The sequence below is a fragment of the Martelella lutilitoris genome, from assembly GCF_005924265.1.
GTDB lineage: Bacteria > Pseudomonadota > Alphaproteobacteria > Rhizobiales > Rhizobiaceae > Martelella > Martelella lutilitoris.
In genome coordinates this window covers 507450-563826 of record NZ_VCLB01000001.1, presented here as the reverse complement: position 1 = coordinate 563826, position 56377 = coordinate 507450, and the positions used below count along the sequence as shown (strand labels likewise).

54 protein-coding genes (2 of these 54 only partly in view) are annotated in these 56377 nt (G+C 62.8%); 21 read left to right on the top strand and 33 right to left on the bottom strand.

Annotation, left to right across the window (positions count from 1 at the left end; all coding sequences use genetic code 11):
* From FF124_RS02670 to FF124_RS02650, 5 genes are all read right to left on the bottom strand, one after another.
* On the bottom strand, positions 1–954 hold the 5' portion of the coding sequence (locus FF124_RS02670; protein WP_138746921.1) for a TRAP transporter large permease. The gene continues 351 nt to the left of window position 1, outside the view; only the first 954 of its 1305 coding nucleotides appear in the window; its start codon is at positions 952–954; the stop codon falls past the left edge of the window.
* On the bottom strand, positions 951–1463 hold the full coding sequence (locus FF124_RS02665; RefSeq protein ID WP_138746920.1) for a TRAP transporter small permease: 513 nt from the start codon (positions 1461–1463) through the stop codon (positions 951–953). Before FF124_RS02665 ends, FF124_RS02670 begins: the two co-directional genes overlap by 4 nt.
* 4 nt (positions 1464–1467) lie before the next feature.
* Complete coding sequence (locus FF124_RS02660) at positions 1468–2454, bottom strand: TRAP transporter substrate-binding protein (protein ID WP_138746919.1); 987 nt, start codon at positions 2452–2454, stop codon at positions 1468–1470.
* 317 nt (positions 2455–2771) lie between these two features.
* A complete protein-coding gene (gene ligM / locus FF124_RS02655) occupies positions 2772–4157 on the bottom strand; it encodes a vanillate/3-O-methylgallate O-demethylase (protein ID WP_187326786.1) in 1386 nt (461 codons plus the stop codon).
* 139 nt (positions 4158–4296) lie between these two features.
* Positions 4297–5052 carry a GntR family transcriptional regulator gene (locus FF124_RS02650; protein WP_138746917.1) on the bottom strand — a complete coding sequence of 252 codons (756 nt, stop codon included), beginning with the start codon at positions 5050–5052 and terminating at the stop codon, positions 4297–4299.
* A 218-nt stretch (positions 5053–5270) separates the two neighbouring features.
* On the opposite strand from FF124_RS02650, the gene FF124_RS02645 reads away from it, so the two are divergent.
* The 8 genes from FF124_RS02645 (at position 5271) to FF124_RS02610 (ending at position 10230) form a co-directional block, all read left to right on the top strand.
* Entirely contained in the window at positions 5271–5981 is a 711-nt protein-coding gene (locus FF124_RS02645; RefSeq protein ID WP_187326779.1) for an alpha/beta fold hydrolase, read from the top strand.
* Positions 5974–6315: an extradiol ring-cleavage dioxygenase gene (locus FF124_RS02640; protein WP_138746916.1), complete on the top strand. Its 342-nt coding sequence runs from the start codon at positions 5974–5976 to the stop codon at positions 6313–6315. Before FF124_RS02645 ends, FF124_RS02640 begins: the two co-directional genes overlap by 8 nt.
* Positions 6315–7154: a class III extradiol dioxygenase family protein gene (locus FF124_RS02635; RefSeq protein WP_138746915.1), complete on the top strand. Its 840-nt coding sequence runs from the start codon at positions 6315–6317 to the stop codon at positions 7152–7154. Before FF124_RS02640 ends, FF124_RS02635 begins: the two co-directional genes overlap by 1 nt.
* Positions 7154–7486, top strand: a complete 333-nt coding sequence (locus tag FF124_RS02630) for a YciI family protein (protein WP_138746914.1) — start codon at positions 7154–7156, stop codon at positions 7484–7486. The genes FF124_RS02635 and FF124_RS02630 overlap by 1 nt, the downstream gene beginning before the upstream one ends.
* A 36-nt stretch (positions 7487–7522) precedes the next feature.
* Positions 7523–8425, top strand: coding sequence for a bifunctional methylenetetrahydrofolate dehydrogenase/methenyltetrahydrofolate cyclohydrolase FolD (gene folD / locus FF124_RS02625; RefSeq protein ID WP_138746913.1), 903 nt, complete (start codon positions 7523–7525; stop codon positions 8423–8425).
* A 148-nt stretch (positions 8426–8573) separates the two neighbouring features.
* Complete coding sequence (locus FF124_RS02620; protein ID WP_138746912.1) at positions 8574–9359, top strand: NAD(P)-binding domain-containing protein; 786 nt, start codon at positions 8574–8576, stop codon at positions 9357–9359.
* A gap of 12 nt (positions 9360–9371) precedes the next feature.
* Positions 9372–10010, top strand: coding sequence for a LysE family translocator (locus FF124_RS02615; protein WP_246072148.1), 639 nt, complete (start codon positions 9372–9374; stop codon positions 10008–10010).
* Between the two features lies 1 nt (position 10011).
* A complete protein-coding gene (locus tag FF124_RS02610; protein WP_138746910.1) occupies positions 10012–10230 on the top strand; it encodes a DUF1413 domain-containing protein in 219 nt (72 codons plus the stop codon).
* 5 nt (positions 10231–10235) lie between these two features.
* Here FF124_RS02610 and ispG read toward each other — a convergent pair whose 3' ends face one another.
* The 5 genes from ispG to acs form a co-directional block, all read right to left on the bottom strand.
* A complete protein-coding gene (gene ispG, locus FF124_RS02605; RefSeq protein ID WP_138746909.1) occupies positions 10236–11495 on the bottom strand; it encodes a flavodoxin-dependent (E)-4-hydroxy-3-methylbut-2-enyl-diphosphate synthase in 1260 nt (419 codons plus the stop codon).
* Positions 11496–11566: 71 nt separating this feature from the next.
* Positions 11567–12754 (bottom strand): MFS transporter, encoded by a 1188-nt coding sequence (locus FF124_RS02600; protein WP_187326778.1) that lies wholly within the window; start codon positions 12752–12754, stop codon positions 11567–11569.
* A gap of 11 nt (positions 12755–12765) precedes the next feature.
* Positions 12766–13161 (bottom strand): VOC family protein, encoded by a 396-nt coding sequence (locus FF124_RS02595; protein ID WP_138746908.1) that lies wholly within the window; start codon positions 13159–13161, stop codon positions 12766–12768.
* Positions 13158–13928, bottom strand: coding sequence for a DeoR/GlpR family DNA-binding transcription regulator (locus tag FF124_RS02590; protein WP_138746907.1), 771 nt, complete (start codon positions 13926–13928; stop codon positions 13158–13160). Before FF124_RS02590 ends, FF124_RS02595 begins: the two co-directional genes overlap by 4 nt.
* Positions 13929–14767: 839 nt before the next feature.
* Positions 14768–16726: an acetate--CoA ligase gene (acs, locus tag FF124_RS02585; RefSeq protein ID WP_138746906.1), complete on the bottom strand. Its 1959-nt coding sequence runs from the start codon at positions 16724–16726 to the stop codon at positions 14768–14770.
* A gap of 198 nt (positions 16727–16924) precedes the next feature.
* Between acs and FF124_RS02580 the strand changes: the two genes are divergently transcribed.
* Complete coding sequence (locus FF124_RS02580) at positions 16925–17632, top strand: DUF1013 domain-containing protein (RefSeq protein ID WP_138746905.1); 708 nt, start codon at positions 16925–16927, stop codon at positions 17630–17632.
* A 55-nt stretch (positions 17633–17687) separates the two neighbouring features.
* On the opposite strand, the gene FF124_RS02575 is transcribed toward FF124_RS02580, so the two are convergent.
* Positions 17688–18050 carry a winged helix-turn-helix transcriptional regulator gene (locus FF124_RS02575; RefSeq protein ID WP_138746904.1) on the bottom strand — a complete coding sequence of 121 codons (363 nt, stop codon included), beginning with the start codon at positions 18048–18050 and terminating at the stop codon, positions 17688–17690.
* A 144-nt stretch (positions 18051–18194) separates the two neighbouring features.
* Here FF124_RS02575 and FF124_RS02570 point away from each other — a divergent pair, with 144 nt between their 5' ends.
* Positions 18195–19325 carry an NADH:flavin oxidoreductase gene (locus FF124_RS02570; protein ID WP_138746903.1) on the top strand — a complete coding sequence of 377 codons (1131 nt, stop codon included), beginning with the start codon at positions 18195–18197 and terminating at the stop codon, positions 19323–19325.
* Between the two features lie 61 nt (positions 19326–19386).
* Here FF124_RS02570 and FF124_RS02565 read toward each other — a convergent pair whose 3' ends face one another.
* The gene (locus FF124_RS02565; RefSeq protein WP_138746902.1) at positions 19387–19869 is read right to left on the bottom strand and encodes a MarR family winged helix-turn-helix transcriptional regulator; all 483 of its coding nucleotides are present in this window, start codon (positions 19867–19869) and stop codon (positions 19387–19389) included.
* Between the two features lie 66 nt (positions 19870–19935).
* Between FF124_RS02565 and FF124_RS02560 the strand changes: the two genes are divergently transcribed.
* The gene (locus FF124_RS02560; protein ID WP_425462497.1) at positions 19936–20844 is read left to right on the top strand and encodes an EamA family transporter; all 909 of its coding nucleotides are present in this window, start codon (positions 19936–19938) and stop codon (positions 20842–20844) included.
* A 266-nt stretch (positions 20845–21110) separates the two neighbouring features.
* Here the strand turns inward: FF124_RS02560 and pyc are convergent, their stop codons facing one another.
* The 5 genes from pyc to FF124_RS02535 form a co-directional block, all read right to left on the bottom strand.
* The gene (gene pyc / locus FF124_RS02555; protein ID WP_138746900.1) at positions 21111–24569 is read right to left on the bottom strand and encodes a pyruvate carboxylase; all 3459 of its coding nucleotides are present in this window, start codon (positions 24567–24569) and stop codon (positions 21111–21113) included.
* 106 nt (positions 24570–24675) lie between these two features.
* Complete coding sequence (locus FF124_RS02550; protein WP_138746899.1) at positions 24676–25422, bottom strand: helix-turn-helix transcriptional regulator; 747 nt, start codon at positions 25420–25422, stop codon at positions 24676–24678.
* Positions 25423–25698: 276 nt separating this feature from the next.
* Positions 25699–28893 carry an efflux RND transporter permease subunit gene (locus tag FF124_RS02545; protein ID WP_138746898.1) on the bottom strand — a complete coding sequence of 1065 codons (3195 nt, stop codon included), beginning with the start codon at positions 28891–28893 and terminating at the stop codon, positions 25699–25701.
* The gene (locus FF124_RS02540; protein WP_246072147.1) at positions 28890–29888 is read right to left on the bottom strand and encodes an efflux RND transporter periplasmic adaptor subunit; all 999 of its coding nucleotides are present in this window, start codon (positions 29886–29888) and stop codon (positions 28890–28892) included. The genes FF124_RS02545 and FF124_RS02540 overlap by 4 nt, the downstream gene beginning before the upstream one ends.
* Before the next feature lie 8 nt (positions 29889–29896).
* Positions 29897–30097 carry a YgaP family membrane protein gene (locus FF124_RS02535; protein ID WP_138746897.1) on the bottom strand — a complete coding sequence of 67 codons (201 nt, stop codon included), beginning with the start codon at positions 30095–30097 and terminating at the stop codon, positions 29897–29899.
* A gap of 170 nt (positions 30098–30267) precedes the next feature.
* Here FF124_RS02535 and FF124_RS02530 point away from each other — a divergent pair, with 170 nt between their 5' ends.
* Both FF124_RS02530 and FF124_RS02525 read left to right on the top strand, forming a co-directional pair.
* Complete coding sequence (locus FF124_RS02530) at positions 30268–31206, top strand: DnaJ C-terminal domain-containing protein (protein ID WP_138746896.1); 939 nt, start codon at positions 30268–30270, stop codon at positions 31204–31206.
* The gene (locus tag FF124_RS02525) at positions 31203–31532 is read left to right on the top strand and encodes a chaperone modulator CbpM (protein ID WP_138746895.1); all 330 of its coding nucleotides are present in this window, start codon (positions 31203–31205) and stop codon (positions 31530–31532) included. Before FF124_RS02530 ends, FF124_RS02525 begins: the two co-directional genes overlap by 4 nt.
* A gap of 50 nt (positions 31533–31582) precedes the next feature.
* Here FF124_RS02525 and coaBC read toward each other — a convergent pair whose 3' ends face one another.
* Positions 31583–32782, bottom strand: coding sequence for a bifunctional phosphopantothenoylcysteine decarboxylase/phosphopantothenate--cysteine ligase CoaBC (coaBC, locus tag FF124_RS02520; protein WP_138746894.1), 1200 nt, complete (start codon positions 32780–32782; stop codon positions 31583–31585).
* 213 nt (positions 32783–32995) lie between these two features.
* Here coaBC and FF124_RS02515 point away from each other — a divergent pair, with 213 nt between their 5' ends.
* The gene (locus FF124_RS02515; RefSeq protein WP_138746893.1) at positions 32996–33460 is read left to right on the top strand and encodes a GyrI-like domain-containing protein; all 465 of its coding nucleotides are present in this window, start codon (positions 32996–32998) and stop codon (positions 33458–33460) included.
* A 61-nt stretch (positions 33461–33521) separates the two neighbouring features.
* Here FF124_RS02515 and FF124_RS02510 read toward each other — a convergent pair whose 3' ends face one another.
* The 3 genes from FF124_RS02510 to FF124_RS02500 all read right to left on the bottom strand — a co-directional run bounded on the left by FF124_RS02510 (position 33522) and on the right by FF124_RS02500 (position 36757).
* Entirely contained in the window at positions 33522–34766 is a 1245-nt protein-coding gene (locus FF124_RS02510) for a saccharopine dehydrogenase family protein (protein WP_138746892.1), read from the bottom strand.
* An 86-nt stretch (positions 34767–34852) separates the two neighbouring features.
* Positions 34853–35947, bottom strand: coding sequence for a carboxynorspermidine decarboxylase (nspC, locus tag FF124_RS02505; RefSeq protein WP_138746891.1), 1095 nt, complete (start codon positions 35945–35947; stop codon positions 34853–34855).
* Between the two features lie 165 nt (positions 35948–36112).
* The gene (locus FF124_RS02500; RefSeq protein WP_138746890.1) at positions 36113–36757 is read right to left on the bottom strand and encodes a L,D-transpeptidase; all 645 of its coding nucleotides are present in this window, start codon (positions 36755–36757) and stop codon (positions 36113–36115) included.
* Between the two features lie 167 nt (positions 36758–36924).
* On the opposite strand from FF124_RS02500, the gene FF124_RS02495 reads away from it, so the two are divergent.
* Positions 36925–37422 (top strand): MmcB family DNA repair protein, encoded by a 498-nt coding sequence (locus FF124_RS02495; RefSeq protein ID WP_138746889.1) that lies wholly within the window; start codon positions 36925–36927, stop codon positions 37420–37422.
* Positions 37423–37442: 20 nt separating this feature from the next.
* Here FF124_RS02495 and FF124_RS02490 read toward each other — a convergent pair whose 3' ends face one another.
* The 4 genes from FF124_RS02490 to pcaDC form a co-directional block, all read right to left on the bottom strand.
* The gene (locus FF124_RS02490; RefSeq protein ID WP_138746888.1) at positions 37443–38495 is read right to left on the bottom strand and encodes a 3-carboxy-cis,cis-muconate cycloisomerase; all 1053 of its coding nucleotides are present in this window, start codon (positions 38493–38495) and stop codon (positions 37443–37445) included.
* 299 nt (positions 38496–38794) lie between these two features.
* Positions 38795–39394, bottom strand: coding sequence for a protocatechuate 3,4-dioxygenase subunit alpha (gene pcaG, locus FF124_RS02485; RefSeq protein WP_138746887.1), 600 nt, complete (start codon positions 39392–39394; stop codon positions 38795–38797).
* 1 nt (position 39395) lies between these two features.
* Entirely contained in the window at positions 39396–40124 is a 729-nt protein-coding gene (gene pcaH / locus FF124_RS02480) for a protocatechuate 3,4-dioxygenase subunit beta (protein ID WP_138746886.1), read from the bottom strand.
* On the bottom strand, positions 40117–41292 hold the full coding sequence (gene pcaDC / locus FF124_RS02475) for a bifunctional 3-oxoadipate enol-lactonase/4-carboxymuconolactone decarboxylase PcaDC (RefSeq protein ID WP_138746885.1): 1176 nt from the start codon (positions 41290–41292) through the stop codon (positions 40117–40119). The genes pcaH and pcaDC overlap by 8 nt, the downstream gene beginning before the upstream one ends.
* Positions 41293–41376: 84 nt before the next feature.
* Between pcaDC and pcaQ the strand changes: the two genes are divergently transcribed.
* On the top strand, positions 41377–42309 hold the full coding sequence (pcaQ, locus tag FF124_RS02470; RefSeq protein WP_138746884.1) for a pca operon transcription factor PcaQ: 933 nt from the start codon (positions 41377–41379) through the stop codon (positions 42307–42309).
* Positions 42310–42317: 8 nt separating this feature from the next.
* Here pcaQ and FF124_RS02465 read toward each other — a convergent pair whose 3' ends face one another.
* The 6 genes from FF124_RS02465 to FF124_RS02440 form a co-directional block, all read right to left on the bottom strand.
* Positions 42318–43622 carry a TRAP transporter large permease gene (locus FF124_RS02465; RefSeq protein ID WP_138746883.1) on the bottom strand — a complete coding sequence of 435 codons (1305 nt, stop codon included), beginning with the start codon at positions 43620–43622 and terminating at the stop codon, positions 42318–42320.
* Positions 43619–44125 (bottom strand): TRAP transporter small permease, encoded by a 507-nt coding sequence (locus tag FF124_RS02460; RefSeq protein ID WP_138746882.1) that lies wholly within the window; start codon positions 44123–44125, stop codon positions 43619–43621. The genes FF124_RS02465 and FF124_RS02460 overlap by 4 nt, the downstream gene beginning before the upstream one ends.
* Before the next feature lie 94 nt (positions 44126–44219).
* On the bottom strand, positions 44220–45314 hold the full coding sequence (locus FF124_RS02455; RefSeq protein WP_138746881.1) for a C4-dicarboxylate TRAP transporter substrate-binding protein: 1095 nt from the start codon (positions 45312–45314) through the stop codon (positions 44220–44222).
* Positions 45315–45359: 45 nt separating this feature from the next.
* Complete coding sequence (locus tag FF124_RS02450; protein WP_138746880.1) at positions 45360–46235, bottom strand: amidohydrolase family protein; 876 nt, start codon at positions 46233–46235, stop codon at positions 45360–45362.
* The gene (locus FF124_RS02445) at positions 46232–46714 is read right to left on the bottom strand and encodes a MarR family winged helix-turn-helix transcriptional regulator (protein WP_138746879.1); all 483 of its coding nucleotides are present in this window, start codon (positions 46712–46714) and stop codon (positions 46232–46234) included. Before FF124_RS02445 ends, FF124_RS02450 begins: the two co-directional genes overlap by 4 nt.
* A gap of 1 nt (position 46715) precedes the next feature.
* A complete protein-coding gene (locus tag FF124_RS02440; RefSeq protein WP_281285221.1) occupies positions 46716–47510 on the bottom strand; it encodes a crotonase/enoyl-CoA hydratase family protein in 795 nt (264 codons plus the stop codon).
* Positions 47511–47693: 183 nt separating this feature from the next.
* Between FF124_RS02440 and FF124_RS02435 the strand changes: the two genes are divergently transcribed.
* Entirely contained in the window at positions 47694–49559 is a 1866-nt protein-coding gene (locus tag FF124_RS02435) for a feruloyl-CoA synthase (RefSeq protein WP_138746878.1), read from the top strand.
* Between the two features lie 2 nt (positions 49560–49561).
* Complete coding sequence (locus FF124_RS02430; RefSeq protein ID WP_138746877.1) at positions 49562–50320, top strand: SDR family NAD(P)-dependent oxidoreductase; 759 nt, start codon at positions 49562–49564, stop codon at positions 50318–50320.
* A 70-nt stretch (positions 50321–50390) separates the two neighbouring features.
* On the opposite strand, the gene FF124_RS02425 is transcribed toward FF124_RS02430, so the two are convergent.
* Complete coding sequence (locus FF124_RS02425) at positions 50391–51062, bottom strand: YggS family pyridoxal phosphate-dependent enzyme (RefSeq protein ID WP_138746876.1); 672 nt, start codon at positions 51060–51062, stop codon at positions 50391–50393.
* Between the two features lie 174 nt (positions 51063–51236).
* Between FF124_RS02425 and leuS the strand changes: the two genes are divergently transcribed.
* The 3 genes from leuS (at position 51237) to holA (ending at position 55534) form a co-directional block, all read left to right on the top strand.
* A complete protein-coding gene (leuS, locus tag FF124_RS02420; protein WP_138746875.1) occupies positions 51237–53867 on the top strand; it encodes a leucine--tRNA ligase in 2631 nt (876 codons plus the stop codon).
* On the top strand, positions 53860–54405 hold the full coding sequence (locus FF124_RS02415) for a hypothetical protein (protein ID WP_187326776.1): 546 nt from the start codon (positions 53860–53862) through the stop codon (positions 54403–54405). Before leuS ends, FF124_RS02415 begins: the two co-directional genes overlap by 8 nt.
* Positions 54406–54493: 88 nt before the next feature.
* The gene (holA, locus tag FF124_RS02410) at positions 54494–55534 is read left to right on the top strand and encodes a DNA polymerase III subunit delta (protein WP_138746873.1); all 1041 of its coding nucleotides are present in this window, start codon (positions 54494–54496) and stop codon (positions 55532–55534) included.
* A 125-nt stretch (positions 55535–55659) separates the two neighbouring features.
* On the opposite strand, the gene FF124_RS02405 is transcribed toward holA, so the two are convergent.
* On the bottom strand, positions 55660–56377 hold the 3' portion of the coding sequence (locus FF124_RS02405) for a ParB/RepB/Spo0J family partition protein (RefSeq protein WP_138746872.1). 164 nt of this gene lie beyond the right edge of the window; the window shows 718 of its 882 coding nt (coding positions 165–882); its start codon lies beyond the right edge, outside the window; the stop codon is at positions 55660–55662.

Sequence of the window (56377 nt, the reverse complement as noted above, 5' to 3'; positions counted from 1 at the left end):
CCCGACCTGAAGACCTTCCAGGAAAGTGCCGACCAGATCGGGAATATGGGTGAGCGCCAGGAAGGGGTTGAGGATGTGAGCGGAAATCAGGATCAGCATCACCGCCGCCGTGGTCACCACCGAATCCTTGGCCGCCGTCCAGAAGGTGCGAGGCGTGAGCTTTCCGGTCGCCGCGCCGATGACGATGATCAGCCCGGCGCCGACGGCCGACGCCTCGACCGGCGAGAAGATGCCGGCATAGATGCCGCCGATCGTCAGGATCACCACCGAAAGCACCGGAAGCGCGCCGACGAGTTTTTTGGTCTTTTCCCCCATCGTCGTGCGCGGGCCGGCGGGGCCGAAGCCGGGCCTGAGCCAACACAGGATGGTGATCGTGGCGATAAACATCGAAAGCAGCAGGATGCCCGGCAGGACGCCCGCCAGAAAAAGCCGGCCGATCGACTGCTGCGTCAGGATGGCGTAGATGACGAAGCCGGTCGAGGGCGGGATCAGGATGCCGAGCGTGCCGCCGGCGGCAACCACCCCGGTCGACAGCCGGTTGTCATAGTTGAAACGGTCCATCTCGGCCATGGACACCTTGCCCATGGTGAGCGCCGAGGCGACCGAGGAGCCGGAAAGCGCGGCAAAGCCCGCGCAGCCGAGCACGGTGGCCGAGGCAAGCCCGCCGCGAAACCGCCCGACAATGGCATAGGCCGCATCATACAGCCTGCCGCTCATGCCGGTCACCGAGGCGACATTGCCCATGAGGATGAACAGCGGCACCACCACCAGTTCGGCAGACGAGGCAAGCGTGAAACTTTCAGAGGCCATCAGGCTCATCGCCGCCTTCAGGTCGCGCAGCGCCCAGATGCCGGCAAAGCCGACCGAAAACATCGCCAGCGCCACCGGCACGCGGATCACCAGCAGCACAAACAGGACGGCAAGGCCGATCAGGCCCACCAGCTCTCCGCTCATTCCCCGAACTCCCGCCTGGCGCGGCCGTGCGGACCGGACAGCGCCAGCTCCACGGCGCGGAGCGCCATGCCGATGGCGGTGATCAGCGCCATGACCGACAAGGCCCACTGGAAATACCATTTGGGCATGCGCACGATATTGGTGGCAAGCTTGAGCATCTGCGACAGTTTCGCGGAATCGTAGACGGTATAGGCAATGCCGGCGAAGATCGCCGCGCCGAGAAGCGCGGCGAAGATGTTGAGCCAGTGATTGAAGGCATCGGGGAAATGATCCTCGAAGACATCGACCGCGACATGGCCGCCGAGCTTGTCGCACAGCGCCATGCCGCCGAAGACGATGATGACCATGCCCATCTGGTAGAAGTCCTGCGCGCCGCGAAGCGGCGCGCCGAAGGCCCTTCCGATCACGTCCGCAAGCACGACCAGCGTCACGAAGATCAGTCCGAGCGTGCCGGCCAGCGCGGAGAGCGAAATCAGCCCGTCCGCGAGCTTGCGGAGCATGGCAAGCATGGTCTTATTCACCACGCATCGAGGCGAGAACGTCCTCGGCGCCAAGCTCGGTCACGATCTCCTCGGTCACCGGAATGGTGATCGCGCCGAAGGCCGCCGCCTGGTCGGCATCAAGCGTGATCACGGTCTTGTCCGGATCGGCCTCGAGCCCGGCGATCGTTTCTTCGGCAACCCGGTTCCACGCCGTCTCTGCGCTCTCGGAGAGGTATTCGCCGGCATATTTGTCGATCGCCGCCTTCTGCTCGTCGGAAAGGCCGTCATAGCGCGCCTGGCTCATGACCACGTAGAAGGTGAGGCGGCCGAGCGGCGCGCCGATCGTGTAGCTGTCGGCGACTTCGGAAAGCTTGAAGTCGGTGACGGCGGAGGCGCCGGTGACGACGCCGTCGATGAGGCCGGTCTGCAGCGCATTGTAGATCTCGCCGGCCGGCATCTGCACCGGGGTCGCGCCAAGCGCTTCCAGAACGGCGGCCGAGGTCGAGCCGGCGGCGCGGATCTTCAGGCCCTTCAGGTCATCAGGCGTGCGGATGTCCTTGTTCTTCATGATCAAGATGTTCGGCTCCGAGGTCCAGAGCGCAAGCGGTTTTGTGCCCGGAAACTCATCCTTGATCAGGTCCATGGAGCGCCAGATGGCCGGATAGCCGGGCGTTCCCAGATCAATCACGCCCGGCATTTCGGCGATCATGGTTTTCGGGAACTGCGACGAGGTATAGCCCGGCAGGCCCCAGACGATATCGGCGACGCCCTGGAGCACGCGGACATACTGTTCCAGCGGGCCCTTGCCGAGCTCGCCGCCGGGGTAGACGCGGATGGTAAGCTCATCGCCGACCTCGTTGGCGAGGCCGTCCTGCAGCGGCTCGATGACCGAGCCGGTCAGCGTGTGCTGCGGGGGAACGAAGTGGGCGAAAGACAATTCTTCCGCCGAAGAGGCCGCAGCAGCGCCGGCAAAGATCGCGGCGGATACGGCAAGAGTGCGCAGGGACCTGTAGATCATGATTCTCCTCCCCAGGTTTCATGACTGTGAGATTGAGCGCGCCCGCCTCCTTGCGGACACGCCTGATGCTTCATTTCGCACCGTTCCGGCAAAGCCACGCCGGAAATTCTGCAACTCCATATCGGTCGCGCTGCGACAGCAGCGAGATGCTCGACGGCCGGGAAACCCTCCTCGGTCTTTCCGGGAACCCGAGCCGGGCCCGCTTCGCCGGTTCTTGACCGACGGCATCCATCTTGACGCCGCGAAACGCGATGCAACCTAGCACATTGCCGGCCGCCGCCCTAGACAAAGGCGGCGGCGACTAGACGAAAGGGCGATCAGCGGCTCGCCTTGGTGCGCCAGCTGTCGGCGTAGTTCTCGCGCGCCTCGGCGGCATACGGCGTGGGCGAAACGCGCACGCGGATCTCGGCCTGGCGATGCGGCTCGACCGAAGTCTTCTGCGTGGCCTCCGGCTCGCCCCACTTCAGCGTCAGCACGTCGCCGACATTGATGTCCGGGCTGACGACGCCGAGCGACAGAACCCGGCGCTCATTGTAGGAATAGCCATTGAACATCGACATGCCGACCATCTTGTCGCCGTTCATGACCATGTCGGCGGTCGAGGACGCGTAATTGGGCTGCGGGAAGTCGATCCACTTGTAGGGCGTGCCTTCCTCGAAATTCGAGGCGATGACCTTCACGACATCTTCAGGATTCCACTCGAAGGTCACCTTCTTGCGGTTGGTCGACGCGTCCTTCAGCTTGGCGAGCGCCTCCTTGCCGATGAAATCGTCCTTCTTCCAGCCGATATAGAAGCCGTAACCGAGCTCGAACGGGTTGGTGTAATAGTCCTCGACATTGTCGGAGACGAAGGAGCCGCCGATGGAGCCGACCGCCTCATAGGCATCCGCCCCCAGCCAGTCGCGATAGTCCGCCATCATCCCGTCGCCCGAATAAATGCCCGGCAGCGGCGAGGGAATCCAGCCGGATTCCAGCGTGTTGGTGGAGTATGCGCGCGAGCCGACGCGGCGCAGGTCGACGCCGGTCTTTTCGGCAGCCTCAAGAATGGTCGACAGGATATAGGCCTTATCGGAATAGGGGCCCCAGATTTCCAGACCCGGCGCGCCGGCCATGCCGTGGCGCAGCGCCTGCACGCGCTTCGAGCCGACATTGATCCAGTCGACATGGAAGAACTTGATCTCGGGAACCGGACCGCCATTGATGGCGTCGAGGATCTTGTTCGCATCCGGACCCTGAATCTGGTAGCGATAATGCGTACGCAGCACGCGCTCGCCCTCGGGACGGGAATCCGAGCGGGGGTCATGGACGAGCCGGACGTTCCACTTGCCGATCGCGGCCTGGAACTTGGTCCAGTTGGCCGTCGGCTGGCGCCCGACGAGCACGAACTTGTCCTCACGCTCGCGAAAGATGATCATGTCGCCCACGACATGGCCCGCGGGCGTGACCGGCACGAAATGCTTGGCGCGGTTGAGATCGAAATTCGAAAACGCATTGATCCCGACATAGGCGAGAAACGCCTCGGCATCCGGACCCTCGACGATCAGTTCGTCCATGTGATGGGTCTGGTCGAACAGCACGGCGGTGTGGCGCCATGCCATCTGCTCACTGCGCCAGTTGGAAAATTCCGGCGCCACGACGGGGTATACATAAATCCCCGAACGCGAATTCCTCAAAAGCTCTACAGGGTTTGAAAACCCCTTCATTACAGTCGATAGGCTTTGACCCGACACTTTCTCGCTCCTCCCAGCTCGTAAGAAATGTATACATACATTTGCAATTCGGCCTCAAGAATGCAAGCGGAAAAACACCCCGCCTGCAAATTCTCGCGATACTGGCACGCGCTCAGGTCAGCGCTTGGTCGTTCGGCGCCACGAGCGCAAGGCCGGGCACCGCGCTGACGAGGTTACGGTCCTTGGAGAAGATATATTCGAGGTTCCGCCGCGCCGCGCAGGCATGTTCGCGCGCCAGAGCCTCCGCTCGCGATCCCTGCCGCTGGGCAATCGCGGTGACGATCTCGCGGTGCTGCTCCTGGGCCACCTGCAGCGAGCGGCGGAAGTCGGAAAGCTTGGTCTTGTCCGGCAGGAAGGCAGAGGGCGAGGCAAAGGGCAATTGCTTGGCGCGGGCCAGCTCGCGCTCCAGCGTGGCCGAGCGCGGCAGGGCGGCAAGCGCATCGTGAAACTCGCTGTTGAGTTCCGAATAGGTCTCGAAGTCCACCTCGTCGGGATGAACGCCGACACAGCCGTCAAGCGCGCGGACAATGGCGGAAATCTCCTTCAGCGCCTTCTCGCTCGCCCCGCGTTCGGCCGCCAGCCGCGCCGCCGTGCCCTCCAGCACGCCGCGCAGCTCGATCGTGTCCAGCACATCGGCATAGGCAAAGCTGCGCACCAGAAAGCCGCCGCTGCGGGCGCGCTCCAAAAGCCCCTCCTCCGCCAGCCGCGACATCGCCTCGCGCACCGGCGTGCGCGAGATCTGAAGGTCGTCGGCCAACGCCACCTCGAACAGGCGCGTACCGCCCGGAATGGCGCCGTCGAGGATCCGCTTGCGCAGCTCCACCAGCGCCCTCATCGTGTGGGTCTTCGCCGTCGTTTGCCTGTCCATTCCAACCTCCGGACCTGATGCGACCCGATGGACCGGGCCGTGAACGCCTAATGTATACATAGATCGGATCAGGGCAAGATCATCCGGCTCGTCAGCAAGGCCTCAAGCGTCTTTCGATCGATCTATGTATACATTATAGGCGATTCTTGGTTGATTTCCCCCCAATTTTTCGCTAATCCTCCAAAAATGTATTCACGATGGCGTTGGGAGGGCCGATCATGACCACATTGCTTCTCATCCCCGGCCTGGTGTCGGATGCCCGCGTGTGGCGCGCTGTTGCCCAGGCCGCGCCGGAATGGCTCGCCGTGGCCAATGCCGACATCACCCGCGAACCGACCATCGAGAGCATGGCGGCCTGTCTCCTGCGCGAGAATGACGGGCCGCTGATCCCCATCGGCCATTCCCTGGGCGGGCGGGTTGCCATGGAAATGGCGCACCAGGCGCCGGAGCGCATGCGCGGCCTCATTCTGGCCAATACCGGACATGACGGCGTGGGAGAGAACGAGGCGCCCAAGCGGCTCGCCAAGATCGCCCGCGGCTACGAGGACATGGCCGCCCTTGCCGCCGAATGGCTGCCGCCGATGCTCGCGCAGGGGATCACGCCGGACCCGGCGCTTGTCGACGACCTGACGGACATGGTGCTCAAGGCCGGGCCTGACGTTCATGCCCGCCAGATCCGCGCCATCATGGAGCGCCCGAACGCGATGGACTACATTCCCGCCATCACCTGTCCGGTGCTGTTGCTGACCGGCGCGCAGGACGGCTGGTCACCGGAAAAGCAGCATCGCGAGATCGCAGAGCAACTCGACAAGGCCGAGGTTCAAGTGATCGACGGCGCCGGGCATTTCATGCCCGTGGAGCGCCCGGCGGAAACGGTTGCCGCCATTACCGGCTGGCTCGATCAGCATAAGGAGGAGCTCAATGTCTGACGTGCTCGAAATTCCCGAAACCCCGCTCTTCGAACGCGAACGTTCGAAAAACGGCTATCGGATGAACAAGATGGCGATGTCGCTCGGCAAGCCGGAAAACCGCGCGGCCTTCATCGCCGACGAGGCGGCCTTTCTCGACAGTTTCGGCCTCGGCGCGGCGGAGAAACAGGCGGTCATGAGCCGCGACTGGCACAAGATGATCTCCCTTGGCGGCAATCTCTTCTTCATCCTGAAGATCGCGGCGATCGACCCGGCCAGCATGGCCGAGATCGGCGCGGCGCAGGCCGGCATGAGCCAGGAGGAATTTCTCAAGACAAGACTGGGGAAGGCGTAATGGCCGAAATCATTGGCGGCGTGGGCACCAGCCACGTGCCCTCCATCGGCGTGGCGCTCGACAAGGGACTTGCCGAAACGCCCGACTGGAAGCCCTTCTTCGACGGCTATATCCCGGGCAAGAAGTGGATGGCGGAGAAGAAGCCCGATGTCGCCGTCGTCATCTTCAACGACCATGGCAACACATTCTTCCTCGACCGCGTGCCGACCTTCGCCATCGGCGTCGCCGACAGCTACAAGCCGGTGGACGAGGGCTGGGGGCCGCGCGCCGTGCCCGATTTCGAGGGCGCCGCCGATCTCTCATGGCATATCGTCGACACGATGGTGGAAAACCATTTCGACCCGCTGGTCTGCCGCGAGATCGAGGTTGACCACGGCCTTCAGGTGCCGCTGGAACTGTTCTTCGGCCGTCCCGAACACTGGCCGGTCAAGGTGGTGCCGATCTGGGTCAACACCATCCAGTACCCGATCCCCACCCCGCAGCGCTGCTGGGAAATGGGCAAGGTGCTGCGCAAGGCGATCGAAAGCTTCCCCGGCGATGAGCGCGTGGTGATCATGGGCACGGGCGGGCTTTCGCACCAGCTTCAGGGCAGCCGCGCCGGCTTCATCAACCGCGAGGCCGACGAGGCCTGGCTTGATGGCATCGCCAATGACTACGAGAAATACCGGAACATGAGCCGCAAGGACTATGTCGACCAGTTTGGCTCGGAGGGCGCGGAACTGATCATGTGGCTGGTGATGCGGGCGGCGATGAACCCGCATGTGGAGATGAAGCACAGGCATTATTTTGCCCCCGCTTCGCTCACCGGCGCCGGCATGGTCGTGCTGGAGAATGCGTGATGGCGTTTTTCCTGATGCGCTGCCTGAACAATCCGGACGTCGATGAGTTGCGCGAAAAAATCCGCCCGCAGCACCGCGAATGGGTCGCTTCCGGCGGCAAGGGACTGGTCTCGGTGCTGATCGGCTCGGCGCTTGTCGATGACGAGGGCCGCTCCTGCGGCAATTTCGGCATATTGGAAGCAAAAAACCGCGCCGATGCCGAAGCCTTTGCCGAAGGCGACCCCTTTCGCAAGGCAGGCATCGTCGCGACCACCGAACTGACCCCCCTGCCCGATACGTTCCAGGCCGGGCGGATCAGCGAGCCGATGAGCCCGCGCCTTCCGGCAAACTGAACCGGCTCGCACGGGAAACGCCGACGGGAGGACGAGATGACGGCGAAGATCATTGACGGAAAGACCTTTGCCGCCCGCATTCGCGGCGCGGTGGCCTGCCACGTCTCACGGATGAAGGCCGAACATGGCGTGACGCCGGGCCTTGCCGTGGTTCTGGTTGGCGATGACCCCGCATCCGAAGTCTATGTCCGCGCCAAGCACAGACAGACCGTCGAGGCGGGCATGAACTCCTTCGAACACCGCCTGCCCGAAGAGATCGCCGCCGCCGATCTTCTCGCCCTCGTCGACCGGCTGAACGCCGATGACGCGGTCGACGGCATTCTCGTGCAATTGCCGCTGCCCGGTCATATAGCCGAAGCCGAGGTTCTGGCGGCGATCGACCCGGCGAAGGATGTCGACGGTTTTCACATCGAGAATGTCGGCCTTCTGGCGACCGGACAGAAGGCGATGGTGCCGTGCACCCCGCTCGGCTGCCTGATGATGCTGCAGGCCGAACACGGCGACCTCTCCGGCCTTGAAGCCGTCGTCATCGGCCGCTCCAACATTGTCGGCAAGCCGATGGCGCAATTGCTGCTTGCCGCCAACGCCACGGTCACCATCGCTCATTCCCAGACCCGCCACCTGAAGGCCGTCGTCAGCCGGGCCGATATCGTGGTCGCCGCCGTCGGCAGGCCCGAGATGATAAAGGGCGACTGGATCAAGCCCGGCGCGAGCGTGATCGATGTCGGCATCAACCGCATCGACGCGCCGGAGCGCGGACCGGGCAAGACGCGGCTGACGGGCGATGTGGATTTTGCTGCGGCAAGTACGGTCGCCGGCGCCATTACCCCGGTGCCGGGCGGCGTCGGCCCGATGACGATCGCCTGCCTGCTGGCCAACACGCTGACGGCTGCCTGTCGCCGTCGCGGGCTTGCCGAGCCGACAAACCTGACCGCCTGATGGCGCTGTGCGACGTTGGTCCAGAGCGGCGCAAGTCTCCTCCGGCGGCAACGCCGCGCGCCGCCCTGGACCCGCCTTTCTGGGCGACCCCCGTTTTCAAACCGGGCATGGCTTCCTATGCTGGGTCAGCAATTCAGGAAGGAATGTCATGACAATCGGATTTATCGGAACGGGCGAGATCACCAAGGCCGTGGTGACCGGCATGAGCACGGCGGACGGCGAGAAGCCGACCATTCTTGTCTCGCCGCGCAATGAGGAGATCGCTGCCGGACTGGCCGACCGCTTCGAGAATGTCGAGATCGCGGCGAGCAATCAGGACGTGATCGACGGCGCGGAGACGGTTTGTCTGGCGCTGAGGCCGGGCGATGCCGAAGAGATCGTCAAGACGCTGAAATTCGGCCCGTCCCACCACGTGATCAGCTTCATGCCGACCTTCAGCCAGGCGCGGCTTGCACGGATCGTCGCCCCGGCAACGCGGATCACGCTGGTGACGCCGCTGCCGGCGGTCGCCTTTCACGGCGGCCCGACGCCGGTCTTTCCACCGGATGAGGACGCAATCGCGATGTTCGAGCCGCTCGGCACCGTGGTCGCCGCCGAGACGGATGACGAATACCAGGCGATGTGCGTGGCGACCGCCTCGCTCGCCGGCGCCTTTGCCTATTACGAGACGATTGCCGACTGGCTTCAGGCAAAGAACCTGCCGGCCGACAAGGCACGGGCCTTTTCCGGCGCGGTGTTCTACGCGCTTGCCGCAACGGCCCGCAACGCGCCTGATATGTCGTTTTCCGAACTGACGCATGAATCGGCAACGCGCGGCGGCACCAATGAGCAGGTGCTCAAGCACCTGAAGGACAACAACGTCTATACCGCGTTTTCAAAGGCGCTTGACGGCATCTGGGATCGGTTCGAAAATGCGAAACCCTCTTCCGACTGACTGGACAAGATGATGGATACGCCGCAGCTTCTGGGATCGCTGGCGCTTGCCTGGACCGCCTATTTCATCGCTGTCGTCAGTCCCGGTCCGGCAACGCTTGCCATTGCCGGCACCGCCATGGGCCAGGGCAGGCGACAGGCTGTGGCCCTTGCCAACGGCGTTCTGACCGGCTCCTTCTTCTGGGCCGTGCTCGCCGGCGCCGGCATGGCCGCCGTGGTGACGAAGCTTGCCTATGGGCTGATAGCGCTGAAAATCATCGGCGGGTGCTATCTGCTTTATCTGGCCTACAAGAGCTTTCGCGCCGCGATGCGCGCGGATGCCGCCGACATGGCGCCGAAGATTGCCGGGCGTCTCAGCCTCGGCGCCTTCTACCGGCGCGGCCTCTATATCCACCTCACCAATCCGAAGGCGATCTTTGCCTGGGTTTCGCTCGTGTCCATCGGCCTGCCGAAGGATGCCGACCACGGCACCATCATCCTGTTCATCGCCGGCGCCAATATCATCGGCTTCCTGACCTTCAACGCGCTGGCGCTGATGTTCTCGTCCGACGTTGTCGTGCGCGGCTACCGCAAGGGCCGCCGCGCCATCGAGGGGACGATGGCCGCGCTCTTCACGCTTGCCGGCCTGAAACTTCTGACGACAAGGTTCTGACATGCTCGACGAAGACCAGATCGCAAACCGGCTCCTCGCTCTGGAACCGGGCGAATTTCATTTCCCGGAGCTCTACGGCGAAGGCTGGAACCGCCTCTATATCGGCGACAAGGTGAAGATCGGCCGCGAATTCCTCAACGCCGTGCGCAAGGGCCGCTTTCCCGGCGTGGAGGACACCGGCCGCAAGAAGGGCGGCGGCAGGCTTTATGTGAAGAACTGAGCTTCCTATTCCGCAGCCTGACTGCCCGAACCGAAGCGGTTCTCGATGTAATCGCCGACCATCGCCTCGAAATCGGCGGCGATGTTCGGGCCGCGCAGCGTCTTCGCCTTCTTGCCGTCGATGAAGACCGGAGCGGCCGGCGTCTCGCCGGTGCCGGGAAGCGAGATGCCGATATCGGCATGCTTGCTTTCGCCGGGACCATTGACGATGCAGCCCATCACCGCGACGTTCAGCGCTTCGACACCCGGATATTTCTCGCGCCAGACCGGCATGTTGCGGCGGATATCGGCCTCAATCTTGGAGGCAAGCTCCTGAAACACGGTCGAGGTCGTGCGCCCGCAGCCGGGACAGGCGGCGACCACCGGCACGAACTGGCGGAAACCCATGACCTGCAGCAATTCCTGCGCCACCTGCACCTCGCGGGTGCGGTCGCCGCCGGGTTCCGGCGTCAGCGAAACCCGGATCGTGTCGCCGATGCCGTGCTGCAGCACATAGCCCATGGAGGCCGACGAGGCGACGATGCCCTTGGTGCCCATGCCGGCTTCGGTGAGACCGAGATGCAACGCATGGTCGGAGCGTTCGGCGAGCATGGAATAAACGGCGATCAGGTCCTGAACCTGGGAGACCTTGGCCGAGAGGATGATGCGGTTGCGGGCGAGGCCGATCTCTTCGGCCAATTCGGCCGAAAGCAGGGCGGACTGCACGATGGCCTCGCGGGTGACGTCGCGGGCGGAAAGCGGCGAACCGGCTTCGGCATTTTCGTCCATCAGCCGGGTCAGCAATTCCTGGTCGAGCGATCCCCAGTTGACGCCGATCCTGACCGGCTTGTCGTAGCGGATCGCCATTTCGATGATCTCGGCAAACTGCTTGTCGCGCTTGTCGCGGAAGCCGACATTGCCGGGATTGATGCGGTATTTGGCAAGCGCCTCGGCGCAGGCCGGGTGATCGGCCAGAAGCTTGTGGCCGATATAGTGAAAATCGCCGACGAGCGGCACGTCGAGGCCGAGATGTTCCAGCCGTTCGCGAATGCGCGGCACGGCGGCGGCCGCCTCATCGCGATCAACCGTGATGCGCACCAGTTCCGAGCCGGCCTTGGAAAGGGCGGCGACCTGGGCCACGGTGGCATCGATATCGGCCGTGTCCGTGTTGGTCATCGACTGCACAACCACCGGCGCGCCGCCGCCGACAATCACGCCGCCGACATCAACCGCAACCGAGGCGCGGCGCGGCAAGGGATCGAAATTGCGGGGGGCGGCAAGCGTCATGATTTTCTCCGGAACGGCTTATGCCAAGGATCAACCCTTCAGGTGGTACAACGGCGCGGTCTTGTCAACTGTCAGCCCACCCGGTCGCGATCGGCGTAGCGCATCAGCGGCGCCAGCAGGAAGACGATGACATGAAGAAGCGACAATCCGGTGAAGATCGGCGAGAAGCCGGTGTGCTCCGCCAGAAAGCCGATCAGCGACGGAGCGACGAGAATGCCGGAATAGCCGAGCGTGGTCGTCACCGAAAGGCCGATGCCCGGGGCCATGCCCGGCAGGTTGCCCGCGGCCGAAAAGGCGATTGGCACCATGTTGGAAATGCCGAGCCCGGCAATGGCAAAGCCGAGGATAATCAGCGGCGTGGAGGGCGCGAGGCCCGCGAGCAAAAGGCCGGTGACCGAAAGCACGGCGCAGATCCGCATGGTTTTGACGCCGCCGAGGCGGTCGCGCACATGGTCGCCGGCGAAGCGCATCGTCGTCATGGAAAGCTGGAAGGCGGCGAAGCCGAAACCGGCAAGGGCGATATCGACGCCGCGTTCATTGCGCAGATAAAGCGCGCTCCAGTCCATGATCGCGCCTTCGGGGATCATGGAGAACAGCGCGACGATGCCGATCAGCCAGGGCAGCGGCGTCATCGGCAGACGGATTTTCTGCTGCCGCTCCTCCCCGGAGGGCGTATCTTCGACAAGGCGCGGAAAGCCGATCGCCAGAAACAGGCCCGCCAGAGCGGTAGCCGCAATTGCGTGGCCGAGCGGCCCCGTCATTTCGATCAGAAAGCCGCCCATCGCGGCGCCAAGAAGTCCGCCCAGGCTCCAGAAGGCGTGGCAGGAGGACATGATCGCCCGATGCTCGACCTTTTCGACGGCGACCGTATTGGCGTTCATCGACACGTCCATCGATGCCATCAGCCCGCCGAACAGAAAAAGCACAATCGCCGCCAGCCAGATCGCGTTTGAGAGCGTAAGCAGGATCAGCATCGGCAGGAACATCAGCGCCGAGACCTTGCCGACCTTTGTCGAGCCGAAGCGGGCGTTGAAGACGCCCGTCAGCGGCATGGCCAGGATCGAGCCCACGCCGAAGACGAGGATCATCAGACCGAGTTCGCCCTCCGAAAGGCCGAGCTTTTCTGCAAACACCGGGATCTTGGGCGCCCAGGAGCCCATGTAGAAGCCGTTCATGAGAAAGAGCAGCGAGACGCCGAGGCGATGGGGCGACATGTAGCGTCGCGGGCGGCCTGTCTCTTCAAGCAGGGTGTCGATCATTGGTTTTCTCGTCATGCGGTGATTTCAATCAGGTTGCCGTCCGGGTCCGTCAGGACGGCCTCGTAGAAGCCGTCGCCGGTCCGGCGCGGCGCGCTCGCCAGAAAGCCCTCCCGCTCCGCATCGGCCGCCAGCCGGTCGACGGCACCGATACTGCCGAAGCCGATGGCGATGTGGGCATAGCCCGGGCGTTCGGCGGACGGGTCACCCGCCGGGCCGAGCCAGGGCGCCTGCATGATCTCGATAGCAGGCCCGTCTGTCAGCGTGATGAAGCGCGAGACGAAGCCGGGGCGGCGGCGGCTTTCGTAACGCGCGCCGGCATGCGCGGCGAAGACGCGTTCATAAAAAGCCGCAAGCCGGTCGAGATCGGCGGTCCAGAGCGCCACGTGGGCAATGCGGGTGACAGTCATCGTTCCGCTCCCTTCCCGATCAGCTCCAGGCCGGTCTCCTCGAGCGCTGCCCGCGCCGCGGCGTCGAGCGTTTCCGGAACAGCCAGCGCGTCGAGCGCATCAAGCGCGATGACGCTGCAGGGGGCGCGCGTGGCAAATTTTGCCGCCGTCATGGCGGTGACCACGCGGCGGGCGCAGGCCGCTGCCTCGCGCTTGAACAGGGCGTCCTCGTAGTGAAAACAGGTCAGTCCCGCCTCGACGTCGATCCCGCAGGCGCCGAGCAGACAGAGATCGAAATGGAAAGCCTGAAGGTCTTCGATCGCGCCCGCGCCGATGGCCCCGCCGACCTCGCGGTGGATGCGGCCGCCGATCATGATCAAATCGAGCGTCTGGTGACCATCAAGGGCAGCGGCAATTGCCGGCGCATTGGTGACAATCACACCACCGAGGGTTTCCGGCAAAGCGCGGGCGGCGGCGATGTTCGTGCTGGAGGCATCGAGAAATACGCTCATGCCATCGCGGATTTCACTGGCAAGCAGGCGACCGAGCGCCTGCTTCTCCGCGTCATCCTTGTTGTCGCGGGCCTTCAGCGGACCCGAAGCCGGGGCGACGGGCAACGCCCCGCCATAGACCCGCTCGCACAGGCCGCGCGCGGCCAGCTCTCTCAGGTCGCGGCGGATCGTGTCTTCGGAAACGGCGAATTCAGTCGCCAGATCAGCAGCCAGAACCCGGTTGCCGGTGTTCAGCCGTTTCAGAATGATGTCCTGTCTTTCGCGGATCAGATGCATGGCCTCGCCCAAATCGTGCACAATCGTGCATAATCCGGTTTAAGCGTGCGTGCAAGGAAATTTCGCATTCAGGCGGAAACATCTTGCACCCGCGAATATGCGACAAGACAGACAGATAGAGCGATTCTGCACTTCCATGAAAAGCCGGAGCCGCTCTAGAGCGCCGTGCATCCATTCGGATGCACAAAGGACGCTCTAACTTATTGAATCTACGCATCGTGCTTTCCGAAAATCGATTCCGATTTTCGAGCCGATGCGCTAGCGTTTGGTAAGACAGCCACTCTTGCGGCGCCATGTCAAAAAGGGCCCTCACCAACACGCACCACCGTCATGTCGGTCTTGTGCTGGCGTCCAGGGCCAAATCGGCAAGATCATCTTGTTTGGGGCCTCGACACCGAGAGCGTCGTCCGCCCCGGACACCGGATCAAGTCCACTGGAGACCGATTTGGCCGTCAGCCGCTTCCTTGATGGGCATTTCCCCTTCCGCCAGCGTCATGCTCGGGCTTGACCCGAGCATCCAGGCGATGCTGGCCATCGAGTTCGGATAAGAATCGTGCGGTCATTTGTCGTGTAGCCAGGATCCTCGGGTCAAGCCCGAGGATGACGCTGAATGGGGTGGATAGGATCTTGTTCAATCGGATAGGCAGAGAAAAGGCGATGTTCTGAAATCTAGGAAGTTGCGCAAAATCCGGCGATTTCAAACCTCTTCGACGTTCTCGAAACCTGAAACCCGCCCGCTTTGGCCCAAGGGCCGGCTAACGGTGGACAACAGCGCTTGCCAGCAACAGACAATGTCAGTCGGGTGCGAGCCGCCTTGACGACGGCTCGCCGATCTCATGTCACGCCGCCTTGGACTTGTTCTGGCGGTTCTCGATGAGGTCGTCGACGACGCCGGGGTCGGCGAGCGTCGATGTATCGCCCAGCGCACCGAAATCGTCCTCGGCGATCTTTCTGAGGATACGTCGCATGATCTTGCCGGAACGCGTCTTCGGCAGGCCGGGGGCGAACTGGATCTTGTCGGGCGTGGCGATCGGGCCGATTTCGGCACGCACCCACTTGATCAGCTCCTGCCTGAGCGCCTCGTCGGGCTCGTGCTCGCTCATCAGCGTGACATAGCAATAGATGCCCTGCCCCTTGACCGGATGCGGATAGCCGACAACGGCGGCCTCGGACACGAAGTGATGCGAGACCAGCGCGCTCTCGATTTCCGCCGTGCCGAGCCGGTGGCCGGAAACATTGAGCACATCATCGACGCGGCCGGTGATCCAGTAATAGCCGTCCTCGTCGCGCCGGCAGCCGTCGCCGGTGAAATATTTCCCCTTGTAGGTGGAGAAATAGGTCTGGACGAAACGGTGATGGTCGCCATAGACCGAGCGCGCCTGTCCCGGCCAGCTGTCAGTGATGCAGAGATTGCCGTCGGCCGCCCCTTCCAGCACATTGCCCTCATTGTCGACCAGCTGCGGCTGCACCCCGAAGAAGGGTTTTGTCGCCGAACCGGGCTTCAGATCGGTGACGCCCGGCAGCGGCGTGATCATCATGCCGCCGGTCTCCGTCTGCCACCAGGTATCGACGATCGGGCAGCGCTCCTCGCCGACGACGCGGTAGTACCATTCCCAGGCTTCCGGATTGATGGGTTCGCCAACCGAGCCGAGCAGGCGCAGGCTTTCGCGCGAGGATTTCTTCACCAGATCGTCGCCCGCCCCCATCAACGCGCGGATCGCGGTCGGCGCCGTGTAGAGGATGTTGACCTTGTGCTTGTCGACCACCTCCCAGAACCGTCCGGAATCCGGGAAGGTCGGCACGCCCTCGAACATCACCGTCGTGGCGCAATTGGCGAGCGGTCCGTAGACGATATAGGAGTGGCCGGTGACCCAGCCGACATCGGCCGCGCACCAGAAAATCTCGCCCTCCTTGTAGTCGAAGACATATTCATGGGTCATCGAGGCCCAGACGAGATAGCCGCCGGTGGTGTGCAGCACGCCCTTCGGCTTGCCGGTGGAACCGGACGTATAGAGGATGAACAGCGGATCTTCCGCGCGCATCTTCACCGGCGGGCAATCGCCCTTCACCGTCTTGATTTCCTCGTGATACCAGAGGTCGCGCCCGCGCGCCCAGCCGACATGACCGCCGGTACGGCGCACGCAGAGCACATGGTTGACCATGACATACTGTTTGGCGGCGATATCGATGGCGAGGTCGACATTTTCCTTCAGCTGGATCGGCTTGCCGCCGCGCACGCCCTGATCGCAGGTGATGACGAAGGTCGATTCGCAATCGACGATGCGGCCGGCGAGCGCCTCCGGCGAGAAGCCGGCAAAGACCACCGAATGAATGGCGCCGATGCGCGCGCAGGCGAGCATGGCGAAGGCCGCCTCCGGCACCATCGGCATGTAGATCGTCACCCGGTCGCCCTTCTTGACGCCGTGCTTCTTCATCACGTTCGCCATGCGGCAGACCTGATCGTAAAGCTGGTTATAGGTGATCTTCTTGTCGATATAGGGGTTGTCGCCTTCCCAGATGATGGCGGTCTGTTCCCCGTGCGTCTTCAGGTGCCGGTCGATGCAGTTATAGGAGACATTGGTCTGTCCGTCCTCGAACCACTTGATCGAGACCCGGCCGGTAAACGAGGTGTTCTTGATCTTGGTATAGGGCTTGAACCAGTCGATCCGCCGGCCGTGCCGGTCCCAGAAGATTTCCGGCTCCTCGACACTTTCCTTGTACCATTTCTCGTATTTGTTGGCGTCGATCAGAGCGCGCGTCTTTGCCGGCTTCAAAACCGGATATGTCTTGCCTGACATACTTTCCTCCTCAGAAATTCCTCCGTTGCCCCATTCATACAGGCTCACGCGATGTCTTCAATAAGACATTCGTCAATTGTTTCGACGTGATTGCATTCGAAGCGCTAAGGGATTATATGAGGCCCAACTATTCCCGGAAATTGTGGCAAACACCCACGGACCGCGACACCGGCGCGGACGACAGAAGGACTTTATCCAATGGCACAAAAGCTGCTTATGCCCAAGGCGACAGCCGTATGGCTCGTGGACAACACGGCCTTGTCGTTCGATCAGATCGCCGAACTCTGCAAACTCCACCCGCTGGAAGTCAAGGCCATTGCCGACGGCGAGAGCGCGCAGGGCATCAAGGGCCTCGACCCGATCTCGACCGGCCAGCTCTCGCGTGACGAGATTGCGCGCGCGGAGAACAATCCGAACCACAAGCTGAAGCTCTCCGAGCCGAAGGTGCGGGTGCCGGAATCCAAGCGCAAGGGCCCGCGTTACACGCCCGTCTCCAAACGCCAGGACCGCCCCAATGCCATTTTGTGGCTGGTGCGCAATCATCCGGAACTGAAGGACGCGCAGATTTCGCGCCTCGTCGGCACCACCAAGTCGACGATCGAGCAGATCCGTGATCGCACCCACTGGAACTCGGCAAACCTGACGCCGATGGATCCGGTGACGCTCGGCCTCTGCAGCCAGATCGACCTTGATCTCGAAGTCGAGAAATCCGCCAAGGATCGTCCCCTTCCGTCTGCCGAGGAACTCGACAATGCCCGCCTCGCCTCGGCTGCGGAAATGGAAAGCCTCGGCGACAGCGTCACCGGGCGGGACGACGACAAGGGAATGTCCGCCGACGAGGTGTTCTCGCGCTTTGCCTCGCTGAAGAATGAAAGCGACGAAGACGAGGATGACGACAACCGCTGATCAGCGGCATTCGTGTCCGTCTGAGGATCGAAGGGGGCCGCGCGCCCCTTTTTTTTCAGGCGGCTGTCGAGGACTGATCGTTCAGGCCGCGCGCATCGAAGGCGGCGCGGGCGCGGGAAATCTCGTCGCCGTTTTCCTCGGTCCAGGTGTAGAGCGCGATGACATGGGCGCGCAGCGACTGACCGAGCGCCGTCAGCTCATACTCCACGCCGACGGGCGACGTCGGCAGCACCTTGCGATTGACGACGCCATTGCGCTCGAGCTTGCGCAGCGTGTCGGTCAGCGCTTTCTGGCTGATGCCCTCGAGTTGCCTCTTGATCGCGTTGAAACGGTGCGGGCCGAAGCCAAGCATGGTCAGAACCATGATCGACCATTTGCCGGAAATCTGATCGAGAATCTTGCGATTGATGCAATCCACCTGGAATTTGGGGCATCGGGATGGATCATGCGCCATAGGTCACCTCATCTATACCTAGGCAACTCATAATGCCTTATTGACACTAAGTCCATAATTTATACCTATGCCGCCAGAAGTCCTCCCAAGGCTGTAAAGGAAACCGAAATGTCAAACTCCGCCAATGAGGCCCTGTTCCGGCCCTTCAAACTCAAATCGCTTGAACTGAAGAACCGGATCGTGATGGCGCCGATGACGCGCGGCTTTTCGCCGGAAGGCGTGCCCGGTCAGAATGTCGCCGATTACTATCGCCGCCGCGCCGAGAGCGATGTCGGCCTGATCCTCTCCGAGGGCACCGTCATCGACCGCCCGAACTCGAAGAACCTTCCCGGCATTCCGGATTTCCACGGCGACAGAGCGCTCGCAGGCTGGAAAAACGTGATCGACACGGTTCATGCGGCCGGCGGCAGGATGGGGCCGCAGATCTGGCATGTGGCCAACACCATTGCCAGCGCCGATTATCCGCCGAACCCCGATGAGACCGAAAGCCCTTCCGGTTTCGTCAAGCCGGGTGAGAAGCGCGGTCGCGCGATGAGCGAGGAAGACATTGCCGACACAATCGCCGCTTTTGCCAGGGCCGCGGCGGATGCCGAGCGTCTCGGCTTCGATGTGGTGGAACTGCACGGCGCCCATGGCTATCTGATCGACCAGTTCTTCTGGCCGGAGCTCAACATGCGCGAGGACCGCTGGGGCGGTCCGGCGATTGGCGAGCGCGCGCGCTTTGCCGCCGAGGTGATCAAGGAAGTGCGCGAGGCCGTTTCCGACGCCATGCCGGTGATCATTCGCCTCAGCCAGTGGAAGCAGCAGGACTACAATGCGAAGATCGCCACCACGCCGGAGGAGATGGCCGAATGGCTTGAACCGCTGGTGGATGCCGGCGCCGATATGCTCCACTGTTCGCAGCGCCGCTTCTGGGAACCGGAATTCCCGGAGATTGACGGCGAAAATGGCCTCAACTTCGCCGGCTGGGCGAAGAAGATCACCGGCGTGCCGACGATTTCGGTGGGCTCTGTCGGCCTTGACGGCGCGGACTTCCTCGGCTCCTTCGGCGGCGCTGAGACCTCCGCCTCGGCCTCCGGCCTTGAGAAACTGGTCAGCCGCATGGAAAAGGACGAGTTCGATTTGATCGCCGTCGGCCGCGCGCTGATCAAGGATCCCGAATGGGTGAAGAAGGTCGAAGCCGGCGAGATCGACAAGCTTCAGGCCTTTTCACGTGAAACGCTCGCCGAGCTTGTCTGAGTTTTGCAAAGGAGGCCGGATGCCAGGCGCGTCCGGCCTTTGTCTTCCCGCGCGGCGGCGCTCATTCAAACGCCGCCAGCCATTTTGCCAAGAGCCGGTCAAGCGCCGCGCGGTCTTCCATCGGCAGCGAGGCGATCAGTCTGTGCTGGTTTTCCACATGGGCGCTCACCGCTTCGTCGATCAGGGCGAACCCCTTGTCTGACAGCGCGATGACGAAACCGCGCCCGTCTTCCGGATTGCGCTTTCGCGAGATGAAGCCTGCCGCCTCCAGCCGGTCGAGCCGGTTTGTCATGGTGCCGGAGGAAACCATCGTCCGCTCCATCAGCGCCGAGGGCGAGAGCGCATAGGGCGGGCCGGAACGCCTCAGCGTCGCCAGCACGTCGAAGCTCGCGGCGTTCAGCCCGTAGCGGGAAAACACCGTCTCCAGATTGCGCGCAAGATGCTGCTGCAGCCGTTTGAGGCGCCCCATGACGCCCATCGGCATGGCGTCGAGGTCCGGACGCTCTGACTGCCACTCGGCAAGAATACTGTCGACATGATCCATGGATCGACCATGCTGAAAATTTATCTTGACGTCAAGTTATATCCATATAGTTTGACGTCAAGATAAATGGAGGCAGCCATGCCGAAAACATCCGATGTCCTGCTGACCGCGCTGGCGCCCGCCATCTGGGGCAGCACCTATATCGTCACCACCGAGCTTCTGCCGCCCGGAATGCCGCTGACGCTTGGCCTCTTGCGCGCGCTGCCAGCGGGTCTGATCCTGCTTGTCGCAGTCCGGCAGTTGCCGTCCCTCGCCATGCTGCCGCGCCTGTTTGCGCTCGGTTTCCTGAATTTCACTCTGTTCTGGAGCCTGCTGTTTGTCGCCGCCTATCGCCTGCCCGGCGGCGTTGCCGCAACGCTTGGCGCGACTCAGCCGTTGATCGTGCTGTTTCTGTCGCGCGCAGCGCTTGGCACGGCGATCCGGCCGCTCGGCGTTCTCGCAGCGCTCGGCGGGCTTGCAGGTGTTGCCTTTCTCGTGCTGTCGCCGAACGCCGTGCTCGATCCGCTCGGCATCGCCGCTGCCTTCGGCGGGGCGCTGTCGATGGCCGCCGGCACGGTGCTGACCCGCAAATGGCAGTTTCCCGTGCCGCCTCTGACGCTGACCGCCTGGCAACTGACCACCGGCGGCCTGCTGCTCCTGCCGCTCGCTCTCTTCCTCGAACCCGCCTTCCCGTTTCCGACGGCCGAAAACCTGGTCGGCCTTGCCTGGCTCGGCCTTGTCGGCGCGGCGCTCACCTATTTCTTCTGGTTCCGCGGCATTGCCAGGATCGGCCCCTCGCGCGCCGCCCTCCTCGGCTTCCTGAGCCCCTTGAGCGCGGTCCTGCTTGGCTGGGTTCTGCTCGGGCAAGCTTTGACGCCACTACAGGTCGCAGGCGCCGTTCTGGTGCTGGCGAGCCTCTGGCTCGGCCGCGTGACAGGCGGCCCCGCCCCCTCGGCCGTTGCTACGCCTTCACATGCAAAAACCCCGGCCGAATGACCGGGCTCAGCTTGTTGACAAACGACGCCTCACCCTCATCCGTCATGCCGGCCTTGAGCCGGCATCCAGGGCCAAATAGCCAAGACTGTCGAACTTATTAATGCACTGTGGCGAAGGGTGTCTTTGCGGCCCTGGACCCCGGCTCAAGGCCGGGGTGACGGAGAATGGGAGGCAGGCTTCCTGCATCTCCAAAAGACTTTGTCCGCAGTCTGGCCCCGGCCGAATGACCGGGGTTTTCGAACATATCAGGTTGACGAGGGCTGATCTCAGTCCTCAAACACCACCAGGAGGTCCTTGGCGTCGATCTGGTCGCCGGCCTTGACGTGGACTTCCTTGATGACGCCGTCGCGGTCGGCGTGGAGCGCGGTTTCCATCTTCATCGCTTCGATGGAGACGAGCACGTCGCCGGAGGAGACCTGCTGGCCGGCCGAAACGGCAACGGTGGAAATCACGCCCGGCATCGGCGCGCCGATCTGGTTCTGGTTGGCCGGATCCACCTTCTGGTTGGCGCCGCCGGTTGCGCCATGGGCGCGGTCCGGCACCTTGATCGAGCGCGGCGCGCCGTTCAGTTCGAAGAACACGGTGACCATGCCCTTCTCGTCCGGGCTGGTGATCGCCTGGTTCTGCACCACGATGGTCTTGCCCACTTCGAGATCGGCGAAGAGCTCGTTACCCTCGTCGAGACCATAGAAATAGGCAGGCGTCGGCAGGACCGAGACGGGGCCGTAGGTATCGCTCGCCAGTGCATAGTCGACGAAAACCTTCGGATACATCAGATAGGAGGCGAGTTCGAAATCATTGATCTCGCGGCCAACCTTCTCCTCGGCTTCCTTGCGTTCGGCTTCCAGGTCTGCATCTTCCAGAAGCGAGCCGGGGCGCACCGTGTAGGGCTTGTCGCCCTTCAGCGCCTTCTTCTGCAGGCCTTCCGGCCATCCGGCCGGCGGCTGGCCGAGATCGCCCTTCAGCATGGAGATGACCGAATCGGGGAAAGACATGTCCTTGGCCGGGCTTTCGACATCGGCGACGGAGAGATCCTGGCTCACCATCATCAGCGCCATGTCGCCGACAACCTTGGAGGACGGCGTCACCTTGACGATATCGCCGAACATCTGATTGGCGTCGGCATAGGCCTGCGCCACTTCGTGCCAGCGGGTCTCGAGACCGAGCGAGCGGGCCTGCTCCTTCAGATTGGTGAACTGGCCGCCCGGCATTTCATGGAGATAGACTTCCGATGCGGGCCCCTTCAGGTCGCTTTCAAAGGCGGCATACTGGTGGCGCACGGCTTCCCAGTAGAAGGAAATGCGGCGGATATAGCCGGTATCGAGGCCCGGATCGCGCTCGTGTCCCTTCAGCGCCTCGACGATCGAGCCAAGGCAGGGCTGCGAGGTGTTGCCGGAGAACGCGTCCATTGCCGCGTCAACGGCATCGACGCCGGCGTCGATCGCCGACAGCACGGTGGCGGCCGAGATGCCCGACGTGTCGTGGGTGTGGAAATGGATCGGCAGCTCGGTCGCATCGCGCAGGGCGGTGAACAGCATCTTGGCGGCTGCCGGCTTCAACAGGCCGGCCATGTCCTTGACCGCGATGATATGGGCGCCGGCGGCTTCCAGCTCCTTGGCAAGGTCGGTGTAGTATTTCAGGTCATATTGCGGACGGCGCGCGTTCAGGATGTCGCCCGTATAGCAGATCGCCGCCTCGCAGAGCTTGCCTTCCTCGGCCACGGCATCCATCGAAACGCGCATGTTCTCCACCCAGTTGAGGCAGTCGAACACGCGGAAGAGATCGATCCCGCCCGCGGCGGCCTGGCGGACGAAATACTTGACCACATTGTCGGGGTAGTTCTTGTAGCCGACGCCGTTGGCGCCCCTGAGCAGCATCTGCAGCAGAAGGTTCGGCGCGTTCTGGCGGACCTTCGCCAGCCGTTCCCACGGGTCTTCCGTCAGGAAGCGCATCGACACGTCGAAGGTCGCCCCGCCCCAGCATTCGAGTGACAGAAGCTCCGGCAGCGCCTTTGCGTAGGTTCCGGCAATCGTGGCGATGTTATGGGTGCGCATGCGGGTTGCCAGCAGCGACTGGTGGCCGTCGCGCATGGTGGTGTCGGTCATCAGGACGCGCTTTTCATTGCGCATCCATTTGGCGAATTTCTCAGGCCCCATCTTGTCGAGAAGCTGCTTGGTACCGGGCTTCGGATCGCCTTCGATGAAGGGCACGACCGGCGCGGCAATCTCATCGGAGGGACGCGGACGACCCTTGACCTCCGGATGGCCGTTGACGGTGACATCGGCGAGATAGGTCAGGAGTTTGGTCGCGCGGTCCTGACGCTTGACCTGGGAGAACAGCTCCGGCGTCTCGTCGATGAAACGCGTGGTGTAGCTGTAGTCCATGAATTGCGGATGGGTGATGATCGCTTCAAGGAAGGTCAGGTTGGTGGCAACGCCGCGAATGCGGAATTCCCTGAGCGCCCGGTCCATACGGCGCGCGGCCTCCTGTGGGGACGGCGCCCAGGCGGTGACCTTTTCCAGAAGCGGATCGTAGAAGCGGGTGATGACGGCGCCGGAATAGGCCGTCCCGCCGTCCAGACGAATGCCGAAGCCGGTGGCGCCGCGATAGGCGGTGATGCGGCCGTAATCCGGGATGAAATTGTGCTCCGGGTCTTCCGTGGTGATGCGGCACTGCAGCGCGTGGCCGCGCAGATAGATCTCCTCCTGCGGCGGAACACCGGATTCCTCGGTGCCGATCGCGGCCCCGTCGAGAATATGGATCTGCGCCTTGACGATATCGATGCCGGTTACGGTCTCGGTAACGGTGTGCTCGACCTGGATGCGCGGATTGACTTCGATGAAGTAGAACTTGCCGGTATCGGCATCCATCAGATACTCGACCGTGCCCGCGCCGATATAATCGGTGGCCCGGCCGATCTTCAGCGAATATTCGGCGAGTTCGGCGCGTTGCTCCTCGGTCAGATAGGGCGCCGGCGCGCGTTCGACGACCTTCTGGTTGCGGCGCTGGATCGAACAGTCGCGCTCGAACAGATGCACCACATTGCCGTGAGTATCGCCGAGAATCTGGCTCTCCACGTGGCGGGCGCGCTCCACCAGCTTTTCGAGATAGACCTCGTCCTTGCCGAAGGCGGCCTTGGCCTCGCGCTTGGCTTCCGTCACCTCGCGGGCGAGATCGGCCTTGGAACGGATAACGCGCATGCCGCGTCCGCCCCCGCCCCAGGAGGCTTTCAGCATCACCGGAAAGCCGATCTCCTCGGCCATCCGCTCGACTTCCGCCATGTCATCGGGCAGCGGATCGGTTGCCGGCACGACCGGGACCCCGACCTCGATGGCAAGGTTGCGGGCTGCGACCTTGTTTCCAAGCCGGCGCATGGTATCGGCCTTCGGGCCGATGAAGGTGATGCCGGCTTCCGCGCAGGCGTCGACGAATTCCGGACTTTCGGACAGAAGGCCGTAACCCGGGTGAATGGCATCCGCGCCGGAAAGCTTGGCGACACGGATCACTTCCTCGATGGAGAGGTAGCTTTCGATCGGACCCATGTCGTGATCAAGATGCGGGCCGCGTCCGACCTGGTAGCTCTCATCCGCCTTGAACCGATGGAGCGCCAGCTTGTCCTCTTCCGCCCAGATCGCGACCGTTTTTATGTCGAGTTCGTTTGCAGCGCGAAAAACACGGATGGCAATCTCGGAACGGTTGGCGACGAGAATCTTTGAAATCGGCAAGGAAAGCCTCCTCAGGAAAAAAGCGTGACAATCGCAATTTTAAAGTCATAGCCAAACTCTGAGGCAAGCGCAAATCCGGCTTTCGGCCTTAATCGATTTGCCGCAATCAGGAAACGAGACCGAGCCGAAATGCAAGAGCGACAAGGTTTTGCCGGTTGCGGGCACCGAGCTTCCGCTGCAGCCCGCTGACATACCAGTTGACGGTATGATTGGTAAGGCCGATGGTCTTCCCGGTCTCGACCGAGGTCATGCCGTCCGCCAGGTTTTTGAGAATGGTCAGCTCGCGCAGCGACAGTGCCGGGACGGCGCCACGGGCGGGCATATTCCCTTCGCCGCATTGCAGAATAACAAGACAGCGGTTCAGCGTCTCGCGGGCAAGAGCGCTGAAAAGGCTGATTTCCAGCGGCGAGAGCTCGATCCGGCCGCCGCGCCCCATCGCAAACGCACCGGCCAGCCCCTCCCGCCCGAAGACCGGAAAAGTGACACCGTGGGTCAGCCCCTGCTGTGCCGCCTGGGCACAGCGCAAGCGCAAAGCGCGGAAGAGTGCGGGATTGAGGCCCGTGGCTTCGATCGCCGAATCCCAGAAATAGGCGCCGCCACAGGCGCCAGTGGCCAGCAAGGCGCCATCAACCGCACCATCAAAGAGTATGGCGCGCTCCGCATCGGGATCACTCTCGACGAGACAACGCCATGCGACCGCGTCGCGCGAGGGCGTCAGCGACCGCCGAAACAATCCGGTCCGGGCGAGATCATAGCGCCGGGCGACCCTGTCGATGGCCGCGCGAAGGCTCGTCAGGCTGTCAATCTCGTGAATCAGAACGAGATACTCCAGCAGATCATGATATTTCTTCAAGGGAATTGTGTCTTTCGGGCGCGCTGGCGTGGCTCCTTTGCTCCGGCCTGCGACGGATTTCGCTATGAATCACCTGCATTTAAGGGCGCAAGCGACATGTGAATACAACGCATAGTTTTTACACGTATCAAGGGCAATGGCAACCATGGGATTAGTGCCGCTATCCTTTTCCACTGATCGCGAAAGTGGAAAAAGCCCATGGCGGAAGCCGCGCAAAATCAAGACATCGAGGATATTGCGGCCGCCGTTTTTGCCCGGCGGCCGCAGGGTTCCGGGTCAGCTTCTCAGCGTCCGGTAGATCGCCGGGATGATCAGCACCGTCAGCAGGGTCGACGATATCAGGCCGAACAGAAGCGAGATCGCCAGACCCTGAAAGATCGGATCGGCCAGGATGACCGCCGCGCCGATGATGGCCGCAAGCGCAGTCAGAAGGATCGGCTTGAAGCGGATCGCACCGGCGGCGATCAGCGTGTCGACCATGGGCACATCATCCGACTTGGTGTGCCGGATGAAATCAACCAGCAGGATCGAGTTGCGTACGATAATGCCCGCAAGCGCGATGAAGCCGATCATCGAGGTCGCCGTGAACGGCGCGTTGAACATCCAGTGGCCGAGCATGATGCCGATGAAGGTGAGCGGCACCGGGGTGAGGATCACCAGCGGCACCTTGAACGAGCCGAACTGGGCCACCACCAGGATATAAATCCCGAGAAGCGCGACCATGAAGGCGGCGCCCATGTCGCGGAACGTCACCCAGGTGACCTCCCACTCGCCGTCCCACAGCAGAACCGGCTCGGATTCATCTTCCGGCTGACCGTGCAACTTGATCACCGGCTTCGGCAGGTCGCCCCAGTCCATCGCATCGATCGCGTCCTGAACGGCGAGCATGCCGTAAAGCGGCGCTTCGAAATCGCCTGCCAGTTCGCCCGTTACCATGTCGGCATAGTGGCCGTTATGGCGGAAGATGGCGTAGGAGGTTGGCTCTTCGGTGACCGTCACGACATCGCCGAGTTCGACGACCGAGGCGGTTCCGCCCGTGGCGGAAGCGACCGGCGTCGACAGGAAGGTCTCGTCGAGCACCTTCTGGTCCTTGGTGCGGCCGATCTCGATCGGGATCGGGGAACGGCCACCGCCGCGATGGGAATAGCCGACCGTGGTCGTGCCGTTGAGCGCCGACAGCGCGTCGAAGACGTCCTGCTCGGCAACGCCGTAGCTTTCCAGATCGTCGCCCGAGATCGCAACCCGCAGGCGTCGCGTCTGCTGACCGTAGCTGTCATCGACATCGACAATGAAGGGCACGGAGCGGAAGGCTTCCTTGACCTTTTCGGCAACGGCGCGACGGGTCTCGGCGTCCGGGCCGTAAATCTCCGCCAGCAGCGTCGCCATGACCGGCGGACCGGGCGGCGGCTCGACGACCTTCAGCGAACTGCCCGCAGGCACGGGCACCTCCGCCAGGATCTTCTGTCTCAGATCGAGCGCGATCTCGTGGCTCGAGCGGTCGCGTTCGCCCTTCGGCGTCAGATTGATCTGGACATCGCCCATCTCCGGCCGGTTCCGCATGTAGTAATGGCGCACAAGGCCGTTGAAGTTGAAGGGCGAAGCGGTGCCGGCATGGGTCTGCACGGACATGACTTCCGGCGTCTGCAGCACCACGTCGGCCACGGCCTGGGCAATGGCATCGGTCTCCTCGACCGAGGCGCCTTCCGGCAGGTCGATCGTCACCTGCAGTTCCGACTTGTTGTCGAAGGGCAGAAGCTTGACGGTGACATGCTTGGTGTAGAACAGGCTGAGCGAGCCGAAGGTGGCGACCAGAACAAGCCCGATGAAGGTCCAGGAGCGGAACTTCGTCTTCAGGATCGGACGGGCGACCGCCGCATAGGCGCGGCCGAGCGCGCCGCCGCCATGGCCGTCCTCGGCATGGAGCTTGGCATTGCCGGCAATCTTCACCATCAGCCAGGGCGTGATCATCACCGCGACGAAGAAGGAGAAGATCATCGCCGCAGACGCGACCGCCGGGATCGGGCTCATATAGGGGCCCATCATGCCCGAGACGAACATCATCGGCAGAAGGGCGGCCACGACCGTCAGCGTCGCGACGATGGTCGGGTTGCCGACTTCCGCTACGGCCTCGATTGCCGCCTGAACGCGGGTGCGCTCATCGGGCATCGCCCAGTGGCGGGCAATGTTCTCGATCACGACGATGGCGTCATCCACGAGGATACCGATGGAGAAGATCAGCGCGAACAGCGAGACGCGGTTCAGCGTATAGCCCATGATATTGGCGGCAAAGAGCGTCAGCAGGATCGTTACCGGAATGACGATGGCGACCACCAGCGCTTCCCTGAGACCGATCGCCACCCAGACGAGGATGATGATCGACACGGTTGCGAGCGCCAGGTGGAACAGAAGCTCGTTGGCCTTTTCGTTGGCCGTATCGCCGTAGTCACGGGTGACCGAAACGGCCATCGTGTCGGGGATCAACGTGCCCTTCAACTCATCCACGCGATGGAGAATGTCGTGGGCGACATTGACGGCGTTCGCCCCGGCGCGCTTGGCGATGGCCAGGGTGACGGCGGGAACGCGGTCCATCGTGCCGTCTTCGGCAAGCGTGACCGAAGAGGCAATCGCGTCTGAATCATTGGTGATATAGGAAATGTCGGCGACATCGCGGACATAGACCGGGCGACCGTCGGCGCTCGTCAGCAGGAGATTGCCGATCTCGCCGGGCGACGACAGGGTCTGGCCGGCCATCACATCGATCTGCATGCCGTTGTCGCGCACCGTGCCGGTGGAAAAGGCGCGGTTTGCCGCCGTTACCTTGCCGGTCAGCGCCTTCAGCGTCACCCCGTAAAGGGCAAGCCGTTCCGGATCGGGCGCAATGCGGATCGCCTCGCCGGTCTCGCCCACCAGATAGGTGAGCCCCACCTCGTCGATCTTGGTCAGCTCGGTCTGCAGCTCGCGCGCAACCCGCGTCAGGTCGTTGGCGGTGATGCCCGCATCCCGGCCATCAGCCGGCGTCAGCGTCAGCGCCACAATGGCAACATCGTCAATGGTGCGGCCGATGATCAGCGGCTCGGGAATGCCGACGGGAATGTCGGCCATATTGGCCATGACCTTGTCATGGACGCGCAACACCGCGCTGTCGGCCGGCGTGCCGACCTTGAAGCGGGCGGTGACCATGACCTGGTTGTCGGATGTCTGCGAATAGACATGCTCGACATCATTGATGCCCTTGATGATCGTCTCCAGCGGTTCGGAGACAAGCTTGACCGCATCTTCCGCCTTCAGGCCGGGGGCCTGGACGATGATGTCGACCATGGGAACGGAGATCTGCGGTTCTTCCTCGCGCGGCAGGGTGAGAAGGGCCACAATGCCGAGCGCCAGCGCCGCCAGCAGGAAAAGCGGCGTCAGCGGCGATGCGATGAAGGATTTGGTCAGCCCGCCGGCAAGACCAAGCTTGTGCGGTTTCATGGGACGATTACCTCATCGCCGGGGGAAAGCCCGGTCAGTATCTCGGTCATGGTCTGACCGTTGATGTTGGCGTTGCCGCCGGTCATCACGGTCTTCTCGCGCGTTTCCCCGCCGCCAAGGGCAACGGTCACGAAATCGAGCCCGTGGCGGGTGGTCACGGCGTTTTCGGGCACGAAGAAAGCCTCGCGCTCGCCGATCGGCACGCGCACCAGGAAGCGCTGATTGACGTAGCCGGTCTTCAGCCCGTCGACCTCCACATCGGCGATCACCCGGTTGTTGTCGAGTTCCGGATAAAGCTTGACCAGCTTGCCGGTGGCCTCGCCCTCGGCGCCGGGACGGCTGATCTCGATGGATGCCCCCTCCTCCAGAAGGTTTGCGTGGCGGGCGGGGATCGCAAGCCTCAGGAAAAAGCCGCCGGAGCCGATCGTGGCGACGGTCTCGCCCGGAAGGATTACGGATCCCTCGACAACCGGAACCTGCAGCACGCGACCGGAAGCCGGCGCCAGAATATCGCCCTCGCGCAATTGCTGGCGCACCACTTCCATATTGGCGTTGACCGAGGCGATGTTGTTGACGACGACATCGACCTGGGTCCTCAGCGTATCCAGTTGCTGGTTGCTCATCACCCCGCGCTGATTGAGGTTCTCGCCGCGCTCCAGTTCCGAACGGGCGTTTTCCAGCGAGGCGTTGAGCCCCTTCAGCTGCGCCTCATAGGCGGCGATCTGGTAGTCCAGCTTGTCGTCCCGGACGGTGCCGATCACATCGCCTTCGCTGACCGTGTCGCCTTCCGTCAGCTTCAGCTGCTCGAGCGTGCCGCCGATGCGGGCGCGCGCCGGCACGGTGTCGCGGGCCTTGACCTCGCCATAGACGGCCTTCCATTCCGGCACGGTCATCGGCTCGACCTTCAGCGACGCGGCGGAGGCTGAAACGGCCGTGAGGAAGGCGGCAAGAAGCGCGGCCGTGCCGCGCCATGCAAGCGCTCTGGGCATCATCATCTCGCCTTTCAGAATGCGGTGCCGGGCTTGAGGCCGAGCTTCTTGAAAATCATGGCCGCCGGGCAGAAACCGGTGAAGGCCGATTGCAGCATGTTGAGGCCGATGAAGGCGGTGAACCACAGCCAGTAGATGCTGACGAAAACCGTCAGAACCACCGACAGAAGAACCATGACACCGGCAAAGGCCAGAACGGCACGATCGAGAGACATTGCAAACTCCTCGCTAAAAGATACGTACTTTCGTATATACGTTATTATAACGGTTTTGCAAGTGCCGTTCTGCTCTCCGTCCGGGCAACGCGGCGTCTGGAAAGCCGGAACGGCCATTCCCATATCATAAGGCAAGGCGGCCCAACCGCCGATTGATCAAGGTCACAATCATGGCGCAACAACAACACGACCCCTATCAATTGCTCGGCGTTGCCAAGACGGCCTCTCAGGACGAAATCAAGAAGGCCTACCGGCAGCTTGCCAAGAAACTGCACCCGGACCTCAACCCCGGCGATGCCGCCAAGGCCGAACAGTTCGGCCAGGTGACGGCGGCCTATGACCTTTTGAGCGACCCGGAGAAACGCCGCCGTTTCGATGCCGGCGAGATCGACATCAACCAGCAGGAACGGCCGGAGCGGCAATATTACCGCGCCCATGCCGAGGCCGACCCGAGCGCGCGCTACGAATTCGAGGGCGGGTTCGACGATCTCGGCGAGTTCTTCGCCCGCGCCTTCGGCGGCAGGGCATCCGGCGGTTCATTCGGGGAGCGCGGTTCGATGCGCATGCGCGGGCAGGATCGCCACTTTCACCTCCAGGTCAGCCTTATTGAAGCGCTCACCGGCGCGAAGAAGACGGTCGGCCTGCCCGAGGGCGGCAAGATCGCGCTCACCATTCCCGCCGGGATCGAGGACGGCAAGACGATGCGGCTGGCCGGAAAGGGTGAGCCGGGCCTCAATGGCGGGCCGCCGGGCGATGCCTATGTGCGCGTCGAGGTCCTGCCCGATCCCGTCTTCGCCCGCGACGGCGACGACATCAAGATCGACCTGCCCGTCGGCATCGACGAGGCGGTGCTGGGCGCGACGGTTTCCGTGCCGACGATTGACGGCCGGGTCAACCTGAAGGTGCCCCCGAATTCGAGTTCGGGACGGGTCATGCGGCTGAAGGGCAAGGGCGCGCCGAAAACAGGCGGCGGCGCCGGCGACATGCTGGTGACGCTGAAGATCGTGCTGCCGCCAAAGGCGGATCCCGCCCTTGAGGAAGCGCTCAAGGCCTGGCGCGAGAACCATCCGCACGATCCGCGCGCGGGCTGGAAGGGAGGCCGGCGATGATCATCATGACAAAAACGGAGGTGCTGGAGCGGGTCGGTCGGCTGAGCGCCGAACGTCTGGAAATCTGTGTCACCCGCTCATGGGTGAAACCCCGCCAGGGCGAGCGCGGCCCGGCCTTCGACGAGACCGACATTGCCCGCCTGCAGCTCATTGTCGAGCTGACGGAGGATCTCGAGGTCAATGACGAGGCCGTTCCGGTGGTCCTCGGCCTGATGGACGAACTCAACACGCTGCGCCGACGGATGAAGGCCCTGGACCGGGCGCTGAACGCCGAAGGCGAGGATGTCCGCGCCGCGGTGATCAAACGGCTGCAGGAGCGCCGCTGAGACTACAGCATCGTGCTTTGTGCATCCGAATGGATGCACGGCGCTCTAGATCAGAGCCTGCCCGCGATCCACGTCGCAAGCCTTGCCGCCACCTCGGTCTTGTCGAGGTCCGGCCAAGTCTCGGCGCCATCCTCGGTCACCAGCGTCACCGTGTTGCGGGCGCCGCCCATGACGCCCGCCTTCGATACGTCATTGGCGACGATCAAGTCGGCGCCCTTGCGGGAAAGCTTGTCGCGGGCATAAGCGACAACATCGCTGGTCTCGGCGGCAAAGCCGACGACGAGCGCCGGACGGCTCTGGTGATGGCCGATGGTCTTCAGGATGTCGGGGTTTTCCGCAAGCGCGAGCGGCGGCGGAGCCTCCCCCGGCGTCTTCTTCATCTTCTGCGTTGCGTTTTCGGCCGCCCGCCAGTCGGCGACGGCGGCGACCATGACCGCGATATCGGCGGGCAGCGCCTTTTCCACGGCGGCCAGCATGTCGCGGGCGCTCTCCACATGAACCGTGGTCACGCCTTCGGGATCGGCAATCGTCACCGGGCCGGAGACGAGCGTGACAGCCGCGCCAAGTTCAGCAAGGGCCGCGGCGATCGCATGGCCTTGGCGGCCGGAGGAGCGGTTGGCGATATAGCGCACCGGGTCGATTGGCTCATGGGTCGGTCCGGAGGTGACGATCGCGCGTTTTCCCTGAAGCGGCTTCGGCGTTTCATCGAAAAAGGCCTCGATCGCGCCAATGATCTCCATCGGCTCGGCCATCCGCCCGGTCCCCGCCTCGCCGCTTTCAGCCATTTCGCCGGCCATCGGCCCGATCGTCTTCGCGCCATCCGCAAGAAGCGTCGCCAGATTGCGCCGCGTCGGGGCTGCCGACCACATTTTCGGGTTCATTGCCGGCGCCAGCAGAACCGGGCAATCGCGCGCCAGAAGCACGGCGCTCGCCAGATCATTCGCCAGTCCCGTCGCCATCTTGGCCATCAGATCGGCGGTGGCGGGCGCGACCACGATCAGATCGTTCTCGCGCGCAAGGCGGATATGGCCGACATCCTGTTCCTCCGTGCGGGAGAAAAGATCGGTAAACACATGCCCGCCGGACAGCGCGCCGACGGCCAGCGGGGTAATGAATTGCTGCGCCGCCGCCGTCATCACCGGCGTCACCCGCGCGCCGCGTTCCTTCAGCCTGCGGATCAGATCGAGGCTCTTATAGGCCGCGATCCCGCCGGCGATGATCAGGAGAATGCGTTTGTCTTTCAGCGACATGGGCTTCGTTCTTTTCAGCGTTTTGCCAACATCATTATCATGAATAGCCGGGCGGAAAAGGTTCCGGAGCGCACTTTGCCTTGTGAGAAATATTTTTCTAAAGGGTGCGGCTTTTCCGATGAACTTGGCAAGTTCATTCTAGAATATTCGTTGGCTCCGGACGATTGTCCAGTTAATGCGTTCCATCATGCATGTCAAAAGAGGCCGGTCCTGATGAAAATCGTTGAGACTGATGCATTCTGGGCGCTAACCGGGAGGCGATTTCTCGCCATCCGTGACGTTAAGGCGGCGGCGGCGACCTTATCCCCCGAGATCGAAAGCGAGGCGGCGGAATACGGGCTCGCCATGGCGGGACCTTGGGTTTTCGTCGCGCGGAACCTGCCGCAGGATGGAAAGACGCGTTTTGACTGGACGATTTGCTATCCGGTCCGAAAGCCCGAAGACTATAACCATGCAGGCCGTTTTGAGCTCAGCCGCTTCGAGCCAATCGTGGTGGCAACGCGGACCTATCAGGGCACGATGCGGGGTCTGTTCACGCAGGGCTATGCGCCGCTGGTGGAGGAAATCCGGTTCTCGCGCCACGATTTTTCGGGCGAAAGCCGAGAAATCTATCACAAATGGAACGGCACCAAAGCCGGCTATCACAGGATCGAAATCCAGTTCGGCCTTGCACGCTGAAGCCGGCGCGGCGGTTTAAGACGCCCCGCGCCAGCCCCTGTCTTGTTTCGAAAAGCTAAACCTATTTCGAAAAATCGAGCGCGCGGTCGCCGTTTTCGTCCTTGATCCGGGTTGGCAGCCCGATGTGGTTCAACACATGCAGGAAGGGCTTGGGCGGCAATTCCTCGACATTGGCCATGGTCTTCACATCCCATTCGCCCGACGCCACCAGAATGGCGGCTGCGACCGGGGGAACGCCGGCGGTAAAGGAAATGCCTTGCGAGCCGACTTCGTTGTAAGCCTCCTTGTGGTCGGAGACATTGTAGATGAAGACTTCCGCCGGCTTGCCCTCCTTGGTGCCCTTGACGAAATCGCCGATGCAGGTCTTGCCGGTATAGTTCGGCGCGAGCGAGGACGGGTCGGGCAGTACGGCCTTGACCACCTTCAGCGGCACCACTTCCTGGCCTTCCGCCGTCATCACCGGCTGTTCGGACAAGAGGCCGAGGCTTTTCAGCACGGTGAAGACATTGATGTAGTGGTCGCCGAAACCCATCCAGAAGCGGACATTGGGCGAACCCATATTCTTCGACAGTGAGTGAATCTCGTCATGGCCCGACATATAGGCCTTCTGCTTGCCGACGACCGGCAGATCGAATTCATGGCCGACCTCGAACATCCTGTTCGTCGTCCATTCATTGTTCTGCCAGGCATAGACCGTGCCGGTAAACTCGCGGAAATTGATTTCCGGGTCGAAATTCGTGGCGAAATACTTGCCGTGGCTGCCGGCATTGATGTCGACAATGTCGATGTCGGTGATGTCGTCGACATAATCGTCCTTGGCGAGCCGCGCATAGGCATTGACGACGCCCGGATCGAAACCGGCGCCGAGAATGGCGGTGACGCCCTTTTCAGCGCAGCGATCCTTGCGCTTCCACTCGTAGTTTGCATACCACGGCGGGGTTTCGCAGATCTTGTCCGGCTCTTCGTGGATGGCCGTGTCGATATAGGCCGCGCCCGTTTCGAGGCAGGCTTCGAGAACCGACATGTTGAGGAAGGCCGTGCCGACATTGATGACGATCTCGACGCCGGTCTGGTTGATCAGCGCGACCGTCGAGGGAATGTCGAGCGCATCAAGCTGATGGGCGAGCAGGACGCCATCCTGTTTCATCGCCTTCTTTTCCAGAACGCTTTCGATGATCGCATCGCATTTGGACTTGGTGCGCGAGGCGATATGGATATCGCCGAGCACATCATTGTTCTGGGCACATTTATGGGCGACCACCTGGGCCACGCCGCCCGCGCCGATAATCAGCACATTTTTCTTCATCGGAACAACGCCTCCGGTTTTAGGCAGCTTTGCCTGCCCGAAATCAAGGGTTGGAGCGGCGGAGCGCTCCGCGGGTCAGCCCGGTCTTACGACAGGGCGGATCTGAAATCTTCATAGCCGAATTCGCGAACGGTACGGATCTCGCCGTTCTCCTCGCGGATCGCGATCGCCGGCATCTTCACGCCATTGAACCAGTTCTTCTTGACCATAGTGTAACCGGCGGCATTTTCGATCGACAGCCGGTCGCCGACCTTTACGGGGGCTTCAAAGGAAAACTCCCCGAAAATATCGCCGGCAAGGCAGGATTTTCCGCAGATCATCACCTTGTGCGGCCCGGTATCGGGCGAAATCTTCGCGCTTTCGCGATAGATCAGAAGGTCCAGCATATGCGCCTCGATCGATGAATCGACAATCGCAAGGTCCTTGCCGTTGTTCAGCGTGTCGAGCACGGTCACTTCCAGCGTCGCGGCACCCGTGATCGCCGCCTCGCCGGGCTCCAGATAGACCTGAACGCTGTATTTCTCGGCAAAGGCCTTGAGCCGCGCGGCGAGCTTTTCCAGCGGATAGTTCTCGCCGGTGAAATGGATGCCGCCGCCGAGGCTCACCCAGTCGAGGCGCTCGATCAAATGACCGAAGCGCTGCTCGATGACGGTGAGCATTTCATCGAAGCGATCGAAATCCTCGTTCTCGCAATTGTTGTGAAACATGAAGCCGGAAACCTGGTCCAGCACGGCTTCGATCACCGCCGGATCATGCTCGCCCAGCCGCGAAAACGGCCGCGCTGGGTCGGCAAGGTCGAAATCCGAGGTCGAGACTTGCGGGTTGACGCGTAAGCCCCGGATCTTGCCTTCCGACTGTGCTTCAAAACGCGAAAGCTGGCCGGTCGAATTGAAGATGATCTTGTCGCAATTCGCCAGCACCTCGTCGATCTCGTCCTCGGCATAGGCGACCGAATAGGCATGGGTCTCGCCGCCGAATTTCTCGTGGCCAAGCTTGACCTCGAAAAGCGAGGAGGATGTCGTGCCGTCCATATGGCGGCTCATCTGATCGAAGACCGACCATGTGGCAAAGCATTTGAGCGCCAGAAGCGCCCTGGCGCCGGAAGCCTGGCGCAGCCAGGCGATCTTGTCGAGGTTTTGCTGAAGCCTTGACCTGTCGATGAGATAATAGGGGGTCTGCATAGCCGGGCCTTTCGGGTTGCGGCGAAAGGTCATGCCGCTTGAAGTGTTTCGGCTCTATCTATCGAAGCATTCGCCAAAATCAAGCGCGGCAGGCTGAATTCGCAAACGGGAAACGAAAAAGGCGGCCCCCGGGACCGCCTTTGTCATCACATTCCGGAACCAAACTCAGCCCGGCAGCACGACAACCTTGGTGCGCTTGTCGGGATCGACGCGGGCATAAAGGTCGATAATGTCCTGGTTGATCATGCGGATGCAGCCGGAGGACACCGCCTGGCCGATCGAGGTCCAGTTGGGATTGCCGTGAATGCGGAACATGGTGTCGTTGCCGTTGCGGTACAGATAAAGCGCGCGGGCGCCGAGCGGGTTCATGATGCCGGGCTCCATGCCGCCGGCATATTCCTTCAGTTCGGGCTGGCGCTTGACCATGGCTGACGGCGGATACCAGGTGGGCCATTCGGCGCGGCGGCCGATATAGGCATCGCCCGACCAGCGAAAACCGTCGCGGCCAACGCCGATGCCGTAACGCACGGCCTTGCCGTCTTCCTCGACGTAATAAAGCAGGCGCTCCTTTGTATCGACGACGATCGTGCCCGGCGCTTCATCGGTCTCGTAGTCCACGATCTGGCGTCTGTACTTGTCGTCGACTTCCGTGATCGGCACGCGCGGCAGGTCGATACCCTCGTCGTTGACGGCGGCATAGGCCGAAATCGGCGCCATTTTGCCCGAGGACATGCTGTCGGTCGTGGTACAGCCGGCGGCCGCAAGCAGACCGGTGAATGAGAGTGCAAGAAGAAGCGTTCTGATGTGCATGGGCTGACTCGTGGCGACGTTTGGGGCGAAAAGTGATAATAGTTAGCTGATAAAAGCTTATGGTTAACATTTCATTGCGTGACAAGCGCAAGTCGTGAGCGGCCATGTAAATCACCGCATGCCGGCATCGCGCTGTTGTGAAAATGCATCGATTGAAGGGAAGTTCCATGGCGATCGTCGATCTTCACGCCAAGAACCCGACGGCCGACGGCCGCCAGTCCGAGCGGGCGCTCATGATCCGCCGCGGCGTCCAGCAGCTGATGAAACATATGCGCAACGCCTCCATCAGCGAGATGACGCTCAGGAACGGCCGTCGCGCCGACCTCATCTGCCTCACCGAGAAAGGCGAGATCTGGATCATCGAGATCAAGTCATCGATCGAGGATTTTCGCGTCGACAGCAAGTGGCCGGACTATCGGGATTATTGCGACCGGCTGTTCTTTGCCACGCATGCAGGCGTGCCGCTCGACATCTTTCCGGAAGATTGCGGCCTGCTGCTTGCCGATCGCTACGGCGCCGAAGTCATCCGGCCCGCACCCGAGCACAGGCTGGCGCCGGCGCGGCGCAAGCTTCTGACCCTCGCCTTTGCCCGCAATGCCGCCGAGCGGCTGACATCGGCAGAACTGGTGCTGGAGCGGCTGGAGGCGGAAGGCGTGACCTTTTGAGGTGGCGGCGAGCCGGGGCCTCAGCCCTTGCCGATCCGCCTGACCTTTCCGCAAAGCTCAAGCGCCGCCGAAAGAGACCGCCCGGTTGCAAGCGCCATCTGCGGCAGGATCATCCATTCAAGGTTCCAGGCCGCGCCCGAACGCTCCTGCTCATGGATGAGCGCATGATGCAGGCCGGAGACCTGCACGGCGTTGAAGCGCGCAAGCGTGACCAGGAGTTCGGCCAGGACCGGATTGTTCTTGTGCGGCATGGCGGACGACCCGCCGCCGCCGGAAAGGACGATCTCGTCAATGCCCTGCTGGGCCATCAACGCCACGTCCTGCCCCATCTTGCCGAGCGTTCCGGAAATCAGCGACAGCACCGAGGCATAATCGGCAATGCCCTCGCGCATGGCGTGCCAGGCTTTACCGGTGGGGCGAAGTCCAAGTTCCGCGGCAACGGCGGCGACCATCGCCTCCGCCTTTTCGCCAAGCGACGCACGGTCGCCGGCAGCGCCGCCGATCTGCACCTTTTCGACGCGCGGCCCAAGGGCTCTCAGCCGATCGGCATGGTCCGCGAGCGGCAGCCGCCATGTGACGATCCGCTCGCGCGCCTTGATATCGGCCGCCGCCTGCATGCGCGTGCGGCCCATGAGCTTCGCATCGCCGAACAGGCGCTCGAGCGCCTGCAGGGCTGCGTCAAGCTCTGCCAGACGGTCGAGAAACAGCGCCGTCGTCTCCCGCAAGGTCATGGCAAGCGCGCTGTCGACCACATCCTGCGACGTCGCGCCCTTGTGCAGGGCGGCATCGGGCGCGCTCTTGCGTGAGATGGCAAGAAGCGCCGGCACCGGCACGCCGTCTGCGGCCATGCCTGCCCTCAGCGCTTCGGGCGGAATTTCTGCCGCCTCGATTGCTTTGGCCGCCCTTTCGGCCTCTGCGGCATCACAGAGCCCGCATGCGCCCATCGCCCGGCTCCAGGCCGCCTCGAAGGCCAGCATGTGGCCCAACTGCCGCTCCGGCGACCAGATCGCGACGGTTTCCCGGTCGCCGAAATAGCCGCCGAGCCAGGGATGTTCGAATGCCGATATGGTCAAGCGTGGTGCTCCTCTCGTTTGCAAGCGGCCGAGTCCCCGGTGGGCGCCTGGAACCGGCCCCTGTCTTCAACCGCTTCGATACCGGATGCAAGGTCCGCCAACACGCTCCGTGACACAGATGACTGGATCCTCGGGTCACACCCGAAGATGACGCACGTGGGAGGGCGGTCCTGCCGCCGAGAGGCCTTGCGTTCACTTAGCCATTATGCCGGACTTGTTCCTGCATAGAAGGCAACGGGCGCGGGGTGGCCGGCAAGGCCCCAGGGACGCATGGCCAGAGCTCCTGCCGGCAACCGATCTCAGATATCCAGAAACACCGTCTCGGCATCGCCCTGCAGGCGAACGTCGAAACGGTATTGCCCGTCTCCGGTCTTCTTGGCGATCAGCGTCGGCACCCGGTGCTTCAGTTCGACGGCATTGAGGATGCGGTCATTGGCATTATCCTCGTCCTCGAAATAGATGCGGGTGTTGAGCCCGATATTGATGCCGCGCGCGGCGATCCACAGCGAGATATGCGGCGCGTTGTGCGAGCCGCCCCTGCCCTTGAAGGCGCCGGGCTTGACCGTTTTCAGCACAAACTCGCCACTGTCGGCGTCGGCTGCGAAACGGCAGAGACCGGAAACCGCCGGATCCGCGCCCGGTTGGCCGGGAAAGATGCCGGCGGCGTCCGGCTGCCAGCTTTCCAGCATGGCGTCGCGGATCGCTCCGCCTGTGCCGTCGATCACCTGACCGCGGATTTCGATGATCTCGCCCTTCGCCCCTTCCGAAATGGGGCTGACGCCGATTTCCTGCTCGTAGGAACCCGGATTGCCGGCATAGGTCGGCATCAGTCCGATATGGACGTAGGGACCGGCGGTCTGGGATGCGGTTTCCTGCAGATTTTCGAGTTTCTGGACCATATCACATCCCCTCCATCTTGTTCTCGAACATGGTCTGGCGACGGCCGCGCAGCACGATGTCGAACTTGTAGGCCAGGAAGTCATGCGGGCGCGACATGTTCATGTCGAGCGGCGCGACAAGGCCGTCGAGATCGCCGCGCTGGCGCACGGTGTTGGCAATCGGACAGAGCGGGATCAGCGGATCGCCCTCGAAATACATCTGGGTAATCAGGCGCTGGCCGAAGCTGTGGCCGTAGACCGAGACGTGGATATGCATCGGCCGCCAGTCATTGCCGCCATTGGGCCAGGGATAGGCGCCGGGCCGGATGGTAAGGAACTGGTAATTGCCCTCAGCATCGGTGATCGTGCGCCCGCAACCGCCGAAATTCGGGTCGAGCGGGGCAAAATACGTATCCTTCTTGTGGCGGTAGCGACCGCCGGCATTGGCTTGCCAGATCTCGATCAGCGTTTCGGGCACCGGCTTGCCGCGCTCGTCCATGATGCGGCCATAGACCAGGATCCGCTCGCCGACGGCGGGCGCCTCGCCCTTCGTCCAGTTGAGGATCAGGTTGTTGTCCAGCGCGCCGAGCTGGTTGTGGCCGAACATCGGCCCGGTCTCCTCCGAGGGGCCGCTTTCCAGTGACAGGAGCGGCAGGCTCGGCGAGCGGGCAACCGAGGTCTTGTAGCCCGGCGTATAGGCCGGGGGATGAACCATCCGGTTTCGCGGGATCAGTGGTCCCAGATCAGTCATCGTCATTTTCCTCCATTTCGGCAAAGGCAGCCTTTGCCAGTTTCAAGGCATGATTGGCGCGTGGCACGCCGGCATAGATGGCAACATGCTGGAAAGCCTCCACCACGTCCTGCCGGCTGGCCCCGGTACGGGCCGTCGCGCGGATATGCATCGGGATTTCCTCGAAATTGCCGGTTGCGGCGAGCAGCGCCAGCGTCAGCATCGAGCGCTCCCGCCGGCTGATCGCGTCCGAGGCCCAGACCGTGCCCCAGGCGCTTTCGGTGATCAGCGTCTGGAAGGCCTCGTCGAGCGTCGTCTTGGCGGCCTCGGCCCGATCGATATGGGCATCGCCCAGAACCGAGCGACGGACCCGCATGCCGATTCCATGGCGGCCGCCGGCAACACTGTCAGCCGTCCCGCTCAGGAAACTTGCCAGAAGCTTCGCGACGGCGTCGGGCTGTTCCACGGGCGGCAGGTGCCCGGCGTTGTCAATCAGATGGAACGGCGCGCCGTAGGCTTCGGCTGTCGCGCGCACCAGATCGGGCGGCGTCGAACCATCAAGCGCGCCGCAAAGCGCCAGCACCGGACATTTCACGTCCGCCGCGCGGTAGGTGTAATCCGCGCCGGCCAGCGCCCTGCAGCAGGCGATGTAGCCTTCGAGCGGGGTGCGTTCCAGCATGGCCCGCCACATGGCGGCATCGGATGACGCAAGGAATTCCGGTGCGAACCAACGGGCCAGAACCGCCTCCGAGATCGCGGCAATGCCGCCGGCCTCAAGCGCTGCGATGCGATCGCCCCACATTTCGGCTGTGCCGATGCGCATTGCCGTATCCATCAGCACCATGGCGCGCGCAAGGTCGGGACGCTTCAGCGTGACGGCCTGGGCGATCAGACCACCGATCGAAAGCCCGACCAGCGTCACGTCCTCAAGCTTCAGAGCCTCGCAAAGGGCGATCGCGTCATCGGCAAGGGTTTCGATGGAAAGACCGGTATCGGCGGGACCAAGGCCGGAGAGACCATGGCCGCGCTTATCATAACGGACGAGCCGAAGTCCTTTCGGCAGGAGCGGCAGGAGCCGGTCCCAGACCCTGAGATCGGTGCCCAGCGAATTGATGAATAGGACCGCGCGGCCGTTTTCAGGCCCGTCCTGGCGCACATGCAGTGCAGTACCGTTCGCTTGAATGATCATGCGTTCCTCCCAGTCTGTTTTGCCATAGCCAGGACGCACAAAAAATTATATTTAAGGGAAAGTATCATAACCTATAGGTTAACCTTGCTCGATCCTCGCCTGCGCATGCGTCATCTGCGCTCTTTTCTCGAAACCGCGCGACGCGGCTCGCTGAGCGGGGCCGCGAGCGCGCTTCATGTCAGCCAACCCGCCGTCTCGAAAACCATCCGCGAACTGGAGGAGATCCTGCAGGTCGAACTGTTTGACCGCTCCGGCCGCCGGCTGACGCTGACGCAGGCGGGCAAGACCTTCCAGCAATATGGCGGCCAGGCGCTGGTGGACCTCGTTCGCGCCCAGGACCTTGTGCGCGAGGGCCGGCCGCCGCGCACCCGCCTCGTCGTCGGCGCGCTGCCAACGGCCTCCACCGCGCTCGTCCCGCGTGCAGCGCTTCATCTTCGCCACAGTGCGCCGCAATGCATGCTGCGGGTGACCACCGGCCCCAACTGGCTGCTGCTTTCCCAGTTGAGAGAGGGCGCGCTCGACATGGTCGTCGGCCGCATGGCCTCGGCAACGCTGATGGAGGGGCTCTCCTTCCGCCAGCTCTATTCGGAACGGATCGTTGCCGTCGTGCGTCGCGGCCATCCGCTCGACGGCCTTGCCCCGGATGCCGAAGCCCTGCGGAGCCACCCGCTGATGCTGCCGCCGCCGGGCGCGGTGATCGCGCCGCTGGTCACCGCCTATCTTCATGCACTTGGGCTTGCCCAGCCGGAACCTGCCTTCGAGAGCGTGGCGCTCGCCTTCGGGCGCCGGGTCGTGCTCGATTCCGACACGATCTGGTTCATTTCCGAGGGTGTGGTGCGCGACGAGCTTGAAAACGGAACGCTGGCGACGCTGGCCATTGATGACGACCTGCTCGGCGGCCCCGTCGGGGTTTCCATGCGCACCAATGTGACGCCGACGGCCGAGCAGCGGCTTTTCGTCGCCGCGCTGGAGCAGGCCGCCGGAAACGGCCTTTTCCGCCCGTCCAGCCCGGCATAGCAGGTCACTCACTTCAAAAGATCCGGCAAGAACATCACCACCGAAGGCACGGCGATCACCAGCGCAATCACGAAGAGATCCATGATGATGAAGGGCAGGACGCCGGCAAAGACCTGCGCGATCGAAACATATTTGCCGGCAACGTTCTTGATGACGAAGACGTTCATGCCGACCGGCGGCGTGATCATGCCGATTTCCAGCATCTTCACCACGACGACGCCGAACCAGACGAGGCTGATGCCTTCCGCGCGCAGGATCGGCAGGAAGATCGGCAGCGTCGTCAGCATGGCGCCGAAGGGCTCCATGAAGGTGCCGAGCGCCAGGTAGATCAGCACGATGATCAGCATCAGCTTGAAATAGCCGAGATCGGCGCCGGCGACGAAGGACGAGAGGAAATGCGACAGGCCGGATATGCCGAGAAAGCGGGTGAACATCGCAGCGCCGACGCCGATGATGAACAGCGCGCCGGTCGAGGTGACGGTATCGATCAGCGAATGGGTGATGTTCCACCTGGTCAGCCGACCGGTGACGGCCGCGAGCAAGATCGTGCCGAGCGCGCCGACCGCGCCGGCCTCCGTTGCCGTGAAGAGCCCTGAGAACATGCCGCCGAAGATCAGGAGCACAAGAACCGTGATCGGGATCACCTGCAAAATGGCGGCGCGGCCTTCCGCGCTGACCGGCGACGTGTCACGGGACGGCACGAGGTCGGGCCGCACGAGGCTGATGCCGATGATGACGAGGCAATAGCCGATGGCGGTGACAACGCCGATGCCGATGCCGCCGATGAAGACCTGGGTGACCGAAGTCTCGGCGAAGACGCCGTAGATGATCATCAGGATCGAGGGCGGGATCAGCGCGCCGATCGTGCCGCCGGCGGCAATCGATCCGGCCGCAATCGAGGGACGATAGCCGGCGGCGACCATTTCCGGAATGGCGATCCGGCCCATGGCCGCGGCGCAGGCGAGCGACGAGCCGGAAACGGCGGCAAAGCCTGAACAGGCAAAGATGGACGAGACCGCAAGCCCGCCCGGCAGGCGGCGCAACACCACCTTGGCGGCGGCGAAGAGCCCGCCGGTGAGCCCGGAATGAAAGGCGACGAAGCCCATCAGCAGGAACATCGGCACCGCCGACATGGTCCAGCTGGCGACGAAGGAATAGGGCGTGTTCGACAGGATGCCGAAGGCCGGCGTGACCCCGAGAAGCGCGGTGATGCCGCCAAAGGAAACGGCGATCAGCGCCATGGCCACCGGCACGCGCAGAAGAAGCAGGACGATCAGGACGCCAATGCCGACAAATCCGACCTCGGGGTTCATGCGGTTTCCTCCGATGCGGCGGGATGAAGGTCCTGGAAGGTCAGAAGCAGGCAGGTCAGCGCCGCGATGCCAAAACCGACCGATGGCAGGAAGTAGCTGTGCCAGACTGGCATCTTCATTGAGGCCAGTTCCACATAGGTGCCGGAGCGGAAATTGGAGAGCGCCGAATTCCACGTGGTCCAGGCAAGGCTTGCATAGACGATCGCCGAGAGAAGGCAGACCAGTGCATCGGAGACGCGGCGGACGGGACGGGTGAGCGCGAAATCGAAGAGTTCGACGGACACCATCTCGCGACGCAGTTCGAGCCAGGACAGCGGCAGGAAGGCGGTGGCGACCATGTAGTAGCGCGCAACCATTTCCGTGGTAACGGGGACCGAGATGCGGAACAGGTTACGCAGCGCGACATCGAGGCTGATATGGACCATCATCAAGACGACGCCTGCGGCGCCGATGAAGGCCAGGATACGCGCGACCACGGCGGCGAGCCGGACGAGTGCGGTCATCAAAGGGCTCCAGAGCGGGTAAGGAGGTCGACGACGAACGTCATCGTCCACGAAGCGCGACGGCCATTCCGGCCGCCGCGCTCCAGTTCAGGCATCACATGCCGTAGGTCGAAAAGTCGATCTTGCTCCAGACATCGTCGATCATGCGCTTGGCCAGAGCGTCTGGATCATTGCCGACTTCATCGACGACCGCGGTCCATTTTTCCACCAGTTCGGTGAAGTAGACGGCCTCCTCGCCCGAAAGCGCGGTGCGATCCTTCACGTCCTGAGCGGCAAAGGCTTCCGAGGCTTCAAGGAAGGCCGGATCCGGCTCAATCACCTCGATATCGGTTTTCGCCAGGGCCTCCTTCGCCGCCGACGGCAGCTGGAAGGCCCAACGGTCGGTCAGGTCGAAATTGGCGCGTGCGGCGGCCATGCCGATCTCTTCGCGCTCCTTGGTGGAAAGCGAACGCCAGGTGTTGAGACCCGCCGTGAAGTTCGAGGTCACGTGATAGGTGCCGATCGGGACGATGGTGACGTCCTTGGCAATATCGATCAGCCGGAACGACAAGAGGTCAACGGTCGATGCCATGGTGCCGTCGATCGTGCCCTGGCTCATCGCCTCGAAGGTATCGCCGACTCCGATATTGACCGGTGTTGCACCGAAATGCTCGGCCCAGCGCGAATAGGGCGCGCCGCCGGTGCGCAGCCGCATGCCCTTCAGGTCATCGGCGGTGCGCACGGGCCTGGTCGTGATCAGGTTGTAGACATTGGACGAACCGGCGCCGAGGAAAACCATGCCGAGCTTCTTGAACTCCTCCTGGCAGGGCTCGCAGGTCATGCCGTACTCGGTCATGGCCATGGCCATGGCGTGCGGGTTGCGGCCAATCAGCGCCAGGTCGCCGGCAATGCCGGTGACCTCCATGTCGGCCGGGAAATAAAGCGGCAGGACATTGCCGGCGTCCACCAGCCCGGTCTGCAGCGCATCCTTCATCTGCGGCAGCGACACGACTTCCGGACCGAGGATCAGCCCGGTCATGGCGCCGCCGGAGTTTTCGGCGATGTTTTCGGCGAAATGCTCATACATGTAATAGGCCGGGTGAGCCGGTGGCCCTCCAGGCGCAAGGCGCAGTTCGCGCGCCGAAGCGGCGGTTCCGGCGGCCATCAACACGACGGCGGCCAATGCGGCGAATTTCTCGATGCGATTCATGAATTCTCCTCCCAAAAAATCCGAATGCTGTGTTTCGTCAGGTCGTTACATTGCCAGAAGCTTCCTCGCATTCTCCTTCAGAAGCAGCGGGCGAACCTCGTCCTTGATGTCTATGTTCTCGAAATCGGCGAGCCAGCGATCCGGCGTGATGGCGGGCCAGTCGGAGCCGAACAGCAATTTGTGCTTCAGCAGCGAATTGGCGTATTTGACCAGGATCGGGGGAAAGTATTTCGGGCTCCAGCCGGACAGGTCAATATAGACATTGGGCTTGTGCTGAGCGACGGCAAGCGCCTCTTCCTGCCAGGGAAAGGACGGATGCGCGGCGATGATCTTCAGGTCGGGAAAATCCACCGCCACGTCGTCGAGATACATCGGGTTGGAATATTTCAGCCGCATGCCCATGCCGCCATGCATGCCGGACCCGACGCCGGTCTGGCCGGTGTGAAACAGCGCGATGCCGCCCTCTTCCTCGATCACCTCGTAGAGACCGTAGGCCGACCGGTCATTCGGATAAAAGCCCTGATAGGTCGGGTGGAACTTGAAGCCGCGCACGCCGTGGTCGCGCATCAGGCTCTTCGCCTCGCGGACTCCGAGCTTGCCCTTGGCCGGGTCGATGGAAGCAAACGGCACCATGATATCGCTGTTCTTCGCCGCAATCTCCGCCACTTCATGGTTGGAATAGCGGCGAAAACCGGTCTCGCGCTCGGCATCGACGGGAAAGATGATGCAACCGATCCTGCGTTCGCGAAAATAGGCGGCGGTCTCCTCCACAGTCGGCAGCATGCCGTCCCGGCCGGCCGGGTTCCTGAAATATTTCGCCATGCCGGCCTGGAATTCCATATAGCCGTCATCGCGATGGGTGCAGCAGGGCTCCTCGGCGTGAACATGGACGTCAAAGGCGATCAGTTCATCGAAATTCATATGCGCTCCCCCGTCTCCAGCCCGACATAACGCTTGAGCAGATGCGCAAGCGTTTCCGCCTCCTCCGCGCTCAGGCCATGCGTGTTATAGGCGTTCTCTCCGAAGAAATTGCGCTTGTTGGCGGCGACAAAGGCCTCGCCCTTTTCGGTCAGCTTTAACAGCACGGAGCGGCGGTCGTGATCGGGGATTTCCCGCTCGATCAGGCCCTGATCCTCGAAACGGCGGACCGTCTTGGTCATGTGGGCCGGCTTGATCCTCAGCGTCTGCGCCAGAATGCCCTGTTTGATGCCGGGATTGAGATGCATGACCCAGAGCATGGAAAACTCGCCCGGGCGCAGGTCGTCCGCGCCGAAACGCTCGTAGAACTGATCATAGACCCGCACCTGCGCGACGCGTACCAGAAAGCCGAGCGAATTGTTGAGCTCGCCAAGCTCGACATCTTCGGTCATTTGCGGGGAAAGGCGCGGCTCCTGGCCCATGTCAACCTCCACCGGGCGCGGCCACCTTGGCGACGCGTTTTTCCAGGAAGGCGATCAGCCGTTCCTCGGCCTCGGGCGAGGTGGCGGTAAAAGACGAGATGAAGCTTTCCATCAAAAGCCCGTCGTCGCGGCTCATCTCGGGCATGCGCGGCAGGACGTTGATGACGGCGTAGTTGGAAAGTTCAGCATTGGTCGCCGCCCGCGCGGCAAGCTCCAGCGCCTTTTCAACCGATTTGCCGGCGGGAACCACATATTGCGCGAGGTTCCAGCGCTCGCCGGTATCGGCATCGATCGAGCGGCCCGTCAGCATCATGTCCGTCATCCGCGCCACGCCCATCAGCCGCGCGGTGCGCACCGATCCGCCGCCGCCAACGAAAATGCCGCGCTGGCCTTCCGGCAGGGCGAAAAACGTGGTCTCGTCGGCAACGCGCACCTGTGCGGACGATGCCAACTCCAGCCCGCCGCCGACAACGGCGCCGTGCAGCGCGCAAAACCAGGGAATGGGGCCAAATTCAATCCGGCCGAAGACTTCATGCCAGCGCCGCGAACCCTCGACGCCCTCAAAGGCCGACTTCTTGACATGTTCGGATAGATCGAGGCCGGCGCAGAAATGCCTGCCATTGCCGAAGATCACGCCGGCTTTTGCCTCGCGACGCGCCCGCTCGACCGCATCGGCCAGAGCTTCGACGAAACGGTCGCTGATCGCATTGCGTTTTTCCGGACGATTGAGCCCGACAAGCGCGACGTTTCCGCGCATTTCATAGGTTACAAGCTCGGCCTCTTGCCCTGTTGTCACTGCTTACTTCCTTTCGCGCACCCAAGTTTTCTCTATACGAGAAAATATTTTCCTTGTAAACAATACACTATAAAACTGTATATGCGGAACTTGTCCGACCGAAGGGAGCGGTCGGGAAAGGTCGACCGGAAAGGATTTCGCGGCCCGCACCAACCGGGACGCTCGAATGTTGGAGGAGATTCCATGGCAGACATGGAGAAAATACGTCCGGTGCGGGTATGGGAGCCGCGCATCAAGGTGGAGGAACGCGCGGATGGCAGCCAGATCATCTGGCAGGAGGACAAGCTGGGCCCCTATCCCGCCCGCCTCGGCGACCGCATCCTGCATTGGGCCGAGACTGCGCCCGAGCGCGTGTGGATGGCCGAGCGCGACGAGAGTGGCGCCTGGCAGACGATCACCTTCGGCCGGCTACGCGACCTGATGCGCCGCGTCGGCACCTTCCTGCTTGCCCATGATCTCTCGCCCGAGAGACCGCTGATGATCCTGTCGGAAAACTCGCTCGAACATGCCGTCATCGCGCTTTCCGCACAATATGTCGGCATCCCCTCGGCGGCCGTGGCGCCGGCCTATTCCTTGATCCCCGAGGGACGCGCAAAACTGAAGGATATTGCGGGCGCGGTGACGCCCGGCGCGATCTTCGCGAAGGACGCGAACCGCTTTGCCGACGCGATCACCGAGGTTATTGACCCTGCCGTGCCGCTCATTCTGGCGGGCGGCACTGTTCCCGGCCACAATCATTTCGCCTGGGATGAGGTGATTGCGACAGAGCCTTCATCGGCGGCCGACGAGGCCTTTGCCGCCACGGGGCCGGACACGATCGCGAAATTCCTGTTCACCTCCGGCACCACCGGCACGCCAAAGGCGGTGATCCAGACGCAAAGGATGATGTGCGCCAACATGGCCCAGGTGCTCGATTGCTACCGCTTTCTCGGCGACGAGCCGCCCGTTCTCGTCGACTGGGCGCCGTGGAACCATGTCGCCAGCGGCAACAAGGTGTTCAATATCGCCCTCTATAACGGCGGCACCTATTACATCGACGCCGGCAAGCCGACGCCGAAGGGCATGGCCGAGACGATCCGCAATCTGCGCGAGATCTCGCCGACCTGGTATTTCAACGTGCCGGCAGGCTATGAAGTGCTGTGCGAGGCGATGGAGAAGGACCCGGTCCTGCGCGACACCTTTTTCAAGAAACTGAAGATGATCATGTATGCGGGCGCAGGCATGGCGAGCCACACCTGGCATCACCTCAATACGCTTTCCGAACGCTCCACCGGCTTCTTTACGCTGATGGGTTCGGGGCTCGGCTCCACCGAGACCGGCCCGTTTGCCATGTTCTCGACCGAACCGCAGAACGAGCCGGGCAATTGCGGCGTTCCGGCACGCGGCGTCACCATGAAACTGGTGCCCACCGGCGGCAAGATGGAAGTGCGCTTCAAGGGTCCCAATGTGACGCCCGGCTACTGGCGGCGGCCGGACCTGACCGAAAAGGCCTTCGACGAGGAAGGCTTCTACAATATGGGCGACGCACTGCGCCCCGCCGTTCCCGGCGATCCGGCGCGCGGCTATCTCTTCGACGGCCGCACGGCGGAGAACTTCAAGCTCCAGACCGGCACCTGGGTTGCCGTCGGCGCGATGCGGGCAAAGCTGGTCGACGCCATGGGTGGTCTGATCCGTGATGCGGTGATTGCCGGCGAGGGCCAGTTCGAGCTCGGCGCCCTACTCGTGCCCTTCCGCCCGAAAATCGAACGCCTTGTCGAAGGGGGGGCCGAAATGGATGACGCGGCGCTTTATGCCCATCCGACAGTGCTTGCGAGCCTCGGCAATCTTCTGACGGATTTCGCCGGTCACGCCACCGGCTCCTCAAACCGCATCGCCCGCGCCATGCTTTTGACCGCGCCGCTTCGCATGGATGCGGGCGAGGTGACCGACAAGGGCTCGGTTAACCAGCGGGCGGTGCTCGCCAACCGGGCAGACCTGGTCGAGGCGCTTTATGCGGGCGGCCCTGAGGTGATCATTGCGGGCAAACCGCAAGGCAGAAAGGCGGGCTGAGAATGAAGGTTGAAGGCATGGCCGCACTGGTGACCGGTGCGGGTTCGGGGCTCGGCGCGGCAACCGCGCGCGCGCTTGCGGAAAAAGGCGCCAGGGTAACGGTGCTGGACATGAACGGCGATGCGGCCGAGGAGATCGCCGCCGAAATCGGCGGGATTGCGGCCGTCGGCGATGTGTCCAGCGAAGTCGACGTCACGGCAGCGCTTGATGCGGCCGAGGCGGCCCATGGCACGGTCAGGATTGCTGTGAGCTGCGCCGGAATCGGCACGGCGGGCCGCGCGGTCGGGCGCGACGGGCCGATGCCGATGGCCGATTTCGAGCGCACGCTGAGGGTCAACCTGATGGGCACGTTCAATGTGGTCAGGCTTTCGGCCCACCGCATGTCGCTTGCAGAGCCGATTGGCGAGAGCCGCGGCGTGATCGTCAACACGGCTTCGATCGCTGCCTTCGAGGGTCAGATCGGCCAGGCGGCCTATGCCGCCTCCAAGGGCGGCATCGTCTCGATGACCTTGCCGCTGGCGCGCGAATTCGCCCGTTTCGGCGTTCGGGTCAACACGCTGGCGCCCGGCGTGTTCCTGACCCCGCTGCTCTACAACCTGCCGGAAGAAGCGCAGAAATCGATCGCCGCGACGATCCCCTTCCCGGTCCGGCTCGGTGATCCGGCGGAATTCGCCCATGCTGTCGTCTTTGCGGTCGAAAACGACTACCTCAACGGCGAGGTGATCCGCCTCGACGGGGCAAACCGGCTGACGCCGAAGTGAGGACAAGTCTGGTTTTCACGTGAAACATCCGTCGGTTGGGCGGACGGCGCAGGGATTTCGAGAAAGGCGCTCAGGCCGGATAATCCCGTTCGCCGAAGATTGCCGAGCCCACGCGCACGCTGGTGGCGCCGAAGGCGACCGCGATCTCGTAATCCCCCGACATGCCCATGGAGAGCTTCGGAACGTTGTTTTCCTTGGCGAGATCGGCAAGCAGGGCAAAATGCGGGCCCGGATTTTCGCCCGCCGGCGGGATGCACATCAGCCCCTCGATCGAAAGACCCAGTTCCTCGCGACAAAGGTTCAGAAAGGAGCCGGTCTCGCGCGGATCGATGCCGGCCTTCTGCGGCTCGTTGCCGGTATTGACCTGCACATAAAGCCTCGGCGCCCTGCCCTGCTTCTTGATTTCCTTGGCAAGCGCGCGGGCGATCTTCTCGCGATCGACGCTTTCGATCACATCGAAGAGCTTCACGGCGTCTTCCGCCTTGTTGGACTGCAGCGGCCCGATGAGGCGCAGTTCCAGGTCCGGCGTCTCTTCCTTCAGCGCCGGAAACTTTCTCTGCGCTTCCTGGACACGGTTCTCGCCGAAAACACGCTGCCCCGCCGCAATCGCCTCACAGATCACATCGGCGTCATGGGTCTTGGAAACGGCCACCAGCGTCACTGCAGCCTCGGCCCGTTCGGCCTCATGTTCAGCAGCGAGGATCCTTGCGCGCACGTGCTCAAGATTTTCGGCAACACCCATCGGTTTCAACTCCTTTTTCCGCCGCCGCACCTTATGGCAAACGCAGGGCCCGCCGCAACGGGTCCATGCCGCTTTCCCATACCGCCAATTCGGCCCGTTTAACTTGACGCTGGGGCGCTTTCATGATGAAGCTCACCGCCAAAATGACCAAGAAAATGACCGAGTAGCACCGATATGGCCTCTGAACGTTACAACCCGCGCAAAGTCGAACCGAACTGGCAGAAGAAGTGGAACGAAGGCAATGTCTTCGTCACCGACAATGCCGACCCGCGCGAGACCTACTACGTGCTTGAAATGTTTCCCTATCCTTCGGGACGCATTCACATCGGCCATGTTCGCAACTACGCCATGGGCGATGTTGTGGCGCGCTACAAGCGCGCCCGCGGCTACAATGTTCTCCACCCCATGGGCTGGGACGCTTTCGGCATGCCGGCGGAAAATGCGGCGATGCAGAACAAGGTCCACCCCAAGGACTGGACCTATGACAACATCGCCACGATGCGCAACCAGTTGAAATCCATGGGCCTGTCGCTTGACTGGACCCGCGAATTCGCCACCTGCGACGTGGAATACTATCAGCGCCAGCAACACCTCTTCATCGACATGCTGGAAAAGGGCCTTGTCTACCGCAAGCAGTCCAAGGTGAACTGGGACCCGGTCGACATGACCGTTCTGGCCAATGAGCAGGTGATCGAGGGGCGCGGCTGGCGCTCCGGCGCGCTTGTGGAACAGCGCGAGCTGACGCAGTGGTTCTTCAAGATCACCGATTTTGCCCAGGACCTGCTCGACGCGCTCGACACGCTGGACGGTTGGCCCGAAAAAGTGCGGCTGATGCAGAAGAACTGGATCGGCCGGTCCGAGGGCATGATGGTGCGCTGGGACATCTCCGATGGCGCTGAGAAGGCCGGCAACCACGAGGAACTGACGGTCTACACCACCCGTCCGGACACGATCTTCGGCGCGTCCTTCATGGCGATTTCCGCCGATCATCCGCTGGCGAAGGAAGCCGCGAAGCACGACGACAAGGTCGCCGCCTTCTGCGAGGAGACGCGCCGGGCCGGCACCTCTCTGGCAGCGCTGGAGACGGCGGAAAAGAAAGGCGTCGATACCGGCATCCGCGTGCGCCATCCCTTTGACGAGAACTGGGAACTGCCCGTCTACGTCGCCAATTTCGTGCTGATGGATTACGGCACGGGCGCGATCTTCGGCTGCCCCTCCGGCGACCAGCGCGACCTGGACTTTGCCCGCAAATACGGCCTGCCGGTGACCGCCGTGGTGATGCCGAAGGATGGCGATGCCGCCACCTTCGAAATCGGCGACGAGGCCTATACCGATGACGGCGTGATGATCAATTCGCGCTTCCTCGACGGCATGAGCACGGACGAAGCCTTCGAGGCGATCGCGCTGAAGCTCGAGGCCGATGTCGTGCGCGGCGCGCCGCGCGGCGAACGCAAGGTCAATTTCCGTCTGCGCGACTGGGGCATTTCCCGCCAGCGCTACTGGGGTTGCCCGATCCCGGTCATCCATTGCGATGATTGCGGCGTGGTGCCGGTGCCGAAGTCCGATCTGCCGGTGAAACTGCCCGACGACATCGATTTCGAAAAGCCTGGCAATCCGCTCGACCGTCACGCCACATGGCGCCATGTCGCCTGTCCGCAATGTGGCAAGGATGCGCGGCGCGAAACCGATACAATGGACACGTTCGTGGATTCGAGCTGGTATTACACCCGCTTTACCGCGCCCCACGAGGACGCGCCGACGGACCCTGCCATTGCCGATCGCTGGCTGCCGGTCGACCAGTATATCGGCGGCATCGAGCACGCGATCCTGCACCTGCTCTATTCGCGCTTCTTCACGCGCGCCATGAAGGCGACCGGCCATGTGAACCATGACGAACCGTTCAAGGGCCTGTTCACCCAGGGCATGGTGGTGCACGAGACCTACCGCCTCGGCGGTAGCGGCGCTCATGGTTACTGGGTTTCGCCGACCGACATCCGCATCGAGGAGGCTGACGGGGGCCGCAGGGCATTCCTGCTGGAAACCGGCGAGGAAGTGACCATCGGCTCGATCGAGAAGATGTCGAAGTCGAAGAAGAACGTCATCGACCCCGATGATATTCTGGCGACCTATGGCGCTGATACGGCCCGTTTCTTCGTGCTCTCGGATTCGCCGCCCGACCGCGACGTGGTCTGGACCGAGGCGGGCGTCCAGGGCACGTTCCGCTTTGTCCAGCGGATCTGGCGTCTGGTCTCGGAGGCGGCCCCTGCCCTTGCCGAAATTGAGGCGAAGGCCGGCAGCGACGGCAAGGCGCTGGAAATCTCGCGCGCCGCCCACAAGACGCTGAAGGCCGTTGCCGCCGATCTTGACGGTCTCGCCTTCAACAAGGCGATTGCCCGGATCTATGAGCTTGTGAACGTTCTGGCGCAGCCGCTCTCGGAGGTCGACAAGGCCGATGATGAACTGAAGGGCGCGCTGAAACAGGCAAGCCTGTTCCTCACCCATTGTTTTGCACCGATGATGCCGCATCTGGCCGAAGAATGCTGGCAGGCGCTCGGCGCGAAGGGTATGATCGCCATGGCGGCCTGGCCGAAGCATGACGAGGCCCTGACCGCCGACAACGAGGTGATGCTGCCGGTCCAGGTCAATGGCAAGAAACGAGCCGAACTGACGGTTGCGCGTGATGCCGATCAGGACAGCATCAAACAGGCGGTGCTGGCGCTGGAAGCCGTTGTCCGCGCGCTGGACGGCAAGGAACCGCGCAAGATCATCGTCGTGCCGCAGAGGATCGTGAATGTTGTTGTCTAGATCACGCCTGAGAGCGCTCGCCCTTTCGCTTGCCGCTGTCGCAACGCTTGCCTCGTGCCAGGTGCGGCCGCTTTATGGCGGTGCAGAGGGCACCGCCCTGAACGCGAAGATGCACGAGCTTGCCTTTTCCGTTTCGACGACGCCGGTTGCGCAGTATGTCCGCAACGAGCTGATCTTCCTCACAAGCGGCGGTGCGGGCGAAAGCACCAATGCCAAATATGACGTCGACCTCTCGGCCTTCGCCGTGACGTCCGAACTCCTGCAGGACGACAGTTCCGACACGGCGAGCGCCGGGCGCACCATCGTGACGGCAGACTTCGCCCTGAGGCGCCGCGAGGACAACAAGCTTCTGGCGACCGGCCGGCGTCGGGCGACCGCGCTTCTCGATTTTCCCTCGCAGGAATTTGCCAAGCTGAGGGCCATTCGCGACGCCGAACAGCGCGCCTCCAAGGAAGTGGCCGCGATCATCAATGCCGATCTCGCGATCGCCCTCAACAAGGAACCGCCGCTGGACCTGCCCAAGCCGCCTGCCGAATAGGCGAACCCGTCCGAAATGGCTATCATGGCCGGGCGGCCTTAGCGATTGACCGAGGGGCCCAGCGCGAGCGATCTGAACCGGCGGAAGAATGACGGAAATCAAGTCCTACAAATTCGACGAGTTTCTGCGGCGGGACGCGGGACGCTATCGTCTGTTTCTCGTCTACGGACCGGACCGCGGGCTCGTCAGCGAGCGTGCGGGACTGATCGCCAAGGGCTCGGGCGTGCCGCTGGACGATCCTTTCTCCGTGATGAAGCTCGATATCGGCGATGTTGATGGCGATTCCGGACGCATCGTCGACGAGGTGAACGCGATCGGGCTTTTCGGCGGGTCACGGCTTGTGTGGGTGCGGGCCGGCGGTAATGACAAGGCGCTGACCAGCGTGCTCAACACACTTTCAGAAAACCCGCCCGAAAGCGCCTATCTGATCATCGAAGCCGGGGATCTGCGCAAGGGAACGGCCATGCGCAAGGCCGCGGAAAGCGCGCGGCAGATCGCCGCCATTCCCTGTTATGCCGATGACGCCCGCGCGCTCAATGCGCTCATCGATGAGACGCTTGGCGAGGCGGCACTGAGGATCACGCCGCAAGCGCGGCAGTTGCTCGTCTCTATGATCGGCGGCGACCGCCTTGCCACGCGCAACGAGATTGAAAAGCTGGCGCTTTACGGGCGCGGGCTGGAGATGATCACGGAAGAAGACGTCGCCGCCGTGATCGGCGATGCCAGCGCAATTTCGGCCGATGATGCGGTGGATGCCGTTCTTTCCGGCGACGTCGCCGCGCTTCGCCACGCCATGGCCAAGGTCTCGCAATCGAAAACGCCGATCTTCATGATCCTCAACGGCTGTATCCGCCAGTTCCATCTGCTCGACCAGATGCGGGCCGAGATGGAAAGCAAGCGCACCCCGGCAAGCCAGGTGATGCAGAGCCATGGCCGCCAGATCTTCTTCCGCCGCAAGCCGATCTTCGAAAAGGCGCTTTCAGCCTGGAACGGCAATGCGACGGAACGCGCGCTCAGAATGCTTTCCGAAGCCGTGCTCAACACCAGGCGTTATCCCGCCCTTGAGGAGAGCATCGCGACGCAGACGCTTTTGGCGCTGACGCTGCGTTCGAACCGCCGCGCCGGCTGACCAGCGCATCCTCAGCTTGCATTATATCGCCAAGGCCATACTGCAGCGCAGTCCTTCCTAGCCCAGATAACCATCTGTAAAGAATAAGGTAAATTGTATCAACTCAAATTGACATGATACAATTTTCAGGGATTGCGCTCGAGCCGCCGGCAGATGTCGTCGAGCTGATCAAGCGAGCTGTAGGCGATCTTGATCTGCCCGCCATCGCTCTTGTGATCAATGGTGATCGCCAGTCCGAGCCGGTCGGAAAGAGAGCGTTCCAGAGCCAGCGTATCGGCGTCCTTCTGCCGAGCAGGCCGCGACGCCCGAGAACCACCGCCATCGATTGCCTTTTGCGCAAGTTTCTCCGCTTCTCGAACGGAAAGGCCCTTTTGCACGACCGTCTGGGCAAGGGCGAGCGGGTCCGGCGTCGAAATCAGCGCGCGGGCATGGCCGGCGGAGAGGATGCCATCGGCCAGCATGCCGCGCACGCCTTCGGGCAGCTTCAGCAGACGCAGGCTGTTGGCCACATGGCTGCGGCTTTTGCCGATGATCTCGCCGAGATCATTCTGCGTGTAGCCATGTTCGGCCATCAGCAGCTCATAGCCGTTGGCCTCTTCCAGAGGGTTGAGGTCCGCGCGCTGGACGTTCTCGACAATGGCGATCTCGAGCGCCGTACGGTCGTCGACGTCACGGATCAATGCCGGGACTTCCGAGAGGCCGGCAAGCTGGGCGGCCCGCCAGCGGCGTTCGCCGGCGATGATTTCGAAGCGCTGCTCGCCGATGGTGCGAACGACCACCGGTTGGACGATACCGTGCTGGCGAACAGACGCCGCGAGATCGCGAAGATCCTCTTCCTCGAAA

What these genes read in the sequence shown, in the direction of transcription:
- FF124_RS02665 (WP_138746920.1), bottom strand. Translation starts at nt 1,463, where the DNA reads ATGCTTGCCATGCTCCGCAAGCTCGCGGACGGGCTGATTTCGCTCTCC.
- FF124_RS02660 (WP_138746919.1), bottom strand. Translation starts at nt 2,454, where the DNA reads ATGATCTACAGGTCCCTGCGCACTCTTGCCGTATCCGCCGCGATCTTT.
- ligM (WP_187326786.1), bottom strand. Translation starts at nt 4,157, where the DNA reads ATGAAGGGGTTTTCAAACCCTGTAGAGCTTTTGAGGAATTCGCGTTCG.
- FF124_RS02650 (WP_138746917.1), bottom strand. Translation starts at nt 5,052, where the DNA reads ATGGACAGGCAAACGACGGCGAAGACCCACACGATGAGGGCGCTGGTG.
- FF124_RS02645 (WP_187326779.1), top strand. Translation starts at nt 5,271, where the DNA reads ATGACCACATTGCTTCTCATCCCCGGCCTGGTGTCGGATGCCCGCGTG.
- FF124_RS02640 (WP_138746916.1), top strand. Translation starts at nt 5,974, where the DNA reads ATGTCTGACGTGCTCGAAATTCCCGAAACCCCGCTCTTCGAACGCGAA.
- FF124_RS02635 (WP_138746915.1), top strand. Translation starts at nt 6,315, where the DNA reads ATGGCCGAAATCATTGGCGGCGTGGGCACCAGCCACGTGCCCTCCATC.
- FF124_RS02630 (WP_138746914.1), top strand. Translation starts at nt 7,154, where the DNA reads ATGGCGTTTTTCCTGATGCGCTGCCTGAACAATCCGGACGTCGATGAG.
- folD (WP_138746913.1), top strand. Translation starts at nt 7,523, where the DNA reads ATGACGGCGAAGATCATTGACGGAAAGACCTTTGCCGCCCGCATTCGC.
- FF124_RS02620 (WP_138746912.1), top strand. Translation starts at nt 8,574, where the DNA reads ATGACAATCGGATTTATCGGAACGGGCGAGATCACCAAGGCCGTGGTG.
- FF124_RS02615 (WP_246072148.1), top strand. Translation starts at nt 9,372, where the DNA reads ATGGATACGCCGCAGCTTCTGGGATCGCTGGCGCTTGCCTGGACCGCC.
- FF124_RS02610 (WP_138746910.1), top strand. Translation starts at nt 10,012, where the DNA reads ATGCTCGACGAAGACCAGATCGCAAACCGGCTCCTCGCTCTGGAACCG.
- ispG (WP_138746909.1), bottom strand. Translation starts at nt 11,495, where the DNA reads ATGACGCTTGCCGCCCCCCGCAATTTCGATCCCTTGCCGCGCCGCGCC.
- FF124_RS02600 (WP_187326778.1), bottom strand. Translation starts at nt 12,754, where the DNA reads ATGATCGACACCCTGCTTGAAGAGACAGGCCGCCCGCGACGCTACATG.
- FF124_RS02595 (WP_138746908.1), bottom strand. Translation starts at nt 13,161, where the DNA reads ATGACTGTCACCCGCATTGCCCACGTGGCGCTCTGGACCGCCGATCTC.
- FF124_RS02590 (WP_138746907.1), bottom strand. Translation starts at nt 13,928, where the DNA reads ATGCATCTGATCCGCGAAAGACAGGACATCATTCTGAAACGGCTGAAC.
- acs (WP_138746906.1), bottom strand. Translation starts at nt 16,726, where the DNA reads ATGTCAGGCAAGACATATCCGGTTTTGAAGCCGGCAAAGACGCGCGCT.
- FF124_RS02580 (WP_138746905.1), top strand. Translation starts at nt 16,925, where the DNA reads ATGGCACAAAAGCTGCTTATGCCCAAGGCGACAGCCGTATGGCTCGTG.
- FF124_RS02570 (WP_138746903.1), top strand. Translation starts at nt 18,195, where the DNA reads ATGTCAAACTCCGCCAATGAGGCCCTGTTCCGGCCCTTCAAACTCAAA.
- FF124_RS02565 (WP_138746902.1), bottom strand. Translation starts at nt 19,869, where the DNA reads ATGGATCATGTCGACAGTATTCTTGCCGAGTGGCAGTCAGAGCGTCCG.
- FF124_RS02560 (WP_425462497.1), top strand. Translation starts at nt 19,936, where the DNA reads ATGGAGGCAGCCATGCCGAAAACATCCGATGTCCTGCTGACCGCGCTG.
- FF124_RS02545 (WP_138746898.1), bottom strand. Translation starts at nt 28,893, where the DNA reads ATGAAACCGCACAAGCTTGGTCTTGCCGGCGGGCTGACCAAATCCTTC.
- FF124_RS02540 (WP_246072147.1), bottom strand. Translation starts at nt 29,888, where the DNA reads ATGATGATGCCCAGAGCGCTTGCATGGCGCGGCACGGCCGCGCTTCTT.
- FF124_RS02535 (WP_138746897.1), bottom strand. Translation starts at nt 30,097, where the DNA reads ATGTCTCTCGATCGTGCCGTTCTGGCCTTTGCCGGTGTCATGGTTCTT.
- FF124_RS02530 (WP_138746896.1), top strand. Translation starts at nt 30,268, where the DNA reads ATGGCGCAACAACAACACGACCCCTATCAATTGCTCGGCGTTGCCAAG.
- FF124_RS02525 (WP_138746895.1), top strand. Translation starts at nt 31,203, where the DNA reads ATGATCATCATGACAAAAACGGAGGTGCTGGAGCGGGTCGGTCGGCTG.
- coaBC (WP_138746894.1), bottom strand. Translation starts at nt 32,782, where the DNA reads ATGTCGCTGAAAGACAAACGCATTCTCCTGATCATCGCCGGCGGGATC.
- FF124_RS02515 (WP_138746893.1), top strand. Translation starts at nt 32,996, where the DNA reads ATGAAAATCGTTGAGACTGATGCATTCTGGGCGCTAACCGGGAGGCGA.
- FF124_RS02510 (WP_138746892.1), bottom strand. Translation starts at nt 34,766, where the DNA reads ATGAAGAAAAATGTGCTGATTATCGGCGCGGGCGGCGTGGCCCAGGTG.
- nspC (WP_138746891.1), bottom strand. Translation starts at nt 35,947, where the DNA reads ATGCAGACCCCCTATTATCTCATCGACAGGTCAAGGCTTCAGCAAAAC.
- FF124_RS02500 (WP_138746890.1), bottom strand. Translation starts at nt 36,757, where the DNA reads ATGCACATCAGAACGCTTCTTCTTGCACTCTCATTCACCGGTCTGCTT.
- FF124_RS02495 (WP_138746889.1), top strand. Translation starts at nt 36,925, where the DNA reads ATGGCGATCGTCGATCTTCACGCCAAGAACCCGACGGCCGACGGCCGC.
- pcaG (WP_138746887.1), bottom strand. Translation starts at nt 39,394, where the DNA reads ATGGTCCAGAAACTCGAAAATCTGCAGGAAACCGCATCCCAGACCGCC.
- pcaH (WP_138746886.1), bottom strand. Translation starts at nt 40,124, where the DNA reads ATGACTGATCTGGGACCACTGATCCCGCGAAACCGGATGGTTCATCCC.
- pcaDC (WP_138746885.1), bottom strand. Translation starts at nt 41,292, where the DNA reads ATGATCATTCAAGCGAACGGTACTGCACTGCATGTGCGCCAGGACGGG.
- FF124_RS02465 (WP_138746883.1), bottom strand. Translation starts at nt 43,622, where the DNA reads ATGAACCCCGAGGTCGGATTTGTCGGCATTGGCGTCCTGATCGTCCTG.
- FF124_RS02460 (WP_138746882.1), bottom strand. Translation starts at nt 44,125, where the DNA reads ATGACCGCACTCGTCCGGCTCGCCGCCGTGGTCGCGCGTATCCTGGCC.
- FF124_RS02455 (WP_138746881.1), bottom strand. Translation starts at nt 45,314, where the DNA reads ATGAATCGCATCGAGAAATTCGCCGCATTGGCCGCCGTCGTGTTGATG.
- FF124_RS02450 (WP_138746880.1), bottom strand. Translation starts at nt 46,235, where the DNA reads ATGAATTTCGATGAACTGATCGCCTTTGACGTCCATGTTCACGCCGAG.
- FF124_RS02445 (WP_138746879.1), bottom strand. Translation starts at nt 46,714, where the DNA reads ATGGGCCAGGAGCCGCGCCTTTCCCCGCAAATGACCGAAGATGTCGAG.
- FF124_RS02435 (WP_138746878.1), top strand. Translation starts at nt 47,694, where the DNA reads ATGGCAGACATGGAGAAAATACGTCCGGTGCGGGTATGGGAGCCGCGC.
- FF124_RS02430 (WP_138746877.1), top strand. Translation starts at nt 49,562, where the DNA reads ATGAAGGTTGAAGGCATGGCCGCACTGGTGACCGGTGCGGGTTCGGGG.
- FF124_RS02425 (WP_138746876.1), bottom strand. Translation starts at nt 51,062, where the DNA reads ATGGGTGTTGCCGAAAATCTTGAGCACGTGCGCGCAAGGATCCTCGCT.
- leuS (WP_138746875.1), top strand. Translation starts at nt 51,237, where the DNA reads ATGGCCTCTGAACGTTACAACCCGCGCAAAGTCGAACCGAACTGGCAG.
- holA (WP_138746873.1), top strand. Translation starts at nt 54,494, where the DNA reads ATGACGGAAATCAAGTCCTACAAATTCGACGAGTTTCTGCGGCGGGAC.